This is a genomic window from Streptomyces sp. NPDC049040 (genome assembly GCF_043197715.1).
In the GTDB taxonomy this organism is placed as follows: domain Bacteria; phylum Actinomycetota; class Actinomycetes; order Streptomycetales; family Streptomycetaceae; genus Actinacidiphila.
In genome coordinates this window covers 1,022,313-1,079,983 of sequence record NZ_JBICTO010000001.1, presented here as the reverse complement: position 1 = coordinate 1,079,983, position 57,671 = coordinate 1,022,313, and the positions used below count along the sequence as shown (strand labels likewise).

At 71.9% G+C, this 57,671-nt stretch carries 43 protein-coding genes and 2 pseudogenes (2 of these 45 cut by a window edge); 14 read left to right on the top strand and 31 right to left on the bottom strand.

The window, feature by feature from the left end; translation table 11 throughout:
- Window positions 1–3,115, bottom strand: the 5' portion of a protein-coding gene (gene tmk, locus ACGFMP_RS04890) for a dTMP kinase (protein WP_393670263.1). 80 nt of this gene lie to the left of the window's left edge; only the first 3,115 of its 3,195 coding nucleotides appear in the window; the start codon lies at window positions 3,113–3,115; its stop codon lies off the left edge, out of view.
- 696 nt (window positions 3,116–3,811) lie between these two features.
- Entirely contained in the window at window positions 3,812–6,625 is a 2,814-nt protein-coding gene (gene topA, locus ACGFMP_RS04885; RefSeq protein WP_393670262.1) for a type I DNA topoisomerase, read from the bottom strand.
- A gap of 300 nt (window positions 6,626–6,925) precedes the next feature.
- Between topA and ACGFMP_RS04880 the strand changes: the two genes are divergently transcribed.
- Both ACGFMP_RS04880 and ACGFMP_RS04875 read left to right on the top strand, forming a co-directional pair.
- Window positions 6,926–7,504 (top strand): hypothetical protein, encoded by a 579-nt coding sequence (locus tag ACGFMP_RS04880; protein WP_393670261.1) that lies wholly within the window; start codon window positions 6,926–6,928, stop codon window positions 7,502–7,504.
- A gap of 7 nt (window positions 7,505–7,511) precedes the next feature.
- A complete protein-coding gene (locus tag ACGFMP_RS04875) occupies window positions 7,512–7,940 on the top strand; it encodes a DUF2752 domain-containing protein (protein WP_393670260.1) in 429 nt (142 codons plus the stop codon).
- A gap of 14 nt (window positions 7,941–7,954) precedes the next feature.
- Here the strand turns inward: ACGFMP_RS04875 and ACGFMP_RS04870 are convergent, their stop codons facing one another.
- The 5 genes from ACGFMP_RS04870 to bldG all read right to left on the bottom strand — a co-directional run bounded on the left by ACGFMP_RS04870 (window position 7,955) and on the right by bldG (window position 14,009).
- The gene (locus ACGFMP_RS04870; RefSeq protein WP_393670259.1) at window positions 7,955–9,496 is read right to left on the bottom strand and encodes a methyltransferase; all 1,542 of its coding nucleotides are present in this window, start codon (window positions 9,494–9,496) and stop codon (window positions 7,955–7,957) included.
- Window positions 9,497–9,590: 94 nt separating this feature from the next.
- Window positions 9,591–10,172, bottom strand: a complete 582-nt coding sequence (locus tag ACGFMP_RS04865; protein ID WP_393670258.1) for a small secreted protein — start codon at window positions 10,170–10,172, stop codon at window positions 9,591–9,593.
- Window positions 10,173–10,577: 405 nt separating this feature from the next.
- Window positions 10,578–12,977, bottom strand: a complete 2,400-nt coding sequence (locus ACGFMP_RS04860; protein ID WP_393670256.1) for a sodium-translocating pyrophosphatase — start codon at window positions 12,975–12,977, stop codon at window positions 10,578–10,580.
- A gap of 200 nt (window positions 12,978–13,177) precedes the next feature.
- Window positions 13,178–13,591, bottom strand: a complete 414-nt coding sequence (locus tag ACGFMP_RS04855) for an ATP-binding protein (RefSeq protein WP_393670255.1) — start codon at window positions 13,589–13,591, stop codon at window positions 13,178–13,180.
- 76 nt (window positions 13,592–13,667) lie between these two features.
- Window positions 13,668–14,009: an anti-sigma factor antagonist BldG gene (bldG, locus tag ACGFMP_RS04850; RefSeq protein ID WP_031520166.1), complete on the bottom strand. Its 342-nt coding sequence runs from the start codon at window positions 14,007–14,009 to the stop codon at window positions 13,668–13,670.
- A gap of 182 nt (window positions 14,010–14,191) precedes the next feature.
- Here bldG and ACGFMP_RS04845 point away from each other — a divergent pair, with 182 nt between their 5' ends.
- Window positions 14,192–16,759, top strand: coding sequence for a DEAD/DEAH box helicase (locus tag ACGFMP_RS04845; RefSeq protein WP_393670254.1), 2,568 nt, complete (start codon window positions 14,192–14,194; stop codon window positions 16,757–16,759).
- Window positions 16,760–17,080: 321 nt separating this feature from the next.
- On the opposite strand, the pseudogene ACGFMP_RS04840 reads toward ACGFMP_RS04845, so the two are convergent.
- The 6 genes and pseudogenes from ACGFMP_RS04840 to ssd all read right to left on the bottom strand — a co-directional run.
- Window positions 17,081–17,383: pseudogene (locus tag ACGFMP_RS04840) on the bottom strand (Rv3654c family TadE-like protein); the annotation flags it as partial.
- Window positions 17,380–17,781, bottom strand: coding sequence for a TadE family type IV pilus minor pilin (locus tag ACGFMP_RS04835; protein WP_393670253.1), 402 nt, complete (start codon window positions 17,779–17,781; stop codon window positions 17,380–17,382). The gene ACGFMP_RS04835 and the pseudogene ACGFMP_RS04840, both read right to left, overlap by 4 nt.
- Window positions 17,768–18,091, bottom strand: a complete 324-nt coding sequence (locus tag ACGFMP_RS04830; protein WP_393670252.1) for a DUF4244 domain-containing protein — start codon at window positions 18,089–18,091, stop codon at window positions 17,768–17,770. The genes ACGFMP_RS04835 and ACGFMP_RS04830 overlap by 14 nt, the downstream gene beginning before the upstream one ends.
- 116 nt (window positions 18,092–18,207) lie before the next feature.
- The gene (locus ACGFMP_RS04825) at window positions 18,208–20,139 is read right to left on the bottom strand and encodes a type II secretion system F family protein (protein ID WP_393670251.1); all 1,932 of its coding nucleotides are present in this window, start codon (window positions 20,137–20,139) and stop codon (window positions 18,208–18,210) included.
- 102 nt (window positions 20,140–20,241) lie between these two features.
- On the bottom strand, window positions 20,242–21,396 hold the full coding sequence (locus ACGFMP_RS04820) for a TadA family conjugal transfer-associated ATPase (protein ID WP_393670250.1): 1,155 nt from the start codon (window positions 21,394–21,396) through the stop codon (window positions 20,242–20,244).
- Entirely contained in the window at window positions 21,393–22,502 is a 1,110-nt protein-coding gene (ssd, locus tag ACGFMP_RS04815) for a septum site-determining protein Ssd (protein ID WP_393670248.1), read from the bottom strand. The genes ACGFMP_RS04820 and ssd overlap by 4 nt, the downstream gene beginning before the upstream one ends.
- Before the next feature lie 438 nt (window positions 22,503–22,940).
- On the opposite strand from ssd, the gene ACGFMP_RS04810 reads away from it, so the two are divergent.
- On the top strand, window positions 22,941–23,786 hold the full coding sequence (locus ACGFMP_RS04810; protein WP_393670334.1) for an HAD family hydrolase: 846 nt from the start codon (window positions 22,941–22,943) through the stop codon (window positions 23,784–23,786).
- Window positions 23,787–24,158: 372 nt separating this feature from the next.
- On the opposite strand, the gene ACGFMP_RS04805 is transcribed toward ACGFMP_RS04810, so the two are convergent.
- Window positions 24,159–25,019 (bottom strand): oxidoreductase, encoded by an 861-nt coding sequence (locus ACGFMP_RS04805; protein WP_393670247.1) that lies wholly within the window; start codon window positions 25,017–25,019, stop codon window positions 24,159–24,161.
- A gap of 106 nt (window positions 25,020–25,125) precedes the next feature.
- Here ACGFMP_RS04805 and ACGFMP_RS04800 point away from each other — a divergent pair, with 106 nt between their 5' ends.
- Window positions 25,126–26,154: an ATP-binding protein gene (locus ACGFMP_RS04800; protein WP_393670246.1), complete on the top strand. Its 1,029-nt coding sequence runs from the start codon at window positions 25,126–25,128 to the stop codon at window positions 26,152–26,154.
- Here ACGFMP_RS04800 and ACGFMP_RS04795 read toward each other — a convergent pair.
- Window positions 26,135–27,559, bottom strand: a complete 1,425-nt coding sequence (locus tag ACGFMP_RS04795; RefSeq protein ID WP_393670245.1) for a hypothetical protein — start codon at window positions 27,557–27,559, stop codon at window positions 26,135–26,137. The genes ACGFMP_RS04800 and ACGFMP_RS04795 overlap by 20 nt on opposite strands.
- Window positions 27,560–27,823: 264 nt before the next feature.
- Between ACGFMP_RS04795 and ACGFMP_RS04790 the strand changes: the two genes are divergently transcribed.
- From ACGFMP_RS04790 to ACGFMP_RS04770, 5 genes are all read left to right on the top strand, one after another.
- The gene (locus tag ACGFMP_RS04790) at window positions 27,824–30,100 is read left to right on the top strand and encodes a bifunctional SulP family inorganic anion transporter/carbonic anhydrase (protein WP_393670244.1); all 2,277 of its coding nucleotides are present in this window, start codon (window positions 27,824–27,826) and stop codon (window positions 30,098–30,100) included.
- 88 nt (window positions 30,101–30,188) lie between these two features.
- Window positions 30,189–32,147: an acetate--CoA ligase gene (acs, locus tag ACGFMP_RS04785; RefSeq protein ID WP_393670243.1), complete on the top strand. Its 1,959-nt coding sequence runs from the start codon at window positions 30,189–30,191 to the stop codon at window positions 32,145–32,147.
- A 295-nt stretch (window positions 32,148–32,442) separates the two neighbouring features.
- On the top strand, window positions 32,443–33,834 hold the full coding sequence (gene nhaA / locus ACGFMP_RS04780) for a Na+/H+ antiporter NhaA (RefSeq protein WP_393670242.1): 1,392 nt from the start codon (window positions 32,443–32,445) through the stop codon (window positions 33,832–33,834).
- A gap of 92 nt (window positions 33,835–33,926) precedes the next feature.
- Window positions 33,927–34,433 (top strand): phage holin family protein, encoded by a 507-nt coding sequence (locus ACGFMP_RS04775; protein ID WP_393670241.1) that lies wholly within the window; start codon window positions 33,927–33,929, stop codon window positions 34,431–34,433.
- Window positions 34,434–34,446: 13 nt separating this feature from the next.
- Window positions 34,447–35,403 (top strand): alpha/beta fold hydrolase, encoded by a 957-nt coding sequence (locus ACGFMP_RS04770; protein WP_393670240.1) that lies wholly within the window; start codon window positions 34,447–34,449, stop codon window positions 35,401–35,403.
- Window positions 35,404–35,796: 393 nt separating this feature from the next.
- Here ACGFMP_RS04770 and ACGFMP_RS04765 read toward each other — a convergent pair whose 3' ends face one another.
- The 3 genes from ACGFMP_RS04765 to nth form a co-directional block, all read right to left on the bottom strand.
- Complete coding sequence (locus tag ACGFMP_RS04765; RefSeq protein WP_393670239.1) at window positions 35,797–36,996, bottom strand: MarP family serine protease; 1,200 nt, start codon at window positions 36,994–36,996, stop codon at window positions 35,797–35,799.
- A 144-nt stretch (window positions 36,997–37,140) separates the two neighbouring features.
- Complete coding sequence (locus tag ACGFMP_RS04760; protein ID WP_393670237.1) at window positions 37,141–37,860, bottom strand: NUDIX hydrolase; 720 nt, start codon at window positions 37,858–37,860, stop codon at window positions 37,141–37,143.
- Window positions 37,857–38,690 carry an endonuclease III gene (nth, locus tag ACGFMP_RS04755; RefSeq protein ID WP_393670236.1) on the bottom strand — a complete coding sequence of 278 codons (834 nt, stop codon included), beginning with the start codon at window positions 38,688–38,690 and terminating at the stop codon, window positions 37,857–37,859. Before nth ends, ACGFMP_RS04760 begins: the two co-directional genes overlap by 4 nt.
- Before the next feature lie 263 nt (window positions 38,691–38,953).
- On the opposite strand from nth, the gene ACGFMP_RS04750 reads away from it, so the two are divergent.
- Entirely contained in the window at window positions 38,954–39,628 is a 675-nt protein-coding gene (locus tag ACGFMP_RS04750) for a Crp/Fnr family transcriptional regulator (RefSeq protein ID WP_033174884.1), read from the top strand.
- Window positions 39,629–39,881: 253 nt separating this feature from the next.
- Here the strand turns inward: ACGFMP_RS04750 and ACGFMP_RS04745 are convergent, their stop codons facing one another.
- The 11 genes from ACGFMP_RS04745 to ACGFMP_RS04695 form a co-directional block, all read right to left on the bottom strand.
- Window positions 39,882–40,793, bottom strand: a complete 912-nt coding sequence (locus ACGFMP_RS04745) for an alpha/beta hydrolase (protein ID WP_393670235.1) — start codon at window positions 40,791–40,793, stop codon at window positions 39,882–39,884.
- Between the two features lie 3 nt (window positions 40,794–40,796).
- Complete coding sequence (gene kynU, locus ACGFMP_RS04740; protein WP_393670234.1) at window positions 40,797–42,053, bottom strand: kynureninase; 1,257 nt, start codon at window positions 42,051–42,053, stop codon at window positions 40,797–40,799.
- Window positions 42,054–42,072: 19 nt separating this feature from the next.
- Entirely contained in the window at window positions 42,073–42,909 is an 837-nt protein-coding gene (locus tag ACGFMP_RS04735; RefSeq protein WP_393670233.1) for a tryptophan 2,3-dioxygenase family protein, read from the bottom strand.
- Window positions 42,910–43,088: 179 nt separating this feature from the next.
- On the bottom strand, window positions 43,089–43,976 hold the full coding sequence (locus ACGFMP_RS04730; RefSeq protein ID WP_393670232.1) for a DUF3152 domain-containing protein: 888 nt from the start codon (window positions 43,974–43,976) through the stop codon (window positions 43,089–43,091).
- 385 nt (window positions 43,977–44,361) lie between these two features.
- Window positions 44,362–44,775, bottom strand: a complete 414-nt coding sequence (locus ACGFMP_RS04725) for a DUF3151 domain-containing protein (protein WP_393670231.1) — start codon at window positions 44,773–44,775, stop codon at window positions 44,362–44,364.
- 97 nt (window positions 44,776–44,872) lie between these two features.
- A complete protein-coding gene (gene fbaA, locus ACGFMP_RS04720) occupies window positions 44,873–45,895 on the bottom strand; it encodes a class II fructose-bisphosphate aldolase (protein WP_393670229.1) in 1,023 nt (340 codons plus the stop codon).
- Window positions 45,896–46,132: 237 nt separating this feature from the next.
- Window positions 46,133–46,675: an orotate phosphoribosyltransferase gene (pyrE, locus tag ACGFMP_RS04715; RefSeq protein WP_393670228.1), complete on the bottom strand. Its 543-nt coding sequence runs from the start codon at window positions 46,673–46,675 to the stop codon at window positions 46,133–46,135.
- 150 nt (window positions 46,676–46,825) lie between these two features.
- A complete protein-coding gene (locus ACGFMP_RS04710; RefSeq protein ID WP_393670227.1) occupies window positions 46,826–47,629 on the bottom strand; it encodes an aldose 1-epimerase in 804 nt (267 codons plus the stop codon).
- A gap of 67 nt (window positions 47,630–47,696) precedes the next feature.
- Window positions 47,697–48,755 carry a carbon monoxide dehydrogenase gene (locus ACGFMP_RS04705; protein WP_393670226.1) on the bottom strand — a complete coding sequence of 353 codons (1,059 nt, stop codon included), beginning with the start codon at window positions 48,753–48,755 and terminating at the stop codon, window positions 47,697–47,699.
- 179 nt (window positions 48,756–48,934) lie between these two features.
- Complete coding sequence (locus ACGFMP_RS04700; RefSeq protein ID WP_393670225.1) at window positions 48,935–50,530, bottom strand: polyamine aminopropyltransferase; 1,596 nt, start codon at window positions 50,528–50,530, stop codon at window positions 48,935–48,937.
- A 91-nt stretch (window positions 50,531–50,621) separates the two neighbouring features.
- Window positions 50,622–51,143 (bottom strand): DUF2617 family protein, encoded by a 522-nt coding sequence (locus ACGFMP_RS04695; protein ID WP_393670224.1) that lies wholly within the window; start codon window positions 51,141–51,143, stop codon window positions 50,622–50,624.
- Between the two features lie 407 nt (window positions 51,144–51,550).
- Here ACGFMP_RS04695 and ACGFMP_RS04690 point away from each other — a divergent pair.
- Window positions 51,551–52,327: pseudogene (locus tag ACGFMP_RS04690) on the top strand (aminotransferase class I/II-fold pyridoxal phosphate-dependent enzyme); the annotation flags it as partial.
- Window positions 52,328–52,433: 106 nt separating this feature from the next.
- Window positions 52,434–53,591: a pyridoxal phosphate-dependent aminotransferase gene (locus tag ACGFMP_RS04685; protein ID WP_393670222.1), complete on the top strand. Its 1,158-nt coding sequence runs from the start codon at window positions 52,434–52,436 to the stop codon at window positions 53,589–53,591.
- Window positions 53,592–53,994: 403 nt separating this feature from the next.
- Here the strand turns inward: ACGFMP_RS04685 and ACGFMP_RS04680 are convergent, their stop codons facing one another.
- On the bottom strand, window positions 53,995–55,707 hold the full coding sequence (locus tag ACGFMP_RS04680; RefSeq protein WP_393670221.1) for a hypothetical protein: 1,713 nt from the start codon (window positions 55,705–55,707) through the stop codon (window positions 53,995–53,997).
- Between the two features lie 503 nt (window positions 55,708–56,210).
- The gene (locus tag ACGFMP_RS04675; RefSeq protein ID WP_393670220.1) at window positions 56,211–57,389 is read right to left on the bottom strand and encodes a helix-turn-helix domain-containing protein; all 1,179 of its coding nucleotides are present in this window, start codon (window positions 57,387–57,389) and stop codon (window positions 56,211–56,213) included.
- Between the two features lie 211 nt (window positions 57,390–57,600).
- On the opposite strand from ACGFMP_RS04675, the gene ACGFMP_RS04670 reads away from it, so the two are divergent.
- Window positions 57,601–57,671: the beginning of a hypothetical protein gene (locus tag ACGFMP_RS04670; protein ID WP_393670218.1), read on the top strand. 163 nt of this gene lie beyond the right edge of the window; the window shows 71 of its 234 coding nt (coding positions 1–71); it begins with the start codon at window positions 57,601–57,603; the stop codon falls past the right edge of the window.

Here is a 57,671-nt window from a genome sequence, read left to right as displayed (position 1 = left end):
TCTCCTCGGCCCAGTCAGGCCGCGGGCGCCTCGCGGGCGGCGGCTGGACCGCGGGAAGCTCCCTGGTCCGCTCCGTCTCCCCCGTCTCGGGCCGGAAGAGCCACGGCGGCACCCGGTCGGCCGGACTCGTGTCGCTGGCCGTACCCGGCACCGGCGGCAGGACCGCCGTCTCGTCGGGCGCGGGCTCCGCGGAAACCGCAGGCAGGACCGCCGTCTCGTCCGAGTCGGACCCCGACCCGGCCGCGTCCTTCGGCTCCGACCCGGGCCCGGACCCCGGCTCGGACCTCGGCACGACCGGCGGCAGCACCGTCGTGGTCTCGGACGAGTCGGAGGACGGCTCGTCCGTGGAGGCAGAATCCGACTCGGGCTCGGGCTCGGGCTCCGGTACGACCGGCGGCAGCACCGTCGTGGTCTCCGAGGAGTCCGCGTCTCCCGACCCCGACCCGGAGTCCGGCTCCGACTCACGCCCGTCGGAAACGATCGGCGAGACGATCGTCGTATCGTCGTCCGCCTCCGCGGGAGCGGACGAGGACGTGGCTGCGGCTCGCGCCGCCTCCGCGCGCAGCAGCGCCTCCTCCGCCTTGCGCTGCTTCTCCAGCCGCCGCGCCTCCGCCTCGGACCGCAGCTTCGCCTGCTCTTCCGCGAGCCGCCGGAGCCTGGCCTGCTCGGCCTCCCTGGCCGCGGTCTCCGCCGCGATCCGCTCCGCCTGCTCGGCGGCGACCCGGTCGGCCTCCTCCTGGCGCAGGCGCGCGACCTCCGCCTCCTGCGCGGCCTTGCGCTCCGCGATCTCCCGCCGCGCGGCCTCCTCCGCGGCGACCCGCCGCTCCTCCTCCTCGCGGCGCAGCTTCTCCAGCTGCGCCTGCCGCTCGCGCTCCGCCTTCTCGGCCGCGGCCTTGCGAGCGGCCTCCTCGGCGGCGAGCCGCGCCGCTTCCTCCGCGGCCTTGCGGTCCGCCTCGGCGCGGGCCTCGATCTCCTGCTCGGACAGCGGGAGGACCTCGTCGAGCCGGTGCCGTATCACCGTGGTGACGGCGGCCGCGTCCTGGCCGGCGTCGATGACCAGATAGCGCGCGGGGTCGGCCGCGGCGAGGGTGAGGAAACCGGCACGGACCCGCTGGTGGAATTCCGGCGGCTCGGACTCGAGCCGGTCGGGCGCCTCGGTGAACCGTTCCCTCGCGGTCTCGGGCGACACGTCGAGCAGCACGGTCAGGTGGGCGACGAGCCCGCCGGTGGCCCAGCGGTTGATACGGGCGATCTCGGTGGGCGCCAGGTCGCGCCCCGCGCCCTGGTAGGCGACGGCCGAGTCGATGTAGCGGTCGGAGATGACGACGGCGCCGCGGGCCAGCGCGGGCCGTACGACGGAGTCGATGTGCTCGGCACGGTCGGCGGCGTAGAGCAGCGCCTCCGTGCGGTGCGAGATCCCGCCGGACGACACGTCGAGCAGGATCGACCGCAGCCGCTTGCCCACCGCGGTGGCGCCGGGCTCGCGGGTGACGACGACTTCGTGGCCCTTGGCGCGGATCCAGCTCGCCAGCGCCTCGACCTGGGTGGACTTGCCCGCCCCGTCACCGCCTTCGACGGCGATGAAGAAGCCGGTGGCCGCGGGGGCCGTGGACGGTTCCGCGCCGCGCAGCGCCTCGCGCAGGTCGCGGCGCAGCGGTACACCGCTGCGGTCGTCGGTCTTGCCGAGCACGAGCGCGGCGACGGGCAGCAGCAGCGCGCCCACCAGCATCAGCGTGTAGGCGGCGCCGGCGTGGTCGAAGGTGAAGCGGCCGTTGTCGATGCGGTGCGGGCCGATCGCGGCGGCCAGCAGCGGCGCGCAGATCGCGGCGACACCGAGTGCGGCCCTCGCCACCGCCTGGAGGTGTTCCGTGGTCCTGGCCCTGCGGCTCTCCTCGGCCTCCTGCTCGATCAGCAGGTGCCCGGTGTTGGCGCTTATACCGGCGGCGACACCGGCCAGCAGGCCGAGCAGCAGCACGGTGGTGGGGTCGGGGACCAGGCCGGTCAGCAGCAGCGCGACGCCGGTGACCCCGATGGCCAGCGCCAGCAGCCGCCGCCGGGACAGGCCGGGCAGCGTACGCGGGGCGACCCTGATGCCGAGCACGCTGCCCGCGGTCAGTACGAGGACGAGCAGGCCGAAGCCGGTCGGGCCGAAGCCCAGTGCCGCGGCGTGGAGCACCGCCACGGCGACGGCCGCGGCGACGGCCCCGGCGACCGCGGCGGTCGACAGCACCAGCAGCGGCAGCGCGCCGGTCCTGCCGTTCTCGGCGCCGGCGGGGCCCTTGGGCAGCCGCAGGCTCTCCAGCGGCGAACGCGGCCTGGCCGCCGTGCCCGAAGGGAGCTCCAGCGCGGACAGCACCGCCATGGAAGAGGAGAACAGCCCGGCGGCGACGTAGGACGACAGCGCGACCTGGTGCAGGTCGAACCAGTCGATGCCGGTCGCCAGCAGCGTGTTGATCAGCGTGATGACCACCATCGCGGCGGCGGCCAGCGGCAGCGCGACGAAGCTGGTCCGCAGGTCGAGCCGGTGCAGGGTGGCCAGGTTGTCGGGAGCGGGGCGGACCGAGGTGTTGCCCGGGGCCGGCAGCAGCACGGGCGCCGCGCCGTCCTTGGCCACCGCCCACAGGCGCTCCGCGATCCCGGCGACGAAGGCGGTGCCCAGCAGCCAGATGTGGGCGGAGTCCTGCGACCAGGTGATCCACAGCGGGGCGACGATGAACAGCCCGAGCCGTACGGCGTCGGCGCCGATCATGGTCCAGCGGCGGTCCAGCGGGCCGCCTTCCGCGGTCGCCGCGGACAGCGGGCCGAGCAGGACGGCGCCGAAGAGGAGCGTCGCCACGAGGCGGGCTGCGAACACCGCGGCCGTCGCGAGGGCGACCCCCCGGTAGCCGCCGCCGAACGCGTTCGCGGCGGCTGTCGCCTGCACCGTCAGCAAGAGCAGCACCAGCAGGCCGAGGCGGTCCGCGACGGCGCCGGTGAGCTGGGCGTTCCACAACTTCCGCAGTGCCGGGATCTTCAGCAGCGCTCCGACTGCGCGGTCCCGTGAATCCGCTGCCAAACCGCCCGAGAAGGCGGGCGTGACGTCAGCGGGCTGCGGGGGCTGCTCGGATCGCGTCATCCCAACAGCCTATCGCCCATCCCCCCGCGTCCGAGCCCCAGTACCACCCCGCCAAACCCCACCCGGGGCACCCCACGGAAGACGCCGCCACCCAGGCGCGCAAGCAACCGCCCGACAAGCCACGCACGACCGTCATGTGGCCACGAACCTCAGCCCCTCAGGGGCGCGAGAAACCGCGCGACAAGCCACGCACGACCATCCTGTGGCCACGAACCACAGCCCCTCAGGGGCGCGAGGAACTGCGCGAGCAACCACCCACCAACCGGCACCCCACCCGCGAGGTGCACCGCACCAATACCGGGCGGGCCGCCCCACGGAAGGACGCCACCACCCAGGGGCGCAAGGAACCGCGCGACAAGCCACGCACGACCACCGTCTGGCCACGAACCACAGCCCCTCAGGGGCGCGAGGAACTGCGCGAGCAACCACCCACCAACCGGCACCCCACCCGCGAGGTGCACCCCACCAGACCCACCCGGGCCGCCCCACGGAAGGACGCCACCACCCAGGGGCGCGAGGAACCGCGCGACAAGCCACGCACGACCATCCTGTGGCCACGAACCTCAACCCCTCAGGGGCGCGAGGAACTGCGCGAGCAACCACCCACCGACCGGCGGTCCGCCCGCGACAGCACGCACCCCCGCAGAGCCGGCGAAGCCCGCCCACGGGGGCACCCCGAAAGAACCGCCGGAAGCGCTATTCCGCAGAGGGTGCGGACTTCTTCGCCGCCGCCTTCTTGCCGGCGGCAGCCTTGCTCGCAGAAGCAGCCTTCTTCGCCGGCGCGGCCTTCTTGGCCGCAGCCTTCTTCGCCGGCGCAGCCCGCTTGGCCGGCGCGGCCTTCTTCTTGGCCGGCCCCTTCGCCCGCTTCTCGGCGAGGAGTTCGTAACCCCGCTCCGGGGTGATCGTCTCGACGTCGTCGTCGCGCCGGAGCGTGGCGTTGGTCTCCCCGTCGGTCACGTAGGGACCGAAGCGGCCGTCCTTGACGACGACGGGCCGCTCGCTGACCGGGTCGGTGCCGAGTTCCTTGAGCGGCGGCTTGGCGGCCGCGCGCCCGCGCTGCTTGGGCTGCGCGTAGATCGCCAGCGCCTCGTCGAGGGTGATCGTGAAGAGCTGGTCCTCGGTCTCGAGCGAGCGCGAGTCGGTGCCCTTCTTCAGATACGGCCCGTAGCGGCCGTTCTGCGCGGTGATCTCGACGCCTTCCGCGTCGGCGCCGACGACGCGCGGCAGCGACATCAGCCGGAGCGCGTCCTCCAGGGTGACCGTGTCGAGGGACATCGACTTGAAGAGCGAGGCGGTCCGCGGCTTGATCGCGTTCTTGCCGGTCTTCGGGGTGTCCTCGGGGAGGACCTCGGTGACGTAGGGGCCGTAGCGGCCGTCCTTGGCGACGATCGGGCGGCCGGTCGCCGGGTCGGTGCCCAGGTCGAAGTCGCCGCTGGGACGGGCGAAGAGCTCTTCTGCGTACTCGACGTCCAGCTCGTCGGGCGGCAGGTCCTCGGGGACGTCGGAGCGGCGGTGGTCCTCCTCGCCGCGTTCGCCCTTCTCGATGTAGGGGCCGTAGCGGCCCACCCGCAGCACGATGCCGTCGCCGACGGGGAAGGAGGAGATCTCCCTGGCGTCGATGGCGCCGAGGTCCTCGACGAGTTCCTTGAGCCCGCCGAGGTGGTCGCCGTCGCTGCCGGGCGAGGCGGCGGCCGCGCCCGGGTCGTCCGCGCCGAAGTAGAAGCGGCGCAGCCACGGCACGGACTGGGCCTCGCCGCGGGCGATGCGGTCGAGGTCGTCCTCCATGGAGGCGGTGAAGTCGTAGTCGACCAGCCAGCCGAAGTGCTTCTCCAGCAGGTTGACGACGGCGAAGGACAGGAACGTCGGGACGAGCGCGGTGCCCTTCTTGAAGACGTAGCCGCGGTCGAGGATGGTGCCCAGGATGGTGGCGTAGGTCGACGGGCGGCCGATCTCGCGCTCTTCCAGCTCCTTGACCAGCGACGCCTCGGTGTAGCGGGCGGGCGGCTTGGTGGCGTGGCCGTCGGCGGTGATCTGCTCGGCCGTGAGCGGGTCGCCCTCGGCGACCTGCGGCAGCCGGCGCTCGCGGTCGTCGAGCTCGGCGTTGGGGTCGTCCGCGCCTTCGACGTACGCCTTGAGGAAGCCGTGGAAGGTGATGATCTTGCCGGACGCGCTGAATTCGGCGTCCCTGCCGTCGGCCGAGGTGCCGCCGACCTTGACGGTGACGGACTGGCCGACCGCGTCCTTCATCTGGGAGGCGACGGTCCGCATCCAGATCAGCTCGTACAGCCGGAACTGGTCGCCGGTCAGGCCGGTCTCCGCCGGGGTGCGGAAGCGGTCGCCCGAGGGGCGGATCGCCTCGTGCGCCTCCTGCGCGTTCTTGACCTTGGTGGCGTGGACGCGGGGCTTGTCGGGAAGGTAGTCGGCGCCGTAGAGCTGGGTGACCTGGGTGCGGGCGGCGCGGATCGCGGTCTCGGACAGGGTCGTGGAGTCCGTACGCATGTAGGTGATGAAGCCGTTCTCGTACAGCTTCTGCGCGACCTGCATGGTGGCCTTGGCGCCGAATCCGAGCTTGCGCGACGCCTCCTGCTGGAGGGTCGTGGTGCGGAAGGGCGCGTAGGGCGAGCGGCGGTAGGGCTTGGACTCGACGCTGCGGACCGTGAAGCGGGTGTCGGCGAGTGCCGCGGCCAGCGCGCGGGCGGCCGCCTCGTCGAGCTGCAGGACGGTGGCGCCGCCCTTGAGCGCACCGGTGGCGGCGTCGAAGTCGCGGCCCTGGGCGACCCGGCGACCGTCGACGGAGACCAGCCGGGCGTTGAGCGTGGACGGGTCGGAGGCGTCGCCGCTGCGGCCGGTGTCGAAGACGCCGGTCAGGTCCCAGTACTCGGCGGAGCGGAAGGCGATGCGCTCGCGTTCCCGCTCGACGACGAGCCGGGTGGCCACCGACTGGACGCGGCCTGCCGAAAGCCGCGGCATGACCTTCTTCCACAGCACGGGCGAGACCTCGTAGCCGTAGAGGCGGTCGAGGATGCGGCGGGTCTCCTGGGCGTCGACGAGCCGCTGGTTCAGTTCGCGCGGATTGCGGACGGCTTCCTGGATGGCGTCCTTGGTGATCTCGTGGAAGACCATCCGGTGCACGGGGACCTTGGGCTTGAGGATTTCCTGCAAATGCCAGGCGATGGCCTCGCCCTCGCGGTCCTCATCGGTGGCGAGGAATAGTTCGTCGGAGTCCTTGAGAAGCTCCTTGAGCTTCTTGACCTGTGCCTTCTTATCGGCGTTGACGACGTAGATCGGCTGGAAGTCGCTGTCCACATTGACGCCGAGCCGCGCCCACGGCTGGCCCTTGTACTCCGCCGGCACTTCGGCGGCCCCGTTGGGGAGGTCGCGGATGTGCCCGACGCTGGCCTCGACGACGTATCCAGGGCCGAGATAGCCCTTGATCGTCTTCGCCTTGGCGGGCGACTCGACAATGACGAGTCGGCGGCCGGCCGGTGCGGTCTCGCGGGTCGGGGACAACTTCGCTCTTCTCTCCGGTTCGAAGGGGTGACGCTGCGGAGTGTGACCGTACCTCCCGGTCCTGTGTCAAACGGGAAAAGTCAACAACGCCATCCGAACGGTAACCCGACAAGCGGTCTGTCTGCCGCATGGACGGGTCATGTCAGAGTCGGCCGAGACCCGGGACACCCCCCGGCGGGTGAACCCCGGCCGGTTGCGGCGGGGGACGCGACGTGGCGGGCGCGGGCTGCGAGGATGGTCGGCAACCAGCGCGGCGCCGGCCTTTCCGCGCCGCCGGCCGCAGCGGTACAGGGGGACCGGATGACCGACCAGAATCCGTACGGGGCCGACCACTCCTACGGCACCGACCCGTACGGCACCGACCCGCAGGACGACCCGCGGGTCCAGAAGACCTCGCTGCCGTCCTACCAGCCGACCATGCCCGCGCTGCCCGGCTACGGCATCCCCCCGCAGGTCGCCCGGCCGCCGTCCCCGGCGCCCGGGCCCGGCTGGCAGCACGGCGGTGCGGCGCAGCAACAGCAGCAGTACGGTCCCGGCGCCACCCTGATGACCATCGGCGACATCGCGATCACCCAGGGCGGCATCATGACCCCTGCGGGTCTGCTGCCGCTGCGCGGCGCGGTCTGGACGGCGTCCGACATGTCGCAGACCCAGGCCAGGACGCCCCCGTACGCGATCGTGCTGGCCGTCCTTTTCTTTCCCGCCTGCCTGACCGGCCTGTTCTTCCTGCTGATCAAGGAGTACGAGACGTCCGGCTTCGCCCAGGTGACGGTCAACAGCGGTGGCAAATACCACGCCACGATGATCCCGGTGCGCCGCCCGCAGGATGTCTACGCGATCATGCAGCAGGTCAACTACGCCCGCAGCCTGAGCGCGTGACGCACCGGTGACCACTGCGGGAGCCCGTCCGGCCGGCGGCGCAGGGCCGCTGCGGCGGGCGGCCGCGCATCCGGCCGCGGCACCGCTGGGCGCACTCGCGGCGGGCCTTGCCGGGGCGGCCTTCCTCTACCGCACCGATCCGCACCAGCCGGGCCACTGGCTGCCCCGCTGCCCCTTCAACTGGGCCACGGGGCTGCTCTGCCCGGTCTGCGGCGCCACCCGGATGGCCTACGACCTGCTGCACGCGGACCCGGTGCGTGCCTTCCACGACAACGGCCTGCTGCTGCTCTGCACCCCGTTCCTGCTCGCGGTCGCCGGGCGCTGGGCGGTGGCGGGGCTGCGCGGCCGGCGTTGGCGTCCTGTGCTGGGCGCGCGGGCGTCCTACGCGGTGGGCGCGGTGCTCGTGGCGTGGGCGGTGCTGCGGAATCTGCGCTGACACCCGTGTGACGGTCAGTGCGGCGGGTTGACGCCTTCGTGCACGGGGTCGAGGAAGCCCTGCTCGACCAGCATCCGGATCGACTCGGGCGTACGGTCCCGCAGCACCACCGGGTCCTCACCGAGCAGTTGTGCGATGGCGTCCACGATCCGGCCGGCCGGCAGGGTGCCGTCGCAGACCCCCGCGAAGCCCGCGCCCACCGTGTCGACCTTGGTGGCCCTGCGCATGCCGCGGGCCGAGCGCAGCACCACGTGCTCCGGGTCCTCGGCGCCCGGCATCCCGACCTGCTCCTGCACCACCTCGTCGGCGAGCGTGAAGCGGGCTTCGAGCAGGTCGGCGTCGTCGTGGCGGCGCAGGAAGTCCTGCCGGGCGAACCACGCGGCGATGTGCGGGCCGAGCGGCTGCTCCACCGGGTGCGGCCACTCCTCCGCGGTGATCACCGGCTGCTGCGCGCCCGACTTGCGCAGGGTGATCCAGCCGAAGCCGACACCGCTGACCTTGGCACGCTCGAAGTCGTCGAGCCAGGCGTCGTAGCGGGCCGCGTACGCCGCCGGGTCCGCGCGGTGGTCACCGCCGTCGCGCAGCCACAATTCCGCGTACTGGGCGACGTCCTGCACCTCGCGCTGCACGATCCAGGCGTCGCAGCCGCGCGGCACCCAGCCGCTGACGCGCTCCCGCCAGTCCTGGCCCTCGGTGTGCTGCCAGTTGGCGAGCAGCTGGCACCAGCCTCCGTCGTTGAGGTGGTCGGCGGCCTGCTGGACCAGCGTGCGGCACAGGTCGTCGCCTCCCATGCCGCCGTCGCGGTAGGTGAAGCGGCTGTCCGGTGAGATCACGAAAGGCGGGTTGGAGACGATCAGGTCGTAGCGTTCGTCGCCGACGGGCTCGAAGAGGCTGCCCCGGCGCAGGTCGGGCTCGTGCGCCCCGGACAGGGCGAGGGTGAGCCGGGCGAAGTGCAGGGCGCGCGGATTGAGGTCGGTGGCCGTCACGCGGGTGGCGTGCCGGGCTGCGTGCAGCGCCTGGACGCCGGACCCGGTGCCGAGGTCGAGCGCGCTGCCGACCGGTTCGCGCACCGTCAGCCCGGCCAGCGTGGTGGACGCACCGCCGACGCCCAGCACCAGGTCGGCCCGGTCCACGCCGGGGGCGCTGCCGATTCCGCCGGCGCCACCGACCGCGCACCCCAGGTCGGACACGATCCACCAGTCGGCGCCGCCGTCACCCGCGTAGGGGCGTACGTCGACGGTGGCGCGCACCTCGTCGCCGTCGCGCAGCAGCCAGCCGTCCGCCGTGTGGCCGTCGAGGCCGGGAAGCGCGGCGCGGGCCCGTTCCCAGGGGACGGGGCATTGCAGGAGGAAGAGCCTGACCAGGGTCTCCAGCGGGCCGGCGCCGCGGGTGGCGCGCAGCGCGGGGACGGTCTCCGCACGGGACAGCGCGGCATAGGCGACGGCGCCGAGCAGGTCCAGGCAGCCGTCGGCCGTGAAGGCCGCGGCTCGCAGGTCGTCACGCAGGGCGCGCGCGCTGTCGGGTACGGGGAGGCGGGGCGTCTTCACACCGGCCATTGTCGCGGAAGCGCGGCCGCCCGGCGCCCGGTGCGCGTACCACCGGGCCGCCGGGATGCGCGCGGGGGCGTGCGCGGGCGCTGCGGGACAGTGCTCAGGAGCTGGCGGGGGACGCCGTGGCGGGCACGCTCTGGCAGCCCGGCTGCTTCGCGAGCGCCTTGCCCTGGTCGCCCTGGCGCAGGGCGGCCAGGGCCTTGTCGCCGTCGGCGCCGACCTGTTTGAAGGAGTCGGACACCCCGCTCAGGCCCGCGGCGAACTTGTCCTGGTCGGTGGTGTCCAGCCCGTCGATCTGCTTCTTCAGGCCCGCGTACTGGGTGGACAGGGTGGTGAGGGAGGTGACGGCCTTCTGCTGGAACTCGGTGCCATCGCTGCCGGGTGCGGCGCCCGCCTGGCTGAAGATGCCGGCCCAGGCCTTGTACGCGTCGGAGATCTGCTGGAAGGCGGCGGAGTCCGCGGCCTTGATGTCCTCCGGCTTGCCGCCGCTGTCGACCTTGGTGAGCGCGGCGTTCGCGGCGTTGATCTTCTTGGTCTGGGCCGCGGTCTGGTCGCAGACGCCCTTTGCCCAGGCGTCCAGTTCCTTGCCTGTGTCGTCACTCGAACACGCCGCCAGCGACGACAGCGCCAGCAGCGCGACCGCACCGGACAGCGCGGCCCCGAGCCTGTGGTTCAGCTTCACCGGTTGGGTCCCTTCCGTGGCCTCACGGCCCCGGAACTTACACGGGAAGGGGGTGTCGACCGCGAATCATCGGAAGAATTTGCCACCATTCGTCCGATATTCAAGCCATTCGTATCAAGCGACGGTACGCTGCCGGCCGGCAGCACGGACGGTGCCGTCCGGCGGCCGTCGAGCGGTGGGTACCCGGGCAAATCCGGGCACCCACCGCAGGGGTGACGGTGTGGCAGATGTCACACCGCGACATGTCGGGCCGGGCGTGGCGTCCGGCACCGGACCGGACGCCACGCCTGACCCCGGGTCAGGCGCCGCACGGACACACGGGGTCAGGCGCCGCACGGACACGGGGCCAGGCGCGGGCCAGGCGCCGCACGGACACGGGGCCCCAGGTGTGGCCGGGACATGGGGTCAGGCGGCCACCGTGGAGCCGCTCGAGGTGCGGTCCTGCCCCCCGTCGCCGTCCCCTTCGTCCATGTCGTCGGCGCCACCCATGGCGACACCCCGGCGCTTGGAGATGTAGACCGCCGCCACGATCACCACGATCGCGATGCCCGCCACGACGATCCGCACCGCGACGTTGGCGTCGACGCCGTAGCTGAACTTCACCACCGCGGGTGCGATCAGCAGCGCCACCAGGTTCATCACCTTGAGCAGCGGGTTGATGGCCGGGCCCGCGGTGTCCTTGAACGGGTCGCCCACGGTGTCGCCGATGACGGTCGCCGCATGCGCCTCGCTGCCCTTGCCGCCGTGGTGGCCGTCCTCGACCAGCTTCTTGGCGTTGTCCCACGCCCCGCCGGAGTTGGCCAGGAAGACCGCCATCAGGGTGCCGGCGCCGATCGCCCCGGCCAGATACGACGCCAGCGAGCCGATACCGAGGCTGAAGCCCACCGCGACCGGGGCCAGGACCGCGAGCAGGCCGGGAGTGGCCAGCTCGCGCAGGGCGTCCTTGGTGCAGATGTCCACCACCCGGCCGTATTCGGGCAGCTCGGTGCCGTCCATGATCCCCGGATGGTCGTGGAACTGCCGGCGCACCTCGTAGACCACCGCGCCCGCCGACCGGGACACCGCGCTGATCGCAAGGCCCGAGAAGAGGAAGACCACGGCCGCGCCGAACAGCAGCCCGACCAGGTTGTTGGGCTGGGAGATGTCCAGCGACAGCCAGCGGGCGTCGGAGGCCGCCGGATGCGCCGTGTCGACAGCAGTGTCGACGGCTTCCTTGAACGACCCGAAGAGCGCCGTCGCCGCCAGCACCGCCGTGGCGATGGCGATGCCCTTGGTGATGGCCTTGGTGGTGTTGCCGACCGCGTCGAGGTCGGTGAGCACCTGGGCGCCCTCGCCGTGGACGTCGCCCGACATCTCGGCGATGCCCTGGGCGTTGTCGGAGACCGGCCCGAAGGTGTCCATGGCGACGATGACGCCGACCGTGGTCAGCAGGCCGGTCCCCGCGAGCGCGACCGCGAACAGCGCCAGCCACACCGACGTACCGCCGAGCAGGAAAGCGCCGTAGACCGACAGCCCGATCAGCATGGCCGAGTAGACGGCGGACTCCAGGCCAAGCGACACACCGGACAGCACGACCGTCGCGGGGCCCGTCAGCGAGCTCTTGCCGATGTCGCGGACCGGGCGCCTCGACGTCTCGGTGAAGTAGCCGGTGAGCTGCTGGATCAGCGCGGCCAGCACGATGCCGATGGCGACCGCCACCAGGGCGAGCACCCGCGGATCACCCGGGTGCCCGCTGATGTCGGCGCCGACGCCGTCCAGATCCGCGTAGGAGGACGGCAGATAGGTGTAGACGGCCACCGCCACGCCGACCATCGAGATCACCGCGGAGATGAAGAAGCCGCGGTTGATGGCCGACATGCCGCTGCGGTCGCTGCGCCGGGGGGCGACGGCGAAGATGCCGATCATCGCGGTGAGCACGCCGATCGCCGGGATGAGGAGCGGGAAGGCCAGGCCCGAGTCGCCGAAGGCCACCTTGCCGAGGATCAGCGCCGCCACCAGCGTGACGGCGTAGGACTCGAACAGGTCCGCCGCCATGCCGGCGCAGTCCCCCACGTTGTCGCCGACATTGTCCGCGATGGTCGCGGCATTGCGCGGATCGTCCTCAGGTATGCCCTGCTCGACCTTGCCGACCAGGTCGGCGCCCACATCGGCGGCCTTGGTGAAGATGCCGCCGCCGACCCGCATGAACATCGCCAGCAGCGCCGCGCCGAAGCCGAAGCCCTCCAGCACCTTGGGCGCGTCTGCCTTGTAGATCAGCACGACGGCCGAGGCACCGAGCAGGCCGAGCCCGACGGTGAACATTCCGACGACACCGCCCGTCCTGAATGCGATCTTCATCGCCCGGTGCGAGACCTCCGTCAAATCGGCGGGTGGTTCACCGGGTTCCGGTGTCGCCGCTCTCGCCGCCGCTGCGACCCGCACATTGCTGCGCACCGCGAGCCACATTCCGACGTATCCGGTGATCGCCGAGAAAACGGCGCCGACCAGAAAGAAGATCGACCGGCCGATACGCTGCGAGGTGTCGTCCGCGGGAAGCAGCATGAGCAGGAAGAACGCCGCGACGGCGAAGACCGCCAGGGTACGGAACTGCCGTGCGAGGTAGGCGTTGGCGCCTTCCTGCACGGCAGCAGCGATCTTCTTCATGCTGTCGGAGCCTTCGTCCGACGCGAGCACTTGACGTACCAACACCGCGGCGAGCGCAAGGGCGGCCAAGGCGACCACCGCGATGATCCATACGAGCAGGCGGTTTCCGTCGGTGAGCACCGGATCCGCAGCGAGCGTGTGAGGGGTAAGTGGCCCCGCCATTCGTCCTCCTTGACGTTTGGCGCATGGGCGTGCGGCTCCTACGGCTCGACAAAGCCGCGACGCTCAGGCGAGCTGAGCAAGATGGACGGATTGTAGGGAGCCGCAGAAGATCAAAAAAGGGTGCCGGTAGGGAATTCCCACGGCAATTGCACAATCGGGCTTTGGGGGGAGAAAGATCGTCGGCCCGTGCGAGCCCTTTTCTAGACGGAGGCGGTGGGCCAGCTCATGCGGATCACTCCGCCGCCGGCACCCTCGATGACCTCGACGTCGTCCACCAGACCGCTGATCACGGCCAGGCCCATTTCACCCTCGTCGTCGGCCGCCTCGTCCGCGCCGCCGTCCGGCGACGAGCCGGAGGCGTTGCCCGGAACCTCGTCGACGACCTCGATGGAGAACTTCTTCTCGTCCTCGTTGAGCATCACCCGAACCGGCGCCTCCACGCCGTTGCTGCGGTGCAACCCGACAGCCCGGCTGCAAGCCTCGCCCACGGCGAGCCGGACCTCGTCGAGAGCCGCCTCGTCCACCCCCGCTCGGCGCGCCACGGCAGCCGCCACGAGCCGTGCTGTACGCACATGCTCCGGCTGGGCGCTGAAGAGCAGTTCTACGGTGGGCATGTCCTCCCCCTCGGTCTTTGGGCATCACAGGGGTCCGGACGGTGGCCCGTCCGGTACCCCTTCGCTCGGGCGAAGATCAGTCGGTCGCCGCGACAGCCTCGTCGACCGAGGTGTGGATCGGGAACACCTTGGTCAGACCGGTGATACGGAAAATCTTCAGGATGCGCTCCTGGTTGCACACCAGTCGCAGCGACCCCTCATGCGCGCGCACCCGCTTGAGGCCGCCGACGAGCACACCCAGTCCGGTGGAGTCGAGGAAGTCGACCCCCTCCATGTCCACGACCAGGTGGTAACTCCCGTCGTTCACGAGCTCCACAAGCTGCTCACGCAGCTTGGGCGCGGTGTACACATCAATCTCGCCGCCGACCTCGACGATCGTGCGATCGCCGACGGTTCGGGTCGACAGGGACAGGTCCACGGATCCTCCAGCACCTTGCATCGACGCGGCTCCCCCGGGGGCCTCCCCACCGAGGAGTAGGGGCCTTCCCACCGAAGGTAGGGGAAGGACCGGCAGCCGCGATGGCATTCAATCACTTCGCAGTGCGCCAGCACGACGCCTTACTGCGTTTGTCCGTCACGCCGGTGACACACTGAGTGCCGATGGCCCAGGATCAATGTCCGCAGTCGGCGCACGGCCGCCCGTCCCCCCGCACCGCTTTGGAGCGGCTTGCCGCGGGGGCAGACCGGGACGCACGCATCACCCATACGGAGCACCTGCCCCCGCGGGTCGGACGTCATGCATCCTGGCCCGAGGGCATCCGGCCGGAGGTCGTGGCGGCCGTCGCGGCGGCCGGGATCGACCGTCCGTGGGAGCACCAGGCGCGCGCGGCGGAGCACGCCACCCGCGGCGAGTCGGTGGTGGTGTCCACCGGCACCGCGTCAGGCAAATCGCTGGGCTATCTGGCTCCGGTGCTCAGCGCCCTGCTGGACGGGATCGACTCCCCGGGTGCGGGCGGGCGCGGCGCGACCGCCCTCTACCTGGCGCCCACCAAGGCCCTCGCCGCCGACCAGCGGCGGGCCGTGGCCGCTCTCGCCGCTCCGCTGGGCACCTCGGTGCGTCCCGCGGTCTACGACGGCGACACGCCCGTCGAGGAGCGCGACTGGGTCAGGCAGTACGCCACCTACGTCCTCACCAACCCGGACATGCTGCACCGCGGCATCCTGCCGGGACACGCCCGCTGGTCCTCCTTCCTGCGCCATCTGCGCTACGTCGTGATCGACGAGTGCCACACCTACCGCGGTGTCTTCGGCTCGCACGTCGCCCAGGTGCTGCGCCGGCTGCGGCGGATCTGCGCCCGCTACGGGGCGGAACCGGTCTTCCTGCTCGCCTCCGCCACCGCCGCGGATCCCGGGCGCGCCGCCGCCCGGCTCACCGGGGTGCCGGTGGCCGAGGTCACCGACGACGCGTCCCCGCGCGGCGAGCTCGCCTTCGCGCTGTGGGAGCCGCCGCTGACCCGCCTGTCCGGCGAGCACGGGGCGCCCGTCCGCCGCACCGCCACCGCCGAGTCCGCCGAGCTGCTCACCGACCTGGTCCTCCAGGGCGTCCGCACCGTCGCCTTCGTACGCTCCCGGCGCGGCGCGGAACTGGTCGCGCTGATCGCCCAGGAGCGGCTCGCCGAGATGGACCCCTCGCTCCCGGCCCGGGTCGCCGCCTACCGTGGCGGCTACCTCCCCGAGGAGCGCCGCGCCCTCGAACGCGACCTGCACTCCGGCCGGCTCCTCGGCCTCGCCTCCACCTCCGCGCTGGAACTGGGCGTGGACGTCTCGGGGCTCGACGCCGTCCTGCTGGCCGGCTACCCGGGCACCCGCGCATCGCTGTGGCAGCAGGCCGGCCGGGCCGGGCGCTCCGGGCAGGGTGCCCTCGCGATCATGGTCGGCCGCGACGACCCGCTCGACACGTATCTCGTCCACCACCCCGAGGCGATCTTCGAGCAGCCCGTCGAGTCCACCGTCCTCGACCCTGACAACCCCTACGTCCTCGCCCCGCACCTGTGCGCGGCCGCCGCCGAGCTGCCGCTCACGGACGACGACCTGGCCCTCTTCGGCCCCGAGGCGCCCGCGCTCGTCGGGCAGCTCGAGCGGCGCGGGCTGCTGCGGCGCCGGCCCGCCGGCTGGTACTGGACCCGCAGGGAGCGGGCCGCCGACCTCACCGACATCCGCGGCGAGGGCGGCAAGCCGGTCCAGGTCGTGGAGTCGGCGACCGGGCGCCTGCTGGGCACGGTGGACGCCTCCTCCGCCCACACTGCCGTCCACGACGGCGCCGTCCACCTGCACCAGGGCCGCACCTATCTGGTCGAGCACCTCGACCTGGACGACGGCGTCGCCCTGGTCACGCGCGCCGACCCGACCTACTCCACGATGGCCCGCGACACCACCGCCGTCCGGGTGCTCGCGGCCGACATCGAGGAGCCCTGGGGCGAGGCCCGCATCCACTTCGGCTCGGTCGAGGTGACCCACCAGGTGGTGTCCTACCTGCGCCGCCGGCTGGTCAGCGGCGAGGTCCTCGGCGAGACCAAGCTCGACCTCCCGCCGCGCACCCTGCGCACCCGCGCCGTCTGGTGGACGGTGACCGACGACCAGCTCGACGCCGCCGGCATTCACCCGGAGGAACTGCCCGGCGCCCTGCACGCCGCCGAGCACGCCTCCATCGGCCTCCTTCCGCTCTTCGCCACCTGCGACCGCTGGGACATCGGCGGCGTGTCCGTGCCCCTGCACGCGGACACCGGCCTCCCGACGGTCTTCGTCTACGACGGCCACCCCGGCGGCGCCGGCTTCGCGGAACGCGCCTTCCACACCGCCCGGAGCTGGCTCGCCGCCACCCGCGAGGCCATCGCCGCCTGCGAGTGCGACTTCGGCTGCCCCTCCTGCGTCCAGTCGCCCAAGTGCGGCAACGGCAACGACCCGCTGGACAAGGCCGCGGCGATCCGCCTCCTCACCTGCCTCCTCGCCTCGGCCCCCGCCGACCCGCCCCTCGCCGGGCCGCCGGCCGGGCACGGGGGCGGGGACACTCCGCCGAAGCCCTCCGCGGGCCCCGGCCGCGACGAGCCGTCCCTGGCCCCGGCCGCGGGCGTCACGGCCGGAACCGACGAGGGACCGTCCCGCTCCGGCCCTCCCGACGGCGCGGACGGCGACAGGGATCCCGGCAGGCCCGGCTCCGCCGACGGATGACGGCCCCGCCCGCGATCCCCGGGCCCGGCCGACGTCCCCCACCCCTGCCCGCGTGCCGCCCGCCCACGAGACCGGCGCGGCCCCGCGCCACACCCCGCCGACCACCCGAACAGAAACCGCCACGGCGCCGGAGCCCGCCACGGGCAACGGCTCCACCCGCAACCGCAACGCCCCTCCAGCAGCGACCTTCGCCCCCACCACAGCCGCCACCCGCGTGCCGCCCGCCCACGAGACCGGCGCGGCCCCGCGCCACACCCCGCCGACCACCCGAGCAGCAACCGCCCCGGCGCCGGAGCCCGACTCGAACGCAGGCCCCGCCCGCGACCGCACCCGGGCTCCGCCGACGTCCGCCACCACGTCGGCGATCTCACCGGTGACGGTGCAGGCGGCCAGCCGGGCGCCCTGGGCGCGGGCGACCTCGGTGGCGAGGGCGCAGGCGGTGGCACGGCCGTCCAGGGCGTGGTCGGCCGCCGCGAGAGCCGCCAGGTCGGCCGCGGCACCCGCGCGGTGCCGCAGCACGACCGCCTGGGCCAGGAAGAGGCCCGCCGCGAAGAGCGTCAGCAGCACCGCGATGATCCCCAGCGACCACACGGTGGCCGACCCCCGGTCACCACGCCGGGTCATGGCGCGTCTCCCCCGCCCGCCACCGTGTCCTCGGCGAGGGCCGCCGCCCGCGCCGTCAGGGTGACAGGGAACCGCGGCAGGGGAACGGTCACCCTGACGGTGACCATGTCCCCCGCCCGTCCCACGCTCACCCGGGCTCCGGACGGCGCGGCCTCCCGCACCACCGCGACCACGTCGGCGGCCGGTTCCGACCTGGCCGCCGCCCGCGCCCCGGCCCTGGCCGCGTCGACGCACTCCACCTGCGCCGCCGCGGCCATCACCGCCCAGATCAGCAGCCCCGCCACCACGACGAGCACGGGAATGGTGATCGCCGTCTCCGCCGTGACATAGCCCCGCTCGTCCCGCACCGCGGCCACGGGGCCGCGGCCGGGATCCGCACGGCGGTCAGAAGGGCGCATGGAGTGCCTTCTCGATCACCGCGGTGAGCGCGGACCGCACAGGCCCGCTGGTCACGATCTTGTAGAGCACGGCCGCGAAGCCGCACGCCGCAATCGTCCCGACGGCGTATTCCGCCGTGCTCATTCCGGCCTCGGCCGCCGTCCGGCAGGCGCGCATCCTGCGGTCCCACCGCCCTGGGCGGCGCCGCCCAGCCGGCCTGCGGCTGCTCACGTCCACCGGCCCCGGCCCCGGCTGCGGCTGCGGCTGCGGCTGCGGCTGCGGCCGGGACTCCCGCGCGACCGCCGCCTTTGCCGTCCTGAAGATCTTCATGTCGACTCCTCCTGCTTTGTGTTGTTTCGTGGTCGGTTCCGGGGCGCCCCCGGACCCGGTTCGGGGCGTGCTGAACCACGCCCCCGGTGTGTGATGGGTCCGCCGCTGCCGGCAGGTCAGTCGCTGCCGAGGACCGTCCCTGCCAGGCCGATCACCACGGGCACGACGCCGACCAGCAGAAAGGCCGGCAGGAAGCACAGGCCGAGCGGCGCGGTGGCCAGCACCGCGGCCCGCCTGGCCCCGGCGAGGGCGGTGCGGCCGTGCGCGGCGCGCAGGTCCGCGGCCAGCCGGGACATCTCCGCCACCGGCGCACTACCGGTGGTCGACGCCCTGGACAGGCACCGGCCGATCTCGCGTGCGGCGGGCAGGGCGCCGAAGCGCTGCCAGCACTCCGCGGGGTCACCGCCGAGCCGCAACTCGGCCTGAGCCCGTATCAGCGCGTCCCCGAGCGCCCCGTCGAGACAGCCGCCCACCGCTCCCGCCGCCTCTCCGGGGCTTGCCCCAGCGGCGAGGCAGGCGGCCATCAGGTCGGCGCACAGCGGGAGTTGTGCGGGATCGGGCTGCGACGCCGATACACGGCCGTCTGCGGCCCTCCGACGGTCGCGGAGCACCCGCAGGACCCCGGCGGCCGCCGACAGCCCCACAGGGACGCCCAGCGCCCCGCCGGCGAGCGCCCCCGCCGCGATCCCGGCAGCCGCCGCGGCGCCCCAGCGCCGTACCGGGCCGCCGACCGCCTGCCACAGCCGCTCGGGGTCGACCCGCCGCGGCCGAACCTCGCCGAGCGTCGCGCGCAGCCGCCGGACCCGCTTCCGCTGCCGGGCGTCGCCCGCTGCGACGGCCAGCGCCCCGCCGGCCGCCGCCACCGCGGCCATCACTGTCCCCAGGCTGTGGACAGTCCCGCCGCCGGCCAGCGCGGCAAGCGTCACCGCCGGCAGCGCCTGCGGCCCGCGGTCCGTCCCGCCCGGCAGCGCGGTCGGCTGCCACCCGCCCTGCCTGCCACCGCCCCGGCCGTCCCCCGCCCCCGTATCGAGTCCCCCGTCAGGTCTTTCGCCTCCGCCACGACCGCCTTCCGCGGCGCGGATGATGCGGGCCGTCCAGGCCAGCCCTGCCCATTCCAGAAGGGCGCCCGCCACCAGGCACAGCAGCCCGGCCGGGGTGTGCAGCAGGATCGCCGCCGGGTGGGCGCCGAGACCCGCGCCCAGCACGACGCCGAACAGCGGCAGCAGCGCGAGCAGCCCCGCCGTGGACCGCGGACCCGCCAACTGCGCCCGCAGGTCGTCGCGCTGATCGGCCTCGGCACGCAGCGCGGCGGCCACCCGGTCGAGCGCGGCGGCCAGGCCCGCACCGCCGTCCAACGCGACCTGCCAGCAGGCCGCCACCGCGGCCAGTCCCCGCGTGCCGTCCGACAGCCGGGCGGCCGCCCGCAACGCCTGGGGGACGTCACCGCCGAATCTGGCCGCGGAGAGCAGCAGCCGGGCGGCGCCTGACAATTCCGGCACGGCCGCCCAGCCGGCCGCATCGATCGTGTCGCCGAGCGCCGCGTGCGGCGGGCGCCCCGCCCGCAGGTCCCCGGCCAGTGCGCCGCACAGCGCGCCGACCGCGGTCGCGCCGCGCTCCGCCGCCGCCCGCTCGGCCCGCCGCCGCAACGCACGGCCCGTCAGCGGGACCGCTGCCGCTCCGGCCAGCAGCGGCAGCACGGACCGGGTCGACACCGCGAGCACCACCCCGACCGGGGCGCACAGCGCCTCCACCCGGGCCCAACGGCCCGCCCGTGCCGCCCATCCGCGCCCAGGAGCGCTGCCTCCCCTCCGCACGGCATACCGCTCAAGGCGGCGCCGCAGACCTGCGGCCGCCTCCCGCATCCGCTCCCCGGGCAGCCCACCGGAACCTCCCGCCGGCTGCTCCCGCTTCCGGCCGCCCCACCGGGTCCCGTCGAGCGTCCTGCGTGCCCGCCGCCGCGGCCCGCCGCCTTCCAGCGCCGTCCACAGGAGTACGCCCGCGCACATCACAGCGGCCCACACCACCGCCATCGGATCAGTCGCGCTCATGCCACACCCCCGCAACCGCTGCGGCGGTTCCCCGGCGACCTGCCCCCGGCGCACGGCGCCCCTGGCCGGTGCGGCTCGCCGGCGCAGAACAACCTGCCGCGTTCATGCCGCACCCCTGGAACACAGCTCCGTCAGCCGTGCCCAGCCCGGACCGCGTTCGACCACTCCGTGACCGTCGCGCAACATGGCGGGGACGGTGCCGACCAGGCCGTCGGGCCCGCGGCGCAGCACATGGATCTCGGCGACCCGGCGCAGCCCGGCGGGGTCACGGACCAGGTGGACGACGAGCGAGAGTGCCGCCGCCAGCTGGCTGTGCAGTGCCGCCCGGTCGAGTCCCGCGGTCGAGCCGAGCGCTTCCAGCCGGGCCGGGACGTCCGCCGCCGCGTTGGCGTGAACGGTGCCGCAGCCTCCTTCATGGCCGGTGTTCAGGGCGCTCAGAAGATCCGTCACCTCCGGTCCGCGCACCTCTCCCACCACAAGCCGGTCGGGCCGCATCCGCAGGGCCTGGCGGACCAGGTCCCGCAAGGTGACCTCGCCCGCCCCCTCCTGGTTGGCAGGCCTGGTCTCCAGCCGGACGACATGCGGATGGTCGGGCCGCAGTTCAGCGGAGTCCTCGGCCAGCACGATGCGCGCGCCGGGGTCGACCAGGCCGAGCAGGCAGCTCAGCAGCGTCGTCTTGCCGGAGCCGGTGCCGCCGCTGATCATGAACGACAGCCGCGCGTCCATCACGGTCCGCAGCAGCGAGGCCGTCCCGGAATCCAGGGTGCCCGCGCCGACGAGTTCGCCGAGGGTGAAGGCGCGCGAGCGCACCACCCGCAGCGACAGGCACGGCGATCCGACCACGACCGGCGGCAGCACCGCGTGCAGCCTGGTGCCGTCGGGCAGCCGCGCGTCCACCCATGGGCGTGCGTCGTCCAGCCGCCGCCCCGCGCTGGTGGCCAGCCGCTGGGCGAGCCTGCGGACCGCGGCGGTGTCGGTGAAGCGGACGGTGCCGCGCTCGAGACCCCTGCCGCGGTCGATCCACACCTCGTCCGGTCCGTTGACCAGGATGTCGGTCACCCGCGGGTCGGCGAGCAGCGGCTCCAGCGGTCCCGCTCCCACGAGTTCCGATCTCAGGGCCCCGACCACGTCGAGGACTTCGGTGTCCCCGAGCAGTCGGCCCTGGGCGCGCAGCGCGGCCGCGACCCGGGCGGGTGTCGCCTCGCCGCCGTGCTCGGCCAACCGGAGCCGCACGGCATCGAGCAGTTCGGCGCTCATACCGGCACGCTCCCGCCGCCTGCCAGGGCCTGCGTGAGGAAGGCGGTGCAGAAGCGGGCGAGCGGTCCGCGCCCGGACGAGCCCGGCGGTCCGCCGCGGGTGACCGCGTCGACAGCCCTGCCCTCCAGAGGCAGTTCGCCTGCCAGCGGGAGTCCGACGAGCCGGGCGGTCTCCTGGTCGTCGAGGCCGGAGTCGAAGGGGCCGCGGGCCACCACCCGCAGGTCCTTGAGGACCATGCTGACGGCCGCCGCGACCCGGGTGGCGGCCGCGACCGCCCGCAACTCGGCGGGCACGACCAGCAGTCCGACGTCGATCTGCGCCAGTGTCTCGGCGACCGCCTCGTCGACCCGGCGCGGCAGGTCGACCACCACCACCCCGCCGCGCCGCCGGGCGGCGCCGAGCACGGACCGCATGGCCTGTGCGGGGATGAGCACCGAGTCCCCGCGATCCCAGCTGAGCACGCTCAGCGATTCGAGTCGCGGCAGGGACTCCTCGAGCGCTCCGCTGTTGACCCGGCCGCGGGAGTCGGCGAGGTCGGGCCAGCGCAGGCCGCCGGTCCTCTCCGCCCCGACCAGGATGTCGAGGCCGCCGCCGAGCGGATCGCCGTCGATCAGCATGGTGCGGCGGCCGGCCCGCGCCGCGGTGACGGCGAGAGCGCAGGCCAGTGTGCTGGCACCGGCGCCGCCGCGGCCGCCCACCACTCCGACGGTCAAGGCGGGTCGGCCCACGCCTTCCGCGATGTCGGCGATCCGGTCGACCAGCCAGTTCTCCGCGTCGGGCAGCAGCAGGACGTGGTCCGCCCCGATGTCGAGCGCTCTGCGCCATACCTCGGAGTCGTCCAAGTCCCGCCCGATGAGCAGGACTCCCTTGCGCCGAGCGCTGCCGCGGACCTGGCCGGTCGCCTCCGCGCCCACCAGGACCAGCGGCGCGCTGTCCCAACTCGACGCGCGTGGAGGGGCCGAGAAGACCACTTCCGGTTCCGAACCGGCGGCAGCGCACAGCCGCAGCAAGTCGTCGAGGAGCCTTTCGTCCTCCGTGACAATCAGCGGTCCCGGCGGGTGTTCGCCCGTCACCTGCAGTGGCTCGGGCTTCATGGATCCGAACATTTCTCTGTCCCCCGTCGCTTGTGATGCGAGCACGGCGTGCATCGCTGAGATCAGCTTGGGGTGAGAAGCGGGAATTGGGATGATCTTGGTCGGAATCTGTGGACAACTCGCCGATTGTGGATAACTGGGCACCCACACGAGTGACTTCACATCGACCGGGCAACGATTACTGACCGTCACACGTCGTATCGGTCAGAGCCAGGACGCAGGGGAAGGGGACCGGCATGTACGAGCACGGCGCAGGACCCGGCCGAAGGCGGCAGAACGGGTCCGGACATGCGACGACCCCCGCCGGGGGGGAGAGCGGGGGTCGTCCCCACGGTCCGACTCGGGGGGGGAGGAGCCAGACCGGGTTAGCACGGTCGCGAACGATCCGTGACTTCCATGGTGTACCCGATGGCCTTCCAGAGCAAACCCACGCGCCTGACCTTAGGCCGAATGGTGGTTGCCTATGCTCATCCTGTGGAAAACCACCTGCCACCGCGTACCGCGGCGTTCTTCGATCTCGACAAGACCGTGATCGCCAAGTCCAGCACGCTCGCCTTCGGGCGATCCTTCTACCAGGGCGGTCTCATCAACAGGCGCGCGGTATTGCGCACCGCATATGCCCAGTTCGTGTACTTGGTCGGCGGCGCAGATCACGACCAGATGGAAGGCATGCGCAAATACCTGTCCGAGCTGTGCCGTGGCTGGAATGTCCAGCAGGTGCGGGAGATCGTCGCCGAGACCCTGCATGACCTGATCGACCCGATCATCTACGACGAGGCCGCCTCGCTCATCGAGGAGCACCACGCCGCCGGCCGTGACGTCGTCATCGTCAGCGCGTCCGGCTCCGAGGTGGTCGAGCCCATCGGCGAGATGCTCGGCGCCGACCATGTGGTGGCCACCCGGATGGTCGTGAAGGACGGCGCGTACAACGGCGAGATCGAGCACTACGTGTACGGCCCCGCGAAGGCCGAGGCGATCGAGGAGCTCGCCCGCTCGGAGGGCTATGACCTGGAGCGGTCCTTCGCCTACAGCGATTCGGTGACCGACATCCCCATGCTGGAGTCGGTCGGCCACCCCTACGCCGTCAACCCGGACCGCGCCCTGCGCCGGGAGGCCGCCGCGCGCGAGTGGCCGGTGCTCACTTTCAGCCGCCCGGTGCGGCTCAACCAGCGCATCCCGTCGCTTTCGATGCCGCCGGGGACGGTGCTGGCCGCCGCCGCGGTGGGAGCCGCCGCGGCCACGGCGGGACTGGTCTGGCTGGCGGCACGCCGACGCCGGCCGCTCCTTATGTCATGATTCGACCGGAAAGCAATTAAGCGCGACCGGGGGTTCCGCTACCGGCCGGTCGGCGGTAGAAAGGACTTAGGCCCGCGAGACCACGGACTTCCGAGAGGAAGACCGCAGTTCAGAGCAGTCGGCCCCACGGACCGCGCACGAAAGCCGAGCACCCACGCGTAGCCGACCCGCCAACCGGGCCAGCCGCACCAGGTGACGGGCGAAGTCCCCGACCTGATGGGCAGAGAACCGAGCACGCACTGGTAACTCGGCGGACGTGCCGGCGGCGGCACCTCCTAGGTGCCGCCGCAATACTTTTCGGCCAAGCCGCCCCGCATCCCTCGACCACCGGGGTGAACCGCCAGGGAACCGCTCCCGGCCATACGGGAGTGCTCAGGCGGCGCCGCGCTGCAAGGCCTCGCAGACCGCCACGCTCTCGCGTACTCCCAGCTCCAGCGCCCGGCCGCAGTGACCGATCCATTCCGCCATGCCCTCGGGGGTGCCCGAGGCGTAGCCCTCGAGGGCCTTGAGGTAGTCGGCTCTGCCCAATTCCGCGTAGCCGACCTCGGCAGGGCAGATGGACTTCGGGTCCAAGCCGCTGCCGATCAGCACGATCCGCTCCGCGGCGCGCGCGACCGGGCCGTTGAAGGAGCCGAAGGGGCGCAGGCACAGCAGTTCGCCGTGCACCACAGCCGCCACCACCAGCGCGGGCGCCGCGGTGCCCGCCAGCAGCAGCGCGGTGAGCCCGTCGAGGCGGGCGCCGACCTCGGGGGGCTCGGGCAGGTCGATCTCCGCGACCGGGATGAGCGGCTCGTCCACAGGTTCACCGGGAAGCCTGGGCCGCCCGACCGTCGCTTCAGGCGCCGCCCCGCTCGCGGCCACCAGGTGCAGCCTGGCCAGCGCCTGCATCGGCGAGCGGCGCCACACGTCGAGCAGCTGACCGGCTTCCGCGGTCAGCCGCAGCGCCGCGCCGACCGTCCTGGCCTGGTCGTCTGCTGAGAAGTCGCTGCGCCTGCGTACCTCTTCGAGGGACCAGTCGGCACCGGCCAGCGCGGCCGACCCGCGGGCCCCGCGCAGCGCCGCCTCGGAGGTGACCTCCTCCGACCGGCGGCGCATCACCCGGTGTCCGTAGAGCTTGTCCACAGCCTGCCGGACCGTGTCGACCGCCTCGGGCACGCCGGGCAGCGTGCCGAGTACGACCATCGGGTCGGTGGACAGCCCCTGGGCGGCGGACGGATCAGCGTTCGTAGCCATGCCCACGACCCTACGCACCGCGCGAGAGGGCAATCGACCACGATCGAGTGGCCTTCCCCACTCCGACCACGCCTTCTCCGTGACCGCCCGACTACTCTTGGCGAACATGAAGATCGCTTTCGTCGGAAAGGGCGGCAGCGGCAAGACCACGCTGTCCTCGCTGTTCATCCGCCATCTCGCCGCGGCACACGTCCCGGTCGTCGCCATCGACGCGGACATCAACCAGCATCTCGGCCCGGCGCTCGGCCTCGCCGAGGACGAGGCCGCCGCCCTGCCCGCCCTCGGCGCCCACCTGCCGGAGATCAAGGAGCATCTGCGCGGCGCCAACCCGCGGATCGCCTCGGCCGAGATGATGATCAAGACCACCCCGCCCGGCACCGGGTCCCGCCTGGTGCGGCTCACCGGTGAGGACAATCCCGTCCACGCCGCGTGCGCCCGTCAGGTGGCGCTCGACGACGGCTCGGTGCGGCTGATGGTGACAGGCCCCTTCGAGGAGTCCGACCTCGGTGTCGCCTGCTACCACTCCAAGGTCGGTGCGGTCGAGCTGTATCTGAACCACCTCGTCGACGGCCGGGACGACTATCTGGTCGTCGACATGACCGCGGGCAGCGACTCCTTCGCCTCCGGCATGTTCACCCGCTTCGACCTGACCTTCCTGGTGGCGGAGCCGACCCGCAAGGGCGTCGCCGTCTACCGGCAGTATCGGGATTACGCCCGCGACTACGGTGTCGCGCTCGCCGTGATCGGCAACAAGGTGCAGGGCGAGGACGATCTCGCCTTCCTGCGCGCGGAGGTCGGTGACGACCTGCTGGTCACCGTCGGGCACTCCGACTGGGTGCGCGCGATGGAGAAGGGCCGCCCGCCGCGCTTCGCCCTGCTGGAAGAAGCGAACCAGCGCGCCCTGCGGACCATGCACGAGCGGGCCGACGCCGCGTACGAGCACCGCGACTGGGCGCGCTACACACAGCAGATGGCGCACTTCCACCGCAAGAACGCCGAAGGCTGGGGGAACGCGAAGACCGGCGCCGACCTGGCCGCCCAGATCGACCCCGGTTTCGTCCTGGACGAGAGCGCGCTCGGCGCCCCCGCGGTGGCGGCCGGCAGCAGGCCCGCGGTCAGTCCCCAGCCGGCCTGACCGGCTCGGCCGGCGCACCGGGAGCCGCCGGCGCGCCGGGAAGGGCCGGTGAACCCGGCACCGAAGAAGCGGCGGGAGCAGCGGGAGCGGCAGGCGGTGCTTGGAGCAGCGCCTTCCAACCGCCCTTCGGCGCCTGTCCCACATCGAGCCCGCGCAGCCGGTCGAGCACCTTGGGGTCCTGCAGGTCCAGCCAGTCGGCGAGTTGCTTGAAGGACACGCAGCGCACCTCCTGCTGCCCGCACACCTCTCTCATGGTGTCCTCGACGGCGTTCATGTAGGCGCCGCCGTTCCACGACTCGAGGTGATTCCCGATGACGAGCGGCGCCCGGTTGCCGCGGTAGGCCCGGTCGAAGCCCGCGATCAGGCCGTCGTGCATCTGCCGCCCCCAGGCCGCGTACTGCTCACGGTCCGCGGCGCCGGCCGCGCCGGTGGCCGGTGTGCCCGACTGGACCGAGAGGAAGCCGCCGTCCGTCGACAGGGTCTCGACGTTCCGCCCTGGAACCGGGACCTCCTGCAACGGGAAGTGCCACAGCCCGTCCGTCTTCGCCGGCCACACCTGAGGCTGGCCCGAGGGGTCGGCGGTGTAGCGGAATCCGGCCGCCTTCGCCGCGGCCGGCAGCCCTGCCGGGTCGGTACGGCAGGGGGCGCGCCCGCCGACGACCCCCTTCACGTAGTCGAAAGGCAGCGGGTCGAGGGCGGTGAGGCCGGTGTTGGTCTTCCAGTGCTGGGTGAAGTCCTGCGCCTGCCGGATCTCACCGGCCCACTCCGCCGCGGTCCAGGCCCCTGGACCGCTCTGCGCCGCGTCCTCGACACCCCCGGTGCCCGCCGTCGCCGCAGCGGCGAGCTGGTCGGCTGCGTCGCCGTCCTGCCCGCAGAAGTGGCCGTTGAAATACGTGCCGATCTCGCTGCCGTCCGCCCAGGCGAGTCGCAGTTCGTGCAGGGTGTCGGCGATGGTCGCCCGGTCCGTGAGGCCGGTGTCGGAGGTGCCGCGCGGGTGGCGCGGCGGCGCGTAGAGGTCCTTGTGGTCGGCGGGCAGCAGGCTGACACCGCTGAGGAAGTACGTCATCGCCGCGTCGTTGCGCTCGCCGAAACCGCGGACGTAGGACAGCAGCCGCCGGGCGTCCTCGACGGCGCCGTCCCAGGAGAAGACCACGAACTGCGGCGGCTTCTCGCCGGCGCGCAGCCGGTGGAAGTCCGGCTGGCCGGGCTGCGGCCCGGTGTCGGCGGTGGAGCCGTCACCGATCGACCGCAGCACACGGGGTGCCTGGGGGGCGGCCTCGACGCCGGGGCCGCCGGGGCCGTCCGAGCCCTGGCGGACGTCGACGCCCGACGAGCAGGCGGTGGCGCCCAGGGCCAGCATCGCGGCGGCGACGCCCGCGGCGAGGAAGGTCGGCGTCTTGCGCACGGAGTGCATCGGTACCTCGCATCGCAGGGGGTCGGCGCGTGTGACCACAGGCTGAACCCAAGCTGACACGGTCACCCGGCGTGGCCGAATCGACCGGCCCGTTCATCGGCTGAATCACTCGATAGCAGTAAATAAGGCACGGATCCGACCTCTGGACATCACTCTCCGCATTCAATCCATTACTCTTCATTTACCGGCTCTTGAGCGTAGCGAGTGATGACACTGCGCTACCGAGTCCCGCCGCCCACCGAAGGAGACGGGAAAATGAGACTCCGCAGCACCCCCCATCGATCCGATCTGTCCGCTTCGATCACGGTCTTCCTGATCGCTGTCCCCCTCTCGCTCGGCATCGCGCTGGCGACCGGCGCCCCCCTGCAGTCCGGCCTGGTCGCCGCGGCCGTCGGCGGCATCGTCGCCGGCATGCTGGGCGGCGCACCGCTCCAGGTCAGCGGCGGCGCCACCAGCCTTGTCGTGGTCACCGCCGACCTCGTCCAGCGGTACGGCTGGCGGGCCACCTGCGCCATCACCGTGCTCGCCGGGCTCGTGCAGCTGCTGCTCGGCGTGCTGCGGGTGGCCAGGGCCACGCTCGCGGTCAGCCCCGCCATCGTGCACGGCATGCTGGCCGGTATCGGTACGGTCATCGCCGTCGGCCAGCTGCATGTCGTGCTCGGGGGCAGCCCGCAGAATTCGACGCTCGACAACATCGCAGCGCTGCCCGGCCAGCTGATCGCCAGTCACCCCACGACCCCGATCATCGGCGCGCTCACGGTGATCGTGCTGCTGGGCTGGCCCCGGCTCAGAGGCCGTACGGGCGAGGCGCTGCGGAGGATCCCGGCACCGCTGGCCGCGGTGGCACTGGCGACACTGGCCGCCGCCGGACTGTCGGTGCCCCGGGTCGAGTTGCCCTCCTGGCGGACACCCGCGCTGCCCGCGCTGCCGGAAGGCCCGGTCCTGGGCGTGGCCGCGGTGGTCCTCACGGTGACCCTGGTGGCGAGCATGGAGTCACTGCTCTCCGCGGTCGCGGTGGACTCCCTGCAGGCCAAGCGGAAGGCCGGCGCGCAGTCCGCGCCGACGAACCTGGACCGCGAGCTGCTGGGCCAGGGCGCGTCCAACGTGCTGTCAGGCCTGTTCGGCGGCCTGCCGATCGCCGGCGGCGCGATGCGCGGCTCGGCCAACGTCGAGGCCGGCGCGCGGACCCGGTGGGCGACCGTGATGCACGGGGCGTGGGTGCTGCTGTGTGCGGGGCTGGCGGGAAGCGCCCTCGAAGCGATCCCGCTCGCCGCACTGGCCGCGCTGGTGATGCTGGTCGGAGTGCGCATGGTGAGCTTCGCCCACATCCGCCACATCCAGCGGCACCGCGAATTCCCCGTGTACGCGGCCACGCTGGGCACGGTGGTGGTCTTCGGGGTGCTGCAAGGCGTGGTCGCCGGCGGCGTGGTCGCGGTCTTCCTGGCACTGCGCCGGCTCACCCGCACCCGGGTCACCGTGACCGAGGAGCCGCAAGGCCACCGGGTGCGGGTGACCGGGCAGCTGACCTTCCTTGCGGTGCCTCGGCTGACCAGGGCGTTCGCGCAGGTGCCGGATGGTGCCGATGCCGTGGTCGAGTTGGACGGGTCGTTCATGGACCACGCGGCGTACGAGGCGCTGCAGGGCTGGTGCGCGCGGCACAGGTCGCGCGGCGGCCGCGCGGTGTTCGGCGACGGCACGGGGCGGGCGGTCATCGAGCCGCTCGGCGCCCACGCCTGCCGCCCGTGGACGCCGTGGCGCAACCACCACTGCACGCGGTCGGAGACCGTGCCGGCCACCAGCGGCGGCCAGTTGCTCGGCGGCGTGAGCGCCTTCCAGCGCAACACGGCACCGCTGGTCCGCGAGGAGCTGGCCAGGCTGGCGCGTGAGGGACAGCGGCCGGGGCAGCTGTTCATCACCTGCGCGGACTCCCGGCTGGTCACGAGCATGATCACCTCCAGCGGCCCGGGTGACCTGTTCACGGTTCGCAACATCGGGAATCTGATGCCGCCGCCGGGGTCCGACGCGTCCTGCGACTCGGTGGCCGCCGCCGTCGAGTACGCGGTGGACGTCCTGGGGGTCTCCAGCATCACGGTGTGCGGGCACTCGGGGTGCGGTGCGATGCAGGCACTGCTCGGCTCCGACCACGAGCCGGGCGCGCAGACACCGCTGGCACGCTGGCTGCGGCACGGCAGGCCCAGCCTTGCCCGGATGTCCAGGATCAGCCGGCTGGGGCGCGGCGAGGTGGCGCTCGCCGACCGGCCGGTGGCCGACGACCACGAGAGGCTGAGCCTGGTCAACGTGATGCAGCAACTGGAGCATCTGATGGCACACCCGTGCGTGGCCCGCCGGGTCTCGGAGGGCGCACTGCAACTGCACGGCATGTACTTCCACGTCGGTGAGGCGCAGGCGTACATCCTCGACCCGGCGACCAACGTCTTCGCCGCGGTGGAGCCCGAGGCCGGACAGCAGGTGATGCCGGTGGCGGACGCCGGCCCGGAGCCCGAGGCCCACGGCCTGGCCACAAAGGTCTAAACCATTTTTGGGGTCAGCCCTTGTCATGGTGCGCCGGGACTGATGAGGTAGTGCTGGGACATCTGGGACACCCTGACAAGGAGCTGGCGTGAGCAGCAACGAGAGCCTGGCCAACCTGCTGAAGGAGGAGCGGCGGTTCGAGCCTCCGGCAGGGCTGGCCGCCGCGGCCAATGTCACCGCGGCGGCGTACGAGCAGGCCGCGGCCGACCGGCTGGGCTTCTGGGCCGAGCAGGCCCGGCGGCTGACCTGGGCGACCGAGCCGACCCAGACGCTGGACTGGTCGAACCCGCCGTTCGCGAAGTGGTTCGCCGACGGCGAGCTGAACGTCGCGTACAACTGCGTCGACCGCCACGTCGAGGCCGGCCACGGCGACCGTATCGCCCTGCACTTCGAAGGCGAGCCCGGAGACACGCGGGCGATAAGCTACGCCGAGCTCAAGGACGAGGTCTGCCGCGCGGCCAACGCGCTGACCGAACTCGGTGTCGGCAAGGGCGACCGGGTCGCGGTCTACCTGCCGATGATCCCCGAAGCGGTCGTCGCGATGCTCGCCTGCGCCCGTATCGGCGCCGCCCACTCGGTGGTCTTCGGCGGCTTCTCCGCCGACGCCGTCGCCTCCCGCATCGACGACGCCGACGCGAAACTCGTCATCACCGCCGACGGCGGCTACCGCCGCGGCAAGCCCTCCGCGCTCAAGCCCGCGATCGACGACGCGGTCGCCCGCACCCCGCAGGTCGAACACGTCCTGGTCGTACGCCGCACGGGTCAGGACGTGGCATGGACCCAGGGCCGCGACGTGTGGTGGCACGAGATCACCGAGCGCCAGAGCGCCGAGCACACCGCGCAGCCCTTCGACGCCGAGCACCCGCTGTTCATCCTCTACACCTCGGGCACCACCGGGAAGCCCAAGGGCATCCTGCACACCTCCGGCGGCTACCTGACGCAGACCAGCTACACCCACCACGCGGTGTTCGACCTCAAGCCCGAGTCGGACGTCTACTGGTGCACCGCCGACATCGGCTGGGTCACCGGCCACTCCTACATCGTCTACGGGCCGCTGGCCAACGGCGCCACCCAGGTCATCTACGAGGGCACCCCCGACACCCCCCACCAGGGCAGGTTCTGGGAGATCGTCCAGAAGTACGGCGTCACGATCCTCTACACCGCGCCCACCGCGATCCGCACGTTCATGAAGTGGGGCGACGACATCCCCGCGAAGTTCGACCTGTCCAGCCTGCGGGTGCTGGGCAGTGTCGGCGAGCCGATCAACCCCGAGGCGTGGATCTGGTATCGCGAGCACATCGGCGCGGGCAGCACCCCGGTGGTGGACACCTGGTGGCAGACCGAGACCGGCGCCATGATGATCAGCCCGCTGCCCGGCGTCACCGCGACCAAGCCCGGCTCCGCGCAGACCCCGCTGCCCGGCATCGCCGCCACCGTCGTCGACGACGAGGCCAACGAAGTCCCCGACGGCTCCGGCGGCTACCTCGTCCTGACCGAGCCCTGGCCCTCGATGCTCCGCACCATCTGGGGCGACGACCAGCGCTACATCGACACCTACTGGTCCCGCTTCCCGGGCCGCTACTTCGCCGGCGACGGCGCCAAGAAGGACGACGACGGCGACATCTGGCTCCTCGGCCGCGTCGACGACGTCATGCTCGTCTCCGGCCACAACATCTCCACCACCGAGGTGGAATCCGCACTGGTCTCCCACCCCAAGGTCGCCGAGTCCGCCGTCGTCGGCGCCACCGACGCCACCACGGGACAGGCCATCGTCGCCTTCGTCATCCTGCGCGGCACCGCCCAGGACAGCGCCGACCTGGTGGCGACCCTGCGCGACCACGTCGCCAAAACCCTCGGCCCGATCGCCAAGCCCAAGCGCATCCTCATCGTCTCGGAGCTCCCCAAGACCCGCTCCGGCAAGATCATGCGCCGCCTGCTCCGCGACGTCGCGGAAAACCGCGAACTCGGCGACGTCACCACCCTCACCGACTCCTCCGTGATGGACCTCATCCAAACCCGCCTGCCGAGCGCGGCCAGCGAGGACTGACCTGCCGGCACGACCCGTAGGCACCACGGGAGGTGCCCCGCCACCCGGCGGGGTACCTCTCGTCCGTCGAGGCTCCCGAAACCGTCCGGGCCCGTCGCCCCGCCGGGCCCTCTCCCCGCCGCTCTCGTCCATACGGGTGCGCGTCCTTCCGGGCCGAAACCCACCCTTTCGGGTTAAGCTGACGACACGTCGCGACAGGATCGCGACAAGACTTATGGGCGCGCCGGGAAGTCTGGTCGGCACACAGGACACCTGTGTCCACAGCCGGTCCACGACTCCCCAGGAGGTCGCCCCCGTGTCCGAGACGAGGCGCCGCCGCACCGCCGTCCTACTGGGCCGGCTGTCCCTCCCCGAGCGGAATTACGTCGCCGACGCCCTGCGCACCGAGACGGTTGGCGGCGTACTGCTCCTGCTGGCGGCCGTGGCGTCCCTCATCTGGGCGAACACGCTGCACCACAGCTACGAGGCGGCCAGCGACTTCCACTTCGGCCCGTCCGTGCTCGGCCTGCACCTGTCCCTTGCACACTGGGCCGCGGACGGCCTGCTCGCCGTCTTCTTCTTCGTCGCGGGCGTCGAACTCAAACGCGAGCTGGTCGCGGGTGAGCTGCGCACCCCGTCCGCCGCGGCGCTCCCGGTCATCGCCGCGCTCTGCGGAATGGCGGTGCCCGCCCTGGTCTACACGCTGGTGAACGGCGCGAGCGGCGGCTCGCTCAGGGGCTGGGCCGTCCCCACGGCCACCGACATCGCCTTCGCCCTTGCGGTGCTCGCCGTCATCGGCACCGCCCTGCCCGCCGCCCTGCGCGCGTTCCTGCTCACCCTGGCCGTCGTCGACGACCTCTTCGCGATCCTGATCATCGCGGTCTTCTTCACCTCGACCATCGACTTCGTGGCCCTGATCGGCGCCGCCGCCTGCCTGGTGCTCTTCTGGTTGCTGCTCCGTGCGGGGGTACACGGGTGGTATGTCTACGTCCCCCTCGCCCTGGTCACCTGGGCGCTGATGCTCAACAGCGGTGTGCATGCCACCATCGCCGGCGTGGCCATGGGGCTGATGCTGCGCTGCACCACCCGTGCGGGTGAGCGCCAGTCGCCGGGCGAGCGCATCGAGCACCTGGTGCGTCCGCTGTCAGCCGGTCTGGCCGTGCCGCTGTTCGCGCTGTTCAGCGCGGGTGTGACGGTGTCGGGGCACGCGCTGGGGGACGTCTTCGGCAAGCCCGAGACGCTGGGGGTCGTCGCCGGTCTCGTCGTCGGCAAGACCGTCGGCGTCTTCGGCGGCACCTGGTTCGCGGCCCGCTTCACCCGCGCCGAGCTCAACCCGGACCTGAAGTGGCCCGACGTCTTCGCCGTCTCCACCCTGGCCGGCATCGGCTTCACCGTCTCCCTGCTGATCGGCGAACTCGCCTTCGACGACGACCCGCTGCTCACCGACGAGGTCAAGGCCGCCGTCCTGGTCGGCTCCGTCATCGCCGCGGTGCTGGCCGCGACCCTGCTCAAGCTGCGCAACAACACCTACCGCCGGCTGTACGACAACGAGGAGCGCGACGAGGACGGGGACGGCATCCCCGACATCTACGAGGAGGACGAGCCCGCCTACCACCTGCGGATGGCCGAGATCCTGGAACGCAAGGCCGCGGAACACCGCAGGCTCGCCCAACTGGCCCGCCGCAACGGCGGACCTGACAACATCTGAGGCATGATCGGTTCAGCGAGCGGTCGGAGCTCCGGCGTCAGGCCGGGTCCCGCACCGCCCCCGCAGAGGACGACGGAATCACGGAGGACGCGATGAGCGCAGCCCACAACGGTGACAGTCGCAGCATCGGGCAGCTGTTCGCCGCCGCCACGGCGGAGATGAGCGCCCTGGTGCACGACGAGATCGCCCTCGCCAAGGCGGAGCTGCGGCAGGACGCCAAGCGGGCGGCTTTCGGCAGCGGCGCGATCGTCGGCGCACTGGCCCTGGCGGTCTTTGCCGTGCCGATGCTCAGCTTCGCCGCCGCCTACGGCATCCAGGCGCTCGGGCTGACCCTGGGGTGGTCGTTCCTGATCGTGGGCGGCGCGTACATCGTCATCGCTCTGCTGCTCGCCGCGTTCGCCTACGGGCGGTTCAAGAAGGTGAAGAAGCCGGAGCGTTCGATCGCGTCGGCCAAGGAGACCGCGGCGGTGCTCCAGAAGGCCAAGCCGCACCCGCGCGAGTTGCCCGACAGCACGGTGCACGCGCTGCGCAGTGGAGCCACGGAGTCCTCGCACGCCCTGCCCTCCGCCACCGCAGCCCCGGTGGACGCCAAGATGTGACACGCTCTGGTGCATGACTCTCGCCGACGGATCGGGAAACCCGTGGAAGAACGGCGGGTCGAGCGCGTCGGTGGCCCGCCCCGACGGCCCCTGGACCCACCGTGACGTGGCGGCCAACGGCGCCCGTTTCCACATCGCCGAGGTCGGCGACGGACCGCTGGTGCTGTTCCTGCACGGCTTCCCGCAGTTCTGGTGGACCTGGCGGCACCAGCTCACCGCGCTGGCCGACGCCGGTTTCCGTGCGGTGGCGATGGACCTGCGCGGTGTCGGCGGCAGCGACCGCACGCCGCGAGGCTACGACGCGGGCAATCTCGCCCTCGACGTGACCGGGGTGATCCGCTCCCTCGGTGAGCCCGACGCCGCGCTCGTCGGCCACGACCTGGGCGGATATCTGGCGTGGACGGCCGCCGCGATGCGGCCCAAACTGGTCCGCAGGCTCGCGGTCTGCTCGATGCCGCACCCGCGCCGCTGGCGCAGCGCGATGCTGACCGATCTGCGGCAGAGCCGCTCGGGGGCCTACATCTGGGGCTTCCAGCGGCCGTGGCTGCCGGAACGCCAGCTGGTGGCGGACGACGCGGCGCTGGTGGGGAAGCTGATCCAGGACTGGTCCGGGCCCTCGCTGCCTGACGAGGAGGCGATCGACGTCTACCGGCGGGCCATGCAGATCCCGTCCACGGCGCACTGCGCGGTGGAGCCCTACCGCTGGATGGTGCGCTCGATGGCCCGCCCGGACGGCATCCAGTTCAACCGGAGGATGAAGCGGCCGGTCAGGGTGCCGACGCTGCATCTGCACGGCTCGCTCGACCCGGCGATCAGGACAGGCAGCGCGGCCGGCAGCGGCGAGTACGTCGAGGCGCCCTACCGCTGGCGGCTCTTCGACGGCCTCGGCCACTTCCCGCACGAGGAGGACCCGGCCGCCTTCTCCGCCGAGCTGATCAACTGGCTCAAGGACCCCGAGCCGGACCGCTGACCACCGGCTGCCTGCCTCGGGCCCGCCGGCCGCTCCGGGCTCGGCCCCGGCCGGGCCCCGGCCGGACTTTGGTCGGGACGATCCCGACCCACCGGTACGACAAGCCCATCATCGTTAAAATGCCGGGCGCATACGCCAACAGGACCACCAAATGGCGATTACCGACCAAGAGGCGCGGGCACGTAGCTCGGTATGGGTTGGACGCACGACTACCGTGATGTGTCACGCAATCGCAGAAGCACCCCCGCCGCCGGCACTTCGGCGCCCATGGACCTCTTCCCGCCGGGCGAGGCCCGGCTGGGCATTCCGCGGATCCTCAGGCGCCGGGCCAGGTGGGTCGGCGCCCGGCTCCGCCATCCGCGCGACTGACGCACCTCGCCCGGCGCGGCACGGTCACAGCGCGCAGTCCTGGGTGTCGACCTGCCGGTCCGCGGTCAGACCGGCGGCCGCGTCGGGTGCGATCTCGTCCGCGGTGAGCGCGTAACCGGTGTTGGAGTCGTCGAGCGACTTGGCGAAGACCACCCCGGCGACCCGCCCGTCCGCGGTGAGCAGCGGCCCGCCGGAGTTGCCCTGCCGGACCGTCGCGTAGAGCGAGTAGACGTCGCGGTGGACGGTGCCGCGGTGGTAGATGTCGGGACCGTTGGCCTGGATACGGTCCCGGACGCGGGCGGCGCGGACGTCGAACGCGCCGTTCTCCGGGAAACCGGCCACGATCGCGTCGTCGCGGCTGTGCTCGTCGGTGGTGGCGAAGTGCAGCTGCGGCGCGTCCAGTCCTGGCACGTCCAGCACCGCGATGTCGCGCTGCCAGTCGTAGAGCACCACCCGGGCGTCGTGCAGTTTCCCCTTGCCGCCGACCTGCACGGTCGGCTCCGAGACCCCGCCCACCACGTGCGCGTTCGTCATGACCCGGTCCTTGGCGAAGACGAAGCCCGAGCCTTCGAGCACCTTCCCGCAGCCGGGGGCGGTGCCGACCACCTTCACGATGCTCCGGCGGGCGTTCGTGACGACGGGGCTGTCGACCAGCGCGGGGTCCGGGGCCGGCACCGAGGTGATCGGCTCGGAGCCGAAGGTGCCGAAGACCTGCGGCAGGCCGTTCTGCGCCAGGGTCGAGCTGAAGTCGGTGAACCATGTGTCGGCCTCCGGCGGGACCACCCGGGACACCCCGAGCAGCACCTTCGACGACCGGACCTCGCGGCCTATCGTCGGCAGCGCCGTGGTGGCCAGGGCGCTGCCGATCAGCCACGCGACCATCAGCATCGCCAGCACATTGACCAGCGCCCCGCCGCTCGCGTCGATCGCGCGGGCCGGCGACCAGGTGATCTTCGTGCGGACCTTGTTGCCCAGGTGGGTGGTGAAGGCCTGCCCCACCGACGCGCACACGATGACGATCGCCACCGCCGTCACCACGGCCACAGAACCGGGCGTCGCGTCGCCGGTCGCCTTGTCCCACAGCAGCGGCAGCAGGTAGATCGCGATGAGCCCGCCGCCGAGGAAGCCGATCACCGACATGACGCCGACGACGAAGCCCTGCCGGTAGCCGATCACGGCGAACCAGGCGGCGGCGAGGATGAGCAGGAAGTCCAGCGCGTTCACGGGGAACACGGTCTCACGGCGACCTGAGCGCGCGGGACCGTACGGCCTTCACATCCCCCTGCGGTGCCGGTCGTCACACCGCCCCCACCCCGGCAGGACCACATGGACCGCACGGACCGTACGGCCCTGATCGTCACGACGGCCCTATCCGAGCGGGATCGTGCGGTCCTGGTCCCAGGGCAGCTCCCAGCCGGCGTAGTGCAGGATCTTGTCGATCAGGCCGGCGGTGAAGCCCCAGACCAGCGCGTCCTTGACCAGGAACGCCGGGCCGAGGAAGCCGCTGGGGTGGGTGAGGGTGGCGCGGTTCGCCGGGTCGGTGAGGTCGCTGAGCGGGACCCGGAAGACCCGGGCGGTCTCGGCAGGGTCGACCACGGCGACCGGGCTCGGCACCCGCCACCAGCCCAGCACCGGCGTCACCACGAAGCCGCTGACCGGAATGTAGAGCCGGGGCAGCACGCCGAAGACCTGCACTCCCGCAGGGTCGAGGCCGGTCTCCTCGCGGGCCTCGCGCAGCGCGGCCCGCAGCGGCCCGTCACCCTCCGGGTCGCCGTCCTCCGGGTCCAGCGCGCCGCCGGGGAAGGAGGCCTGCCCGGCGTGCGAGCGCAGGGCGGCGGAGCGCTCGATGAGCAGCAGGTCCGGCCCCGAGGCCGCCCCCGCACCGGATGCCGCACCGGACGCCGCGCCGTCGCCGTCGCCGAAGAGGATGAGCACCGCGGACTGGCGTCCCCCCGTCGGTGGCGGCAGAAAGCGGCTCAGCTGCTCGGGGCTCACCGCCTCTGCGGCGTCCGCGACCGTGTCGAGCCAGCCGGGCAGCCCCTCCCGGCTGACCGCCACATCCGCCCCCGTCCCCCGTGCCTGGGTCATGAGCCCGCCAGCGGGGGCGCGGGCTGCCCCGGGTAGTCCGGCGGCGGCTTCAACCGCTGGCCGGGGGCGCCGCCCTTCTCGTACTTGAGCAGCTTCTTCGCCTTCTCCGGGTCCATCTCGCCCTCGCCGTACGACGGGCACAGGGGTGCGATGGGGCAGGCGCCGCACGCGGGCTTGCGGGCGTGGCAGATCCGGCGGCCGTGGAAGACGACGCGGTGCGAGAGCATCGTCCAGTCCGACTTCGGGAAGAGCCCCGCGACGTCCTGCTCGACCTTCTCCGGGTCCTGGGACGTGGTCCAGCCGAAGCGGCGCGACAGCCGCCCGAAGTGGGTGTCCACGGTGATCCCGGGCACGCCGAACGCGTTTCCCAGCACCACGTTGGCGGTCTTGCGGCCGACACCCGGCAGCTTGACCAGGTCCTCGAGACGGCCGGGCACCTCGCCGCCGAAGTCGTCGCGAAGCGCGAGTGACAGCCCGAGCACCGCGCGCGCCTTGGCCCGGAAGAATCCGGTGGGCCGCAGGATCTCCTCCAGCTCCGCCGGGTCGGCCGCGGCCATCGCCTCGGGCGTCGGGAACTTCGCGAACAGCGCCGGCGTCGTCTGGTTCACCCGCAGGTCGGTGGTCTGCGCGGACAGCACGGTGGCGATCAGCAGCTCGAAGGGATTCTCGAAGTCCAGCTCCGGATGGGCGTACGGATAGACCTCGGCCAGTTCGCGGTTGATCCGCCGGGCCTGCCGCACCAGCCCCGTATGCGTCTGCGCGACCTTCGCCTTCTTGACCGCGGCGCCACCGGCCGTGGCCCCGCTCGTCGCGCCAGTACTCGTCGCCATGCCGCCAGCGTACGGGCCGCCACCGACACCTGTCGGCGATCCGCGCGGCCGGTGGGGCAGGCCGCCGCGGGGGGCTGTTCGCTGACAGCTGAATCCTTGCTCGGCGCCACTCGTTCAGCCGCCGACGACACCTCGCGGGACGCCCAATCGGACCCCCGGAGCACGGATACGGCCCCGGATACGACATCCTTGTGATTGATCGCACTGTTTGAGACGTCATGCATCATGGGGACATCCCAGCGATGCCGACAAGGAGAGAGCTCGTGGACGACGTTCTGCGCCGTGCCCCGCTTTTCGCGGCGCTCGACGACGAGCAGGCCGCTGAACTGCGTGCCTCCATGACCGAGGTCACGCTCGCGCGTGGCGACTCGCTGTTCCACGAGGGCGACCCCGGGGACCGGCTGTACGTCGTCACCGAAGGCAAGGTGAAGCTGCACCGCACCTCGCCCGACGGCCGGGAGAACATGCTGGCCGTGGTCGGACCCGGTGAGCTGATCGGCGAGCTGTCGCTCTTCGACCCCGGGCCGCGGACCGCCACCGCCACCGCGCTGACCGAGCTCAAGCTGCTCGGACTCGGCCACGGCGACCTCCAGCCCTGGCTGAACGTACGGCCCGAGGTCTCCACCGCGCTGCTGCGCGCCGTCGCGCGCCGGCTGCGGCGCACCAACGACGTCATGTCCGACCTGGTCTTCTCCGACGTACCCGGGCGGGTCGCCAAGGCCCTGCTCGACCTCTCCCGGCGCTTCGGCGTCCAGTCGGAAGAGGGCATCCACGTCGTCCACGACCTCACGCAGGAGGAGCTGGCCCAGCTGGTCGGCGCGTCCCGCGAGACCGTGAACAAGGCTCTCGCCGACTTCGCGGGTCGCGGCTGGCTCCGGCTGGAAGCACGTGCCGTGATCCTGCTCGACGTCGAGCGGCTGGCCAAGCGCAGCCGCTGACGCCTTTCCGCGGTCCGCCGATCCCCGGGGCCCCGCGCCCCGGGTTCCGCGGCCGGTCCCCGCACCCCGGGTTCCGCGGCCGCGCCCTGGGAGCCGGCGCCTGAACCCGGAGCCGGGCGCCTGGACCTTGTGGCCGGGGCTGCCCCGGGGCTGCTTCACCCTCCGCGCCGGTCGCGGGCCGGGACGCGGTGCTGCCGCCCGTGGAGGCCGCGCAACCGCCAGCGGGAGCGCGAGCGGCCCGGGCGCCGGCCTCCTACCAGGCGAGCTGGTCGATCTCGTCCGCGACGGCCGACGCCGCCGGGCTCGACGGGTCGATCAGCGGGAAGTGCCCGGTACCGGGCAGCCACGCGGTGACCACCTCTTCTCCCGCTGCCGCCGCCGCGCGGGCAAACGCCCGGCTGACCTGCGGCGGAACCTCACTGTCAGTGGTGCCGTGCACGATGGTGGCAGGGATTCCGGTGGGGAGCAGCGCGGCGGGGTCGGCGTGCGGGAGCCGGGTTGCGAGGTGGTCGGTGCCGCCGAGCAGCTCGACCACCGCGTCCGAGCAGACGTGCAGCCGCATCGCAGCGGTGAAGTCGGCTATGGGGGCGAGCGCCACCACGCCGCGCAACGGGGGAGGTGACGGGCGGTACCAGGGCGACTCGGGGGGCAGGACGTGCCGTGCGGCGGCCCACAGCGCGAGATGACCACCCGCGCTGTGGCCGGCGAGCACGATCCGCCGTGGATCGACCACGTCCGCGCCCAGCGCCCGCACGGCCAGTGCGGGCAGCGCGTCGGCGGCGGCCGCCACGTCGTCGAAGGTGTCGGGCCACCGGCCGGCCACCGGGCGCTCAGCGCCCTCCGCGGGAGCCTGCGGCAGCGCGCCCCTGCGGTATTCCACCGACGCCACCGCGAAGCCCCGCCCGGCCAGGTAGCCCGCCAGCGGGGACAGGTGGACGCGGTCGTAGCGGGCTCGCCAGGCGCCGCCGTGCAGCAGCGCCACCAGCGGGGCGGGCCGGGTACCGCCCCCGCGCGGGGAGCGGGGGCGGTAGAAGTCGATCAGCTGGTCCGGCCGGCCGCCGTAGGCGGCGGTGGCGTCCGCCGGCACCGGCGCGTGCCGGAAGGCCGACGCCTCCTCCGCCTCGTCCTGGGAGACGGGCGGGGGCACGGTGGAGTCGGCAGCCATCTGTCAGGCGGTCCCTTCGATCACGTCGGCCAGTACGCGCGCGGCGCGCAGCGCGTCGGCGTAGCGGGTGTAGAGCGGGGTGAAGCCGAAGCGCAGCAGGTCGGGCTGCCGGAAGTCGCCGACGACACCGCGTGCGATCAGCTCGCGCATCACCTCGCCGGCCCCCGCGCAGCGCAGCGACACCTGGCTGCCGCGCTCGGCGTGCGCGGCGGGCGTGACGGACCCGGCCTTGCCGGCCGGCAGCAGTGCGGCGGTGCAGTCCAGGAAGAAGTCGGTGAGCGCGAGGCTCTTGGCCCGCACCCCCGCCGTCGTCACCCCGTCCCAGACGTCGAGCGCGGCGTCCAGGGCGAGCAGCGACAGGATCTCGGGGGTGCCCACCCGGCCGCGCGGTGCGCCCTGCGCGGGCTCGTAGCCGGGGGCCATGCCGAAGGGGTCGGCGTGCGAGTTCCAGCCTGGCAGCGGCGAGTCGAAGCGCGGCTGGAGCTCGCGGCGGACGTAGAGGTAGGCGGGCGACCCGGGCCCGCCGTTGAGGTATTTGTAGGTGCAGCCGACCGCCAGGTCGACGCCGTCCGCGTCAAGCGCCACGGGCAGCGCCCCCGCGCTGTGGCACAGGTCCCAGACGGCGAGCGCGCCCGCCGCGTGCAGGGCCGCGGTGGTCCCGGCCATGTCGTACAGCCGCCCGGTGCGGTAGTCGACGTGGTTGACCAGGGCGGCCGCTGTCAGGTCGCCTGCCGCGGCGCCGATCTCCGCTGCGGGCACGGGCCGTACGGTGTGGCCGGTGAGGCGGGCGGCGGCGGACGCGATGTAGCCGTCGGTGGGGAAGGTCGCGGCGTCGACCAGGATCTCGGTCCGCCCGGGCGGCGCCATCCGGACGGCGGCGACCAGCGCCTTGAAGACGTTGACGCTCGTCGAGTCGCCCACCACCACCTGCCCTGGCGCGGCGCCGACCAGCGGGGCGATACGGTCCCCGATCCGCTCGGGGGCGGTCCACCAGCCGCTCTCCTCCCAGGACCTGATCCGCAGCTCGCCCCACTCGCGGGCGACGACGTCGGCCAACCGGGGCAGCACCCCTGTGGACAGCGCGCCCAGCGAATTGCCGTCGAGGTAGACGGTGGCGTCGTCGAGCACGAAGCGGTCGCGTACGGCGGCGAGCGGGTCCCCGGCGTCCAGCGCTGCGGCGCGGTCGGTCAGATCGGCAAGCGCGGCCGTGCCGACGGGTCCTGCGGTGTCGGTATCGGTGTCCGTGTCCGTGTCGGTCACGCCGGTCACCTCGGGGAGGTCAGACATGGCTGCGCGCCGTCCACAGCTCGGGGAAGACGTTCTTCGTGGCCCGTTTCTCCAGCCAGGCCACCCCCGCGGAGCCGCCGGTGCCGGTCTTCGCGCCCATCGCGCGGCGGGTCGCCACGAGGTGGTCGTTGCGCCAGCGCCACACGTATTCGGCGACGTCGGTGAGGGTCTCGCCCAGCCGGATGAGGTCGGAGTCCTGGTCGTCGGCGGCGTAGACGCGCTGCCAGGCCCTTTCGACCCCGGGGTGCGGCTCGTACCGCAGCGAGGGGTCACGGTCGAGCACGGCGGCGGGTATGTCGTAGCCGCGCCGGTCGAGGAGCCGCAGCACCTCGTCGTAGAGGCTGGGCTCGGTGAGCGCCTTCTCCAGTTCGGCGTGGGCGCTGGGCGTGCCGCGGTGCGGGACGAGCATCGACGCCGACTTGTCGCCGAGCAGGAATTCCAGCCGGCGGTACATGGCGGACTGGAAGCCGGAGCCCTCGCCGAGGGCGGACCGGTAGGCGTTGAACTGGCCGGGGGTGAGGTGCGCGATCGGCTTCCAGGAAGCGTTCAGCGACTCCAGCTCCGGCAGGCTGCGGTGCAGCGCCGCCATCGCGGTGGGCAGGTCGTCCTTGCGCAGCGCGCGGGCCGCCGTGGTCCACTCGTGGACCAGCAGGGTGAACCACAGCTCCATGACCTGGGTGGTGACCAGGAAGGCCATCTCGCCGGGTTCGTCGGACAGCGGGTGCTGAAGATGGGTGAGCACGGACGCCTGTACGTAGTCCTCGTACGGTGTGCTGCCCTCGAACGACAGGTTCGGGGTCGCCGCCTCGTCGGTCGGTGTGTCGGACATGGGTTACCTCCAGAACGGGTCGCCCGGGATCACCGGGCCACGCCGCGATCATCTGTGGTGCGGAGGAATCCGGCAAGGCCGACCCGTCGGCGGCGCGCGGCCGTGGCGTGGCACGGTCTGCGCGCGTGCCGCCGTACCGCGGCACGGGCAGACCGTGCCAGGCGGCCGAACCGCCGTGGTCAGGGGACGCGCGGCCCGGAGATGTAGCGGCCCCGCGCGTCGTAGGGCCACTGGTTCGCGGTACAGCCCTTCAGGCCCTTGATCTGCTGCATCATCACCGGTGCCGGCCTGCCGGGGCCCGGGCAGCCCTCGTGGTGGTGGCCGATGCGGTGGCCGACCTCGTGATTGATGATCAGTGCCCGGTAGTCCTCGATGGGGCCGTCAAACTCGGGCGAGCCGAGCATCCAGCGCTTGAGGTTGACGACGACGGTGGCGCCGACGTCGCAGTTGACCTCACCACGGGTGAGCAGGCCCGCGGCGCCGCAGATGGAGTCCACGGTGTCCGGCGTCGCGATCTTGATCACGAAGTCGGCGCGGCCGGTGGAGACCAGCTGGAAGCCGTCGTGGCCGTCGGCGGTCCAGCCGCGCGGGTTGGCCAGCACGTCGGCGATCTCGTGGGCCGCGTCGGTGGCGGACAGCGTGATGCCGCCTTCGACCTCGACCTTGTAGCGGCGGATGATGCCGCGGCCTGAGGCACTGCCGCTGGCCCTGGCCGTGGTGAAGCTGCCGCTGCCGGATTTCGGCACCGACGTCGGCGACGGCGGCGCGGAGGGCGTGCGGGACGGGCTCGGCGAGGCGGTCTTCGGGGTGCGGCTGGGGGACGGCCGGGCGGACTGCTTCTCGCCGCCGACCACGGTGCCGGACACCGGCGGGGTGGTCGTGGCCGCTGCGGTGATGCCGTGGTCGAGCACCGCCGAGCCCGCGGTGTCCTGCACCTTGTGCCAGGTGGCGTAGCCCGCGGTGGCGACGACGAGGAGGACGACGCCGAGTCCCAGCGGCCCGGCTATCGCGGCACGGCTCTTCGCCCGCCGGCGCCCATGCCGGCGCCGGCTGCCCTGTGCTGCCAAAACTCCCCCTGCGGCCGCGCAGCCGGGGTCCACGGCCCCGGCCCCCGTTCCGGCCCCCCCGTGGCGTATCCGCGCTGCGTGTGGACACGCGGTCCGCGATCGGACCCGCGCGTGAACGACACGAACTACAGGGGCAACCTTCGCACACGCATACGTGGCTGCACCGCGCGCCGCCGGTCTGTGGCAGGACTGCAACATTGGCCGGGAGGGCGGAGGCGGGGGCCCGGGCGGACGACGGCGTCGAGCCGCGCGGGCCGGGACGGGGGCCGGAGACGAAGCCGGGGCGGCCGGGGACCGGCCGGGACGGCGCGCGGACACCCGGGACGGCGCGCGGACACCCGGGACGGCGCACTGTCGCCTGGGGGGCCGAGAGGCCCCCCGAGGCTCAGCTCAGGGTGTCGGCGGCGGTCGGTGAGCTGTCCCGCAGGAAGGCGGTGCAGCGCTCGTACTCGTCCTGCTCGCCGATGGCCTGGGCGGCCCGGCCGAGGGCGTGCAGGGCACGCAGGAAGCCGCGGTTCGGCTCGTGCTCGAACGGCACCGGGCCGTGGCCCTTCCAGCCGGCCCGGCGCAGCGCGTCCAGGCCGCGGTGGTAGCCGGTGCGTGCGTAGGCGTAGGACTCCACGACGCGGCCGCCCTCGAAGGCGTCGTCAGCGAGTTGCGCCCAGACCAGTGAGGACGCCGGGTACTTCGCCGCCACCTCGGCGGGGGCGGTACCGGAGGCGAGCAGTTCGCGCGGCTCCGGGTCGTCGGGCAGGTGGGTGGGGGCGGGACCCCCGAGCAGATTCTCGTGATTTGCCATGCGCCCCAGTCTGCCCCAGCCCGCGCAGGAAAGGACCCCCGGCAGTTGCCGGGGGTCCTTTCACAGGCGGTCGCCGGTGGGCCGGCTTGCGCCGGAGCTACTTGAGCTTGTTGCCCGCCGACCGCAGGTTCTCGGCGGCGACGACGACGCGGGCGGCCATGCCGGCCTCGGCCGACTTGCCCCACACGCGGGGGTCGTAGGCCTTCTTGTTGCCGACCTCGCCGTCCACCTTCAGCACACCGTCGTAGTTGCTGAACATGTGCGCGGCGACGGGGCGGGTGAAGGCGTACTGGAGGTCGGTGTCGATGTTCATCTTGACGACACCGTTCTCCAGCGCCTCGTTGATCTCCTCGACCGTGGAGCCGGAGCCGCCGTGGAAGACGAAGTCGAAGGCGTTGGCCTTGCCGTACTTCTGCGCGACCGCGTCCTGCAGCTCCTTGAGGATGGACGGGCGCAGCACCACGTTGCCGGGCTTGTAGACGCCGTGGACGTTGCCGAAGGAGGCGGCCAGCAGGTAGCGGCCCTGCTCGCCCAGGCCGACCGCCTCGACGGTGCGGAAGGCGTCGTCGACGGTGGTGTAGAGGTTGTCGTTGATCTCGTGCGAGACGCCGTCCTCCTCACCGCCGGTCGGGGTGATCTCCATCTCCAGGATGATCTTGGCCTTGGCGGCCTGCGCCAGCAGTTCCTTGGCGATGGCCAGGTTGTCGTCCAGGATCTCGGCCGAGCCGTCCCACATGTGGGACTGGAAGAGCGGGTTGCGGCCGGCGGAGACGCGCTCCTGCGAGATGGCCAGCAGCGGGCGGACGTAGCCGTCCAGCTTGTCCTTCGGGCAGTGGTCGGTGTGCAGCGCGACGGTGACCGGGTACTTCTCGGCGACGATGTGGGCGAACTCGGCAAGCGCGACCGCGCCCGTCACCATCTCCTTGCTGTACTGGCCGCCCAGGAACTCCGCGCCGCCCGTGGAGATCTGGATGATGCCGTCGCTCTCCGCCTCGGCGAGGCCGCGCAGCGCGGCATGCAGCGTCTGCGACGAGGTGACATTGATGGCCGGGTAGGCGAACTTGCCTGCCTTCGCCCGGTCGAGCATGTCGTTGTAGACCTCGGGGGTTGCGATGGGCATCGTTTCCGCTCCTCAGATTTCCGCGGGGTGGTGGTGCAGGCGTGGCGACGTCATCGTCGGCCCTATCTTCCCATTCTCGAACGGATACACCACCTCGGTGCCGAGGCAGTCTCCGGCGAGCCCGGGTGTGTTTCACGTGAAACATCCCCGGGACCGTAAAGCCGCAGGCCAGCGCGTTGTTGAGCTGACCACGCCCCCCAGGGTCGGGGTGCGTTCGCGGCCGGATGAGCCGGAAGGTCAGTCCAGGTCGAGATCGGCCAGCGAATACGCCGCGAGATACGGCAGACCCTCCTGCGTAACCTTCGGCTCCGCGCCGCGGTCCACGATCACCGCGACCGCCACGACCTCGCCGCCCGCCTCCCTGACCGCCTCGACAGCGGTGAGCGGTGAACCGCCGGTGGTCGAGGTGTCCTCCACCACCAGCACCCGGCGACCCTTGACCTCGGTGCCCTCGATACGGCGCTGCATCCCGTGCGCCTTGGCGGCCTTGCGGACCACGAAGGCGTCCAGTCGCTGCCCACGCGCGGCGGCGGCGTGAAGCATCGCCCCGGCCACCGGGTCGGCGCCGAGCGTCAACCCGCCGACCGCGTCGAATTCCAGGTCCGCCGTCAGGTCCAGCATCACCTGGCCGACCAGCGGTGCGGCCTCGCCGTCCAGCGTAATGCGGCGCAGGTCGATGTAGAAGTCGGCCTCGAGCCCCGAGGAGAGGGTCACCTTGCCGTGCACCACGGCCTTGTCCTTGATCTGCTGCAGCAGCCCACTGCGTACGTCGTCACTCATGCCCACAAGTATCCGGCCCCGCGTCCCGGCGCACACAGCGCAGGTCGCGGGGCCGGCCGATTCCGTCCGCCGTACGGAACGGGAGCGGGAGCAGCAACGGGCATAGGCAGGGGCCTACACGGGCGTACGGCACGGGCAGCAGCAGGCGGGTCAGCCGATCCGGTGCCAGGTCCAGACGGTGGAGATCTCCAGCGGGTCGATCGCAGTGACCAGGCGCGGCGCGGTGTTGAGGCCGTTCGGCGGCCCGGACTGCGGCTCGACGCACACGGCGTCGGGCTGCTCGTCGTAGATCACGGCCCACTGCGCCGGGCTGCGCACCTCGAGCCGCATCTCACCCGGCCAGGTCAGTGTCACGTCCACCCCGTCGGGCATGCCGAAGCAGTCGTCCCAGGGGCCGGGCTTGGGATCGATACGGTTGCCGTTCGGCAGGTGGTTGCTGCCGCGCTCCTCCTGCCAGGCCGCGCTGAACGCCAGCTCGACGTCCTGCCCGCCCTGCCCGAGGTTGCGCCGCCACCAGGGGTGCCAGCCGGCCTGCGCCGGGAAGGAGTCGCCGCCGACCGCCGCCTCGACGCTCATCGTCAGCGTCACCGAGTGCGGTGCGAGCTCCACGGTGTGCGTGACCCGGCCCGGGTAGGGCCACGGGTCGGCCAGGTCGTAGTAGTAGGCCGCGGTCGTACCGGTCGCGGGGGCCGCCTCCTGCCAGACGGCGTGCCGCCCGGTGCCGTGGATGGCGTGCGGGGCGGCGTCCACCGGGAGCTGGTGGGTGACGCCGCCGTTGCGGAAGACCCCGTTCTCGGTTCTTCCTGCCCACGGCACCATAAGAAAGGCGCCGAACCGGTCCCCTTGGAGCAGGAGTTCCGTTCCGGCGACCCGCAGGGAGGCGATCCGGCAGCCGTGCCCGGGCTCCAAGGTCAGTTCGGCGTCGCCCGCCGTCAGCTTCGTCTCGTTCTCCACGCGACGAGCCTAGCGGGCGAGGGCTCTGACGTTGACTTATGGTCCCGCGAGTGGGTGGTGGCGGCCGTCAGCCGCGGCGCCGGAGCACCCGGCCCACGACGACGGCCGAGGCGACCAGTGCGGCGGCCACCGGGGCCGCCCACCGCAGGGTGGCCGCTGCCGACGAGCTGTCCGGGGCGGGCACCGGCGCGTAACGTCCGCGCGGCGGGGCGTGGTCGACCTCCTCCGCGCTGCGGCCGATCATCGTGCGGCGTGCGTGTGCGGCTTCCGCGGGCGGTACGAGGTCGTCAAGGGCGGCGGCGCTCTCCGGGACCTCGACCTCGACCTCGACCAGCTCGAAGTCGTCCGGGTCGGCCGGTGTTCCGGGCTCGCCCAGGTCGTCCACGACGTCCGCCTCGGGTTCAGGCTCCGGTTCGGGCTCCGCCTCGGGTTCGTGGTCCGGTTCGGGTTCGTGGTCCGGTTCTGCGTCCGGCTCGGTGTCCGGTGCCTCACCGGCGGCCTCGCCTTCCGCGGGCCCGTCGCCGGCGTCACCCTCGCCCGTGCCGTCCGCGTCCTCCGACTCCGCCGGCACGGCCACCGGCCTACCGCCGGTCTCGGCGCCGCCGTCCGCCGCCGCAGCCGCGGGAGGCACGTCGTCAGCGGTGCCCAGGGCCGCCGGGGCGTTCACCGCCAGCTCCGCGCAGAACCGGTCGAACAGCCGCCGTACCGCTGCTTCCACGACGGCCGGCTCGTACGCCGCCAGCCGGCCCTCCGCCTCGGCCTCGCCCCGCCAGACGACCGTCACACCGGACTCGGGCCGCACCGCCGTCACGAGGCTGACCTCGGCCTTCGCGGTGACCCTGGCGCCGCCCCGCACCTCCGTGCCGACCGCCGTGACCGTGAAGCCCGGCCCCGCACCGTCGACCGTCACTGTGGCCCGGTAGGTGATCGTGGACCCGCCGATCCGCAGCCGCAGCCGCCCTACCTCGGCATCGCCGGCCGGGCGCGCCGCACCGGCGCCGCCCCCGGAGGACTCCTCGGTGTCGGGCTGCCAGCCAGGCAGGCTGGCCCGCACCACCTCCGGCGTGCGCAGCGCCCGCACCAGACGCGCGGTGGTCGTACCCGGAACGAAGGACTCATGCTCCATGCGGCGGAGCCTACCCACCAGCGCGCCCCGCTGACGTTTTGCCTGGTCCCACTTTCCGCCGACGCCGCTCCGCCGCCGCGCCCCGGCCAGGTCCTGCGCCGCACCAGGACCGCCCAACGCCCCTCCGGATCCGCAGGGCGCACGGCGGCTCCCACCCGCTACGACACGGCTCCGGCCGGCTACGACGCCGGTATCCGTGGCCGCAGCAGCGTCGACGGCGGCAGGGAGCGGCTGGGCCGGGTGGGCAGCGGCGCGCGGGCGGCCAGCCGGAGGGCCGGCGGGGTGAGCCCGGGCGGGGTGCCAGGGGGGAGGGCCAGCGGTGGTGAGCCGGCGCGGGCGGCCAGCAGGTACCCCTGGTCCGGGGTGCCGGCAGGAGCGGCGGGTGCGCCGGGGCCGGGCGGCAGCCAGTACGGCGAGGTGTGCAGGCCCACGGCCCGTACGGTCGCGTCGATCGTCCAGAAGGTACGGGCCGTGCCCGCGGCGGCCCCCGCCCGGACGGCGAGCCGGCCGCCGGGGGCCAGTGCTCGGGCGGCGAGACCGTAGAACTCCTGCGAGTAGAGCTTGGCGCTGCGCGAGAGCCCCGGGTCGGCCAGGTCGGCGACGATCACGTCGAACGGCTCCGCCCCGCCTTCACCACGCAGCCCGCGCAGCCAGTCGAAAGGGTCCGCGGTGACCACCCGCACCCGGGGGTCGGCGTAGGCGTGGCCGTTGAGCGCGCTCAGGCCGGGGTCGGTGCGTGCCAGCCGCAGCAGCTCGCCGTCGGGCTGGACCGAGGTGACCGCGGCGACGTCGGCGTAACGCAGCACCTCGCGCAGCGCCAGGCCGTCGCCGCCGCCGAGGACCAGGACCCGGGTGTGCGGGCCGTTCATCGCCGGGTGCACGAGCGCCTGGACGTAGCGGGGCGTGGCGCTGCCGGAGACGCGCAGGCGGCCATCGAGGTAGAGCCGGAGCCGGGGGCCGCCGGGCCCGCCACCGGTGAGGACGACCTCCTGGACCGCGGTCTGCTCCGCGACCCGTACGTCGCCGCCGTAGACCGCGCGCCGGGCCGCCCGCTCGAAGGGCCCCGCCGCGGCGGCGGCGCCGGCCAGCAGCGCCAGCGCCAGGACGTTGGCGACCAGCAGCCAAGCGCGGGCGCGCCGGCTCAGGTCGCCGCGGAAGAGCCACAGCACGGTCGCGCCGCCCGCCGCCGCGTTGACGACTCCGGTGGCCAGCGCGCCGGTGAGCTGCCCGAAGTGCGGCAGCAGCAGGAAGGGGAAGGCGAGGCCGCCGACCAGCGCGCCCACGTAGTCGGCGGCGAAGAGGTCGGCGACCGCGCCGCCCGCGTCCTGCCGCCTGATCCGCTGCACCAGCGTCATGAGCAGCGGCACCTCCGCCCCGGTGAGCACCCCGATCGCGAAGGCGCAGCCGACCATCGCGGGGGTGGCCTGCCCGAACCAGGCGAAGCAGCCGTAGAGCACCATCACCGACAGGCCGCCGACCAGGGCGAGTCCGGTCTCCACGGCGGCGAAGGCGGCGGCCGCCGTGTCGCGCAGCCGTTTTGCCAGCAGCGAGCCGCAGCCCATCGCGAAGACCATCACCGAGAGGATCACCGAGGCCTGGGTGACCGAGTCACCGACCAGGTAGGAGGCCAGGGCGACGAGTTCGAGCTCGTAGACGAGACCGCAGGCGGCGCAGACGAAGACAGCGGCGAGCACCAGCGCACGGGCGGCCGCCACGGGCACCGGTAACCGCAGCCCGAGCCTGGGGGCCTCGTTGCGGTGGCGCTGGTCGATCATGAATGCACGCTATGTCAGGGTCGAGGCGCCACCGGTCACCCACAGGGGTGCAATCGGCGACGGCCGGAGGTCGAAAGGGACGGTATCCGGGTCAGTCCAGCGCGTTCACCCGGGTCCTGGTGGTGACCAGTCGCCCCTCCTGCGGATACGCGTGCCAGGTGCGCCAGCGCACGCCCCCCTCCGCGTACTGCACGAGCATCGCGGTGAAGGCGTGCGGGTCGCCGGGGAAGGTGCCCGCGAGGCCGTGCGGATGGTCGGCCACCAGCGCGAGCAACTCCTGTGCCCGGCCTGCGAAGGAGCCCTGCGAGAGCGTCTCGATCCGGGCCGCGAACTCGTAGTCCCACACGCCCACCCGGCGCGCCACCCCGAAGGGCAGCGGTGCATGACTGCCCGGCATGCACGCCACCGTCTCCGAGCAGTCCCCGCGCCCCGCGTCCACCAGCACCTGGTGCGAGGCCCCCAGCAGGCGTAATTCGACCTTGGCCCGCAGCCGGCGGCCGTCGCCGACCTCGACGTTGAGCACGGCGAGCGCGGGCAGCGCGTCTTTGCCGAGGCACCAGGCGAGGTCTCCCGCGCGGGTGTCGGTGTAGGAGGTTTGCAGGGTGGTGAGCATGGGTCGGCTCCGCAAGCACGCAGTGGATCGAGCACGCAGTGGATGAGATGGGCCGGTCCGCGCCCGGCGGAAGGGCGCGTCGGCTCGTGCCCACGTGGGGTCCGCTGGACCCGAACGGTCCTCAGGGGTCTGGAAAGGGCCCCGAAGCACCGTCGAAGTCCCCCGAGCACATCAGAGCCGGCCCCGGAGGAGTCCGAGGAGTCTCCGAGTGGTCTCTGGTGAAGCCCTCGAAATGGGTCCGAGACCTACGGAATCATGAATCGCGGGTCGCCTTCAGCGTTTTTACCCATCTGTGTGCACTTTCCATCCCTTGGAGCGCCGCCAAGTTCACGTGTTCACCCGCAGCCGCCCCAGTACGCTCGCCAGACCCGAACGGCACACGAACGCGCGCAAGGTGGGCGGACACAATGGCTGGACACACTGGACCCGAGCGCACCGGCGGCCCGCGAAGGCCACTGCTGAACCGCCGCCTCGACGGCCTCGGCACCACCATCTTCGCGGAGATGTCGGCGCTGGCTCTGGCAACGGGCGCGATCAACCTCGGCCAGGGCTTCCCCGACACGGACGGACCGGAGGCGATCCGGGAGGCGGCCGTGCGGGCGCTACGGGACGGCCGCGGCAACCAGTACCCGCCGGGGATGGGCGTTCCGGAACTGCGCACGGCGATTGTCGACCACCAACGGCGCTTCTACACACTGGACTTCGACCCGGACACCGAAGTCCTGGTCACCGCGGGCGCCACGGAGGCCATCGCGGCGGCGATGCTCGCCCTCCTCGAACCCGGCGACGAGGTCATCGCGTTCGAGCCCTTCTACGACTCCTACGCCGCCTGCATCGCGATGGCCGGCGGCGTCCGCGTCCCGCTCACCCTGCGCGCCCCCGATTTCCGCCCCGACCTCGACGCCCTGCGCGACGCCGTCACCCCCCGCACCCGCCTGCTCCTGCTCAACTCCCCGCACAACCCCACCGGCATGGTCCTCACCCGCGACGAGCTGACGGCGATCGCCGAACTGGCCGTCGAACGCGACCTCCTCGTCGTGACCGACGAGGTCTACGAGCACCTGGTCTTCGACGGCGGCGCCCACACCCCACTGATCTCGCTCCCCGGCATGCGCGACCGGACGGTCTCCATCTCCTCGGCGGGCAAGACCTTCTCGTTCACGGGTTGGAAGGTCGGCTGGGTCAAGCCGTTTTCACCTGCCTATTGGACGCTTGCCGCGTAGGCGTGCTGCCGTGCGTCGGCCAGGATGGTCCTGGACGATCGGTACCCGGGTTGAGGACGGTGGAGAGATGAGCGGCAGGCCGCTGCTGAACCGCAGGCTGGACGGGCTCGGGACGACGATCTTCGCGGAGATGTCGGCGCTTGCGCTGGCGACGGGCGCGATCAACCTGGGCCAGGGCTTCCCGGACACGGACGGGCCGGAGGCGATCCGGGAGGCCGCCGTACGGGCGCTACGCGACGGCCGCGGTAACCAGTACCCGCCGGGGATGGGCGTTCCGGAGCTGCGTGTCGCTATTGCTGACCACCAACGGCGCTTCTACGGGTTGTACTTCGACCCTGACACGGAGGTGCTGGTCACCGCGGGCGCGACCGAAGCGATCGCAGCCGCGATGCTGGCGCTTTTGGAGCCGGGTGACGAGGTCATCGCGTTCGAGCCCTTCTACGACTCCTACGCGGCGAGCATCGCGATGGCCGGCGGAGTGCGAGTCCCGCTGACTCTGCGCGCCCCCGGCTTCCGCCCCAACCTCGACGCGCTACGGGCGGCCGTCACCCCGCGCACCCGCCTTCTCCTCCTGAACAGCCCACACAATCCGACCGGCATGGTCCTCACGCGAGACGAACTGACGGCAATCGCCGAACTGGCCGTCGAGCGCGACCTGCTGGTCGTCACCGACGAGGTGTACGAGCACCTTGTCTTCGACGGCGAGCACATCCCGCTGATCTCGCTCCCGGGCATGCGCGACCGCACGGTCTCCATCTCCTCGGCGGGAAAGACCTTCTCGTTCACGGGTTGGAAGGTTGGCTGGGTTACCGCCTCCGCTCCCCTCGTCGCGGCTGTCCGCACCTCCAAGCAATTCCTCACCTACGTCGCCTCAGGCCCGTTCCAGTACGCCATCGCGGAGGCCCTGCGCCTTCCGGACGACTACTACACCGCCTTCCGCGACGACCTCCAGACGAAGCGCGACCTCCTGGCCGACGGCCTCACCGCGGCCGGCTTCGAGGTCTACCGCCCCCAGGGCACGTACTTCATCACGACGGACATCGCAGCCCTCGGCGAGAAGGACGCCCTCGCCTTCTGCCGCTCCCTCCCCGAACGCTGCGGAGTGGTCGCCGTACCCAACTCCGTCTTCTACGACGACCCCGATGCCGGCCGCACCCAGGTCCGCTTCGCCTTCTGCAAGAAACAAAACATACTCAAGGAAGCAGCAGCCCGCCTCCACGGATAGCAGCTCGCAGCTTTAGACAGGCAGGCCTGGGGGTCGACAGAGAATCGCGCGCCCGGTGCTGAACAAGCGCCGTCGCCAAGGCGCTCGCCTCCGACCCATTGAGAATGCCGTTCACCTGCAGGTACAGACGACGCTTGCCCGGCCTCGCAGACTGTGGGAGACGGTTCCCCCTGCAGACTGTTGCCGGGGTTGCCGCAGCTTCAGGTAGACATCACGACACTCACAGTGGCCTGTTAGGCGTCCTTATTCGACATCGGGCGGCTTCTCACACTTCGGACTTGGTGTATCGGCGCCGAGCGGAGACCGACGACGGCACCGCAAAGCATGCCCATTTCTGCTAGCACTTCACCAAGATTCTGGCGCTGATTTGCGCTGGGTACGCATAATCTCGCGGAACCTTAGGCTATTCCGAACCCTTGAGGGCGAATATCCCACTCACCTCACCAACCAGTCGACGCACCTCAAGCGCTAGCGCAAGCACCGGGGTCATCACTCGATCTTCAGCAAACTCCGCCTCGCACTTGGCAAGTAGAACCGGCCAAAGGAGTCTCGCCAACTCGACCTTCGCTTCCGCTACACGCATTCGCCCAAGTGGAACTTTGATGTCCTGGTGCTTTTCACGGGCATCTCGTAGTTCATGCCGCAGATCCCCCTCCCAGCTTGGTGCCCCAACAAGAGGATTTCCCTGTTCAGCAGCAATCTTCGTGATTGCTGGCACGAGTTCGTCATCCGAAAAATTGGCGATCTCGTACTTATCCTCCCCCCATACGCGAATATGAACCAGAGCATCAAGTTCCACCTGACCGATGTCCGCGTCCTGATACTTCACCTCTTCACGAATAGCGTCCTGAAGTTGGCGTCTGACCTTGTCACGCTTAGCCTGGTTCTCAAAGTCATTTTCGGCGTCCATGGCAATGACGAGCGCAGTCAACGACGCATCCAGCATCCAGCGGTCCTTTAGCCTGCGCCCCACGCGTGGAGTGACGCCGTAACGAGCAATGAGATGCGCGTTGATCTTTGATCCTTTTGTTCGCTGCACACGCACTTGCTGAGGTTGCGTAAGGCCGAATTCAGCCAGCAACCTAGGAACGTGATAGAGTTCAGTTTCACCTTCAACCAAAAGAATTACCTTCGGATGCGGGGAAAGACCTAGCTCAGCAAGTGCTCGCTCCAACGTTTCCGCCTCTCCATACCGAGGCGTCAGCCGGTCATGCTGCGGGGTCCACCACGTCTCTCCGGTCAGGTCAGGCAGTGGGTCGACCGAGCCCTCGGCCGATAGCTCTTCGTGAGCGCGCAAGAGCACTTCGGCTGCCACTCTCCGCCACATAGCATCAAGAGACGTGCCTTCAATGCGCGACCAACCCTTGTAACTGGCATGACGCAGAAGAGGAAGCCATTTCGAGAGCGGGTCACCATGTGCGACGGCCAATAGTTGATCTGCACTTCCCTGAAGCTTTGAGGGATCGAAGTTGACGAGCTGGATTAGATCGTCAATTTGAGATTCGAACCTGTGCCTTCGCAGCCCACTCTCATCTACCCCGCCCGGGATACTCAGCGTCCCCAAAATTCCAGGAAGATAGCGTGTCGCCAAAACGGAAAGCACGAGCGTCAACTGGCGGTCACCATCCCGCATGATGCGGTTAGGGAACGGCGGATACCCGGCCCTTACGAAGCCGTAGCGACTCATGGCAGCTTTCACGGAAATCAACTGCCAAGATGAGTAAATAAATCCGTTCCACCATCGATGATTTTCTTCATCGCTCGCCCGCCTATACGGCCATGCTGCCAAGTATCCTTCATCTGCCGGGTCTCGAAGGCGCCCTTCCCGCGCCGCCTCCATAGCCCAGCCACGAGGATTCATTTCGTAGCCGCGCCCAACTCCGATCCGGCGCCCCTCAGCCGCCGTGTCACTCACTCGGTACAGCGGCAGGAGTAGCCGGTGACTATGCAGCTCTTGCAGGATATCGAGCGACAGCTTATACCCACGCTTGTTGCATTCTTTAATAAACCCATCGGCCGTGAGCAACTCGTCCTGCGTAAAGACATACGGCAGTGTAATCAGTGCAAGTGCGCCACCAGGTGGCACAGGCGAAGCCAGCTGCGGTGTGTTCGTCACCGTCACATCATAGGAGCGACGTGCGGCTGGGCTTCTACATTTTCTGTCGCACGGGTCGGCGCGCGTGGACCTACGGTTTTGCACACAAGAGCGCGGTCGCCCCTCATCTGTCCATAGGCGTGCAGCCTCCTCGACCTATCTGAGCGATCTCGAAGGTGGCCATACTCACAAGAACGGGACGGGCCACCAGAGAGGAGATAGTTGTCCTTCGCTGCGACGAAGCACGCGGTCGACCAGACAGCGCCACGGCTGACATCGGCTCAACCTCTCCGCCTCTCCGGCGCAGCCGGACTGCCAACCCGTCGAAGGCACGCGGACTCGGCCTTGTGAATGGGGCTCTTCAGGGAGGCACCGATGTCGTGGCATTAATAGTCATGACCATGACACACCTCGCTCGCCGATCGGTACAGCCTCCTTTTGCTGTCGATGGCGGCCGGTGGAGCGTGCCAGATCGCTCCACGCCAGCAGCGACCATGTAGCGCCGACCCGGGGCTTGCGACGGATTATGAAGTGAGGCCAGCTCGTTCCGCCATGGCCACGAGGTCGGGGCGGGCGCGTTGGTGGAGGATGAAGAGGACGCGGAGGACTTCGCGGCTCATCGGGTGGATCTCTGCCATCTGCGGCGACACCTTGAACGCAGCCTTCAGGGCTTCCTCGGCTCCCGCTGCGTCCTTCAGAGCGAGGCGGGCGCGGGCGACGTCGATGTAGAGGCGACCGAGGCGGTTGGGCTTGAGACCGGAGGGTGGCTGGTCGATCAGGGGCGTCGACATGGTCACGGCCTTGTTGGGCTGGTCCAGTTCGACGTGGGCGGCCAGTTCGTAGAGGGCGGTGTTGCCCTCGCCGAAGGTGAGGTTGTGCATCAGCACGTCGCCGTCGAACTGGGCGGCCAGGTCCTTGGCGTGGCGCAGGTGGGTCTCGGTGGCGTTGCGGTCGCGGTTGCGGGAGGCGAGGACGACGCCTCGTAGGTGGAGGGAGCCGAGGATGACGACGGACTCCGGGCCGTCGGTGGGGGCGCTTTCATACTGGCTGATCGCGCGCTCGACGATCGCCATGCCGTCGCCGTAGGCGCCTGCGCTCTGGTAGGTGCCTGCCTCGTTCCAGGCCGCGGTCGCTTCCGCTGCCGGGTTCCATGTCCGCTGGGCGGCCCACTGCTGGCGGGCGACGATGATGTCGGCCAGGTCGGGCTGCACGAAGCGGTGCGTCACGCTGTAGGCGCAGCCGTAGAGGTCGGCGAGTTGTCCCCAGGCTGGGGAGTCGCCGCCGGCGTCGAGTGCTGTTGCGGTTGCGTGGCCGAGGAGGGTTGGCAGCTCCCGGAGCAGTTCGAGGTATCGCGTCTCGGATCGGAGCCGAGCTGCAAGCTGTAGCCGCTCGGCCAGCACCTCCGGAGCGGGCGTGTCCTCCCTGGGGAGGGTGTGGCGGCGTACGGCGTCGCGCAGGTCGTTGAGCAGGTCGGCCTGTTCGGTGAGGCCGAGGAAGGGCTGCCCGTAGATCCGTGCGGTGGAGACGCGTAAGGGTTTGGCGATGGCGGCCACCACGGGAGGCGTCGCCGGGCGGTCGCCGGTCTCGATCTTGCTCAGGTAGGAGACGGAGATGCCGGACAGGCGGGCGAGTTTCGCCTGGCCCATCCCGCGGGCCTTGCGCAGTACCGCGATGTTCTCCCCGGCGGCTGGTGTGCTGTCCATGAACCCACTGTTCCAGGCCAGGGCGTCCCGCTGCCGGGTTGTGCGCGTCTTATGCGAACTGATCTTGCCGCGACCAGAGTTCACTGAACGTTGAAGTTTTGTGACGCCAGGTGAAGGTGCGTTGCGGAGTAATGCTGAGGGGCGCCGCACCGGCTGGTCCTCGGCTCGGCTTCTGCAACCGACTGCAACTGGCTCGACATCGGAGGTCAGCATGGCACTACGGTTCGTCGGGAAGGACCCGGAGTCGGGGGACCACGGCTCCCCGGCCGTCTGGGTGGACGA

Excerpts from the sequence above, each read along its gene's own strand:
- ACGFMP_RS04725 (WP_393670231.1), bottom strand. The coding sequence starts at position 44,775 with ATGGCAAATCACGAGAATCTGCTCGGGGGTCCCGCCCCCACCCACCTG.
- ACGFMP_RS04820 (WP_393670250.1), bottom strand. The coding sequence starts at position 21,396 with ATGAGCGCCGAACTGCTCGATGCCGTGCGGCTCCGGTTGGCCGAGCAC.
- ACGFMP_RS04835 (WP_393670253.1), bottom strand. The coding sequence starts at position 17,781 with ATGCGCCCTTCTGACCGCCGTGCGGATCCCGGCCGCGGCCCCGTGGCC.
- ACGFMP_RS04870 (WP_393670259.1), bottom strand. The coding sequence starts at position 9,496 with ATGGCCGGTGTGAAGACGCCCCGCCTCCCCGTACCCGACAGCGCGCGC.
- ACGFMP_RS04760 (WP_393670237.1), bottom strand. The coding sequence starts at position 37,860 with ATGACCCAGGCACGGGGGACGGGGGCGGATGTGGCGGTCAGCCGGGAG.
- pyrE (WP_393670228.1), bottom strand. The coding sequence starts at position 46,675 with ATGAGTGACGACGTACGCAGTGGGCTGCTGCAGCAGATCAAGGACAAG.
- ACGFMP_RS04700 (WP_393670225.1), bottom strand. The coding sequence starts at position 50,530 with ATGATCGACCAGCGCCACCGCAACGAGGCCCCCAGGCTCGGGCTGCGG.
- ACGFMP_RS04855 (WP_393670255.1), bottom strand. The coding sequence starts at position 13,591 with ATGCCCACCGTAGAACTGCTCTTCAGCGCCCAGCCGGAGCATGTGCGT.
- ACGFMP_RS04880 (WP_393670261.1), top strand. The coding sequence starts at position 6,926 with ATGACCGACCAGAATCCGTACGGGGCCGACCACTCCTACGGCACCGAC.
- ACGFMP_RS04860 (WP_393670256.1), bottom strand. The coding sequence starts at position 12,977 with ATGGCGGGGCCACTTACCCCTCACACGCTCGCTGCGGATCCGGTGCTC.
- ACGFMP_RS04675 (WP_393670220.1), bottom strand. The coding sequence starts at position 57,389 with ATGGACAGCACACCAGCCGCCGGGGAGAACATCGCGGTACTGCGCAAG.
- ACGFMP_RS04845 (WP_393670254.1), top strand. The coding sequence starts at position 14,192 with ATGGCCCAGGATCAATGTCCGCAGTCGGCGCACGGCCGCCCGTCCCCC.
- ACGFMP_RS04770 (WP_393670240.1), top strand. The coding sequence starts at position 34,447 with ATGACTCTCGCCGACGGATCGGGAAACCCGTGGAAGAACGGCGGGTCG.
- nth (WP_393670236.1), bottom strand. The coding sequence starts at position 38,690 with ATGGCGACGAGTACTGGCGCGACGAGCGGGGCCACGGCCGGTGGCGCC.
- ACGFMP_RS04695 (WP_393670224.1), bottom strand. The coding sequence starts at position 51,143 with ATGCTCACCACCCTGCAAACCTCCTACACCGACACCCGCGCGGGAGAC.
- ACGFMP_RS04790 (WP_393670244.1), top strand. The coding sequence starts at position 27,824 with ATGAGACTCCGCAGCACCCCCCATCGATCCGATCTGTCCGCTTCGATC.
- ACGFMP_RS04735 (WP_393670233.1), bottom strand. The coding sequence starts at position 42,909 with ATGTCCGACACACCGACCGACGAGGCGGCGACCCCGAACCTGTCGTTC.
- ACGFMP_RS04775 (WP_393670241.1), top strand. The coding sequence starts at position 33,927 with ATGAGCGCAGCCCACAACGGTGACAGTCGCAGCATCGGGCAGCTGTTC.
- fbaA (WP_393670229.1), bottom strand. The coding sequence starts at position 45,895 with ATGCCCATCGCAACCCCCGAGGTCTACAACGACATGCTCGACCGGGCG.
- ACGFMP_RS04805 (WP_393670247.1), bottom strand. The coding sequence starts at position 25,019 with ATGGCTACGAACGCTGATCCGTCCGCCGCCCAGGGGCTGTCCACCGAC.
- ACGFMP_RS04800 (WP_393670246.1), top strand. The coding sequence starts at position 25,126 with ATGAAGATCGCTTTCGTCGGAAAGGGCGGCAGCGGCAAGACCACGCTG.
- ACGFMP_RS04745 (WP_393670235.1), bottom strand. The coding sequence starts at position 40,793 with ATGGCTGCCGACTCCACCGTGCCCCCGCCCGTCTCCCAGGACGAGGCG.
- ACGFMP_RS04825 (WP_393670251.1), bottom strand. The coding sequence starts at position 20,139 with ATGAGCGCGACTGATCCGATGGCGGTGGTGTGGGCCGCTGTGATGTGC.
- ACGFMP_RS04685 (WP_393670222.1), top strand. The coding sequence starts at position 52,434 with ATGAGCGGCAGGCCGCTGCTGAACCGCAGGCTGGACGGGCTCGGGACG.
- ACGFMP_RS04830 (WP_393670252.1), bottom strand. The coding sequence starts at position 18,091 with ATGAAGATCTTCAGGACGGCAAAGGCGGCGGTCGCGCGGGAGTCCCGG.
- ACGFMP_RS04810 (WP_393670334.1), top strand. The coding sequence starts at position 22,941 with ATGGTGGTTGCCTATGCTCATCCTGTGGAAAACCACCTGCCACCGCGT.
- ssd (WP_393670248.1), bottom strand. The coding sequence starts at position 22,502 with ATGTTCGGATCCATGAAGCCCGAGCCACTGCAGGTGACGGGCGAACAC.
- ACGFMP_RS04705 (WP_393670226.1), bottom strand. The coding sequence starts at position 48,755 with ATGGAGCATGAGTCCTTCGTTCCGGGTACGACCACCGCGCGTCTGGTG.